This is a genomic window from Aureimonas sp. AU40, assembly GCF_001463785.1.
In the GTDB taxonomy this organism is placed as follows: domain Bacteria; phylum Pseudomonadota; class Alphaproteobacteria; order Rhizobiales; family Rhizobiaceae; genus Aureimonas.
This window is the reverse complement of record NZ_BBWL01000030.1, coordinates 56,990-107,919: the sequence shown is the minus strand read 5'-3', so window position 1 is coordinate 107,919 and position 50,930 is coordinate 56,990. Positions and strand designations below refer to the sequence as shown.

Here is a 50,930-nt window from a genome sequence, read left to right as displayed (position 1 = left end):
ATGCAGGGGTCGGTCGGGACGCTGCGGTCCCAGACCTTGGTCGGATATTCCGCCAGCACCACCGCCGCTTCCTGCGGCAGGCCGAGATGGCGGGTCAGGAGATCGGCCTTGTCGCGCGGCAGGGCGTTCATCCCGAGGCAGGCCGAGGTGACGAAGACCTCGCTCATGCCGATGCCCTCGGCGATCTCGGCCCAACTGAGACCCGCGCCGCGCTTCTTTTCGTAGATCATCTCCGTCACGTCGCTTTTCGAGAGCATGGCCCGCCTCCTATTCCGCCGCCTGCGCGAAGATTGCCGTCTCGATCAGGAGCTCCAGCGCGCCCGTCGCGCCGACCACCCGAACCGGAAAGGTCCGCACTTGCCCCTCGTCCGGCCCCTGGACGAGGCCGGTGTCGAGCGCGATCACCTGGTTGTGCAGCGGGCAGGTCACGGCGCCGCCATGCACGATGCCCTGGCTGAGCGGCCCGCCCTTGTGCGGGCAGCGGTCCTCAGTGGCGAAGACGCGGTCGTCCATCGTGCGGAACACGGCGATGCGCCCCAGCGGAGAGGTGACGCAGCGCGCGCCGCGCCGGGGAATGTCGTCCAGGCGGCCGATCGCCACCCATTGTGAAACAGGGCTCATTCTGCGGCCTCGCGGAAGGGAGCGATGTCGGCCATGGGCTTGAACTCGTGGGCGGCGACGCCCTTGCTCGCGCGGTCGGCCCAGGGGTCGACCTGCGAAAACTGCTGCGAGAAGACGAAGCGCTCGAAATAGGCCTGGCGCTTGTCGAGATCGTCGACGATCGCGGCCTTGATCGACTCCATGCCGACGCGCTTCAGCCACTTGTAGATGCGCTCGAGATAGTGGCCCTGCTCGCGATAGAGCTGGGTGAGGGCGGCGATCACCACCACCGCCTCGTCCTCCGTATCGACATGGCAGAGAACCTGCGTGCCGTGGATGTCGAGCCCGGCGGCGCCGGCGAAATGGATGTCGAACCCCGAATCCACGCAGATGACGCCGATGTCCTTGCAGGTCGCCTCCGCGCAGTTGCGCGGGCAGCCGGAGACGGCGAGCTTCAGCTTGGCCGGGGTCCAGGAGCCCCACATGAACTTCTCCAACCGGATGCCGAGCCCGGTGGAATCCTGCGTGCCGAAGCGGCACCAGTCGGAGCCGACGCAGGTCTTCACAGTGCGCAGGCCCTTGGCATAGGCCGCGCCGGAGACCATGCCGGCGGCGTTGAGATCGGCCCAGACGGCGGGCAGGTCCTCCTTCTTGACGCCCAGCATGTCGATGCGCTGCCCGCCGGTGCATTTCACGGCCGGAATGGCGAACTTGTCCACGACATCCGCGATGGCGCGCAGCTCGGCTGCCGAGGTCATGCCGCCCCACATGCGCGGCACGACGGAATAGGTGCCGTCCTTCTGGATGTTGGCGTGGACGCGCTCGTTGATGAAGCGGCTTTGCTTGTCGTCCTGATACTCGCCCGGCCAGTCGGCCAGGAGATAGTAGTTCAGCGCCGGGCGGCACTTGGCGCAGCCGCAGGAGGTCTTCCACTCCAGCTCTTGCATCACGGCCGGGATGCTCTTCAGCTCCTTGGCTTTGATAAGCCGGCGAACCTCGCCATGGCCGAGATCGGTGCAGCCGCACATGGGCTTGACCGCCTTGGCGTTGAACGCGCTCCCGAGCGTCAGGCTCATCAGCTGCTCGACGAGGCCGGTGCAGCTGCCGCAGGAGGCCGAAGCCTTGGTGTGGGCGCGCACGTCGTCGAGGCTGGTCAGGCCCTTGGTGGTGATGGCCGAGGTGATCTTGCCCTTGCAGACGCCGTTGCAGCCGCAGATCTCTGCGTCATCGCCCAAGGCTGCAACGGCCGCCATAGGGTCCAGCGGGGACCCTCCGCCATAGCTCTGGCCGAAGATGAGCGTGTCGCGCATCTCCGTGATGTCGGAGCCCTTCTTCATGAGGTCCGCGAACCAGCCGCCGTCCGCCGTCTCGCCATAGAGCACGGCGCCGAGGATCTTGTTGTCCTGCAGGACGAGGCGCTTGTAGACACCGGCCGAGGCGTCGCGCAGCACGATCTCCTCCCGGTCCGGCGCGTCCGCGAAGTCGCCGACGGAATAGAGATTGATGCCGGTGACCTTCAGCTTGGTCGGCGTGTCGGAATGTCGGAAGCCTGGGGCGGGCTGGCCGGCGAGCCGGCGCGCGGCGATCTCGGCCATCTGGTAGAGCGGGGCAACGAGCCCGTATACGCGCCCGTCCAGCTCGACGCATTCCCCGAGCGCCGAGATGCTTTCGTCGGAGGTGAGCAGTTGATCGTCCACATGGATGCCGCGCCCGACCGCGAGGCCCGCGTCCTTGGCCAGCTGCGCGGAGGGGCGGATGCCGACCGCCATGACCACCAGCGTCGCGGGAATGACGCGGCCGTCCTTGAGCTTCACACCCTCGACCTTGCCGTCACCCAGAATGGAATCGGTGTTGGCCGAGGTGATGACCTCGATGCCGCGCTTTTCCAGCGCGCGCTGGAGGAGGAAGCCCGCGGCTGGGTCGAGCTGTCGCTCCATCAGCGTCGGCATGAGATGGAGAACCGTGACCTCCAGCCCCTGCGCCCGCAGGCCCGCCGCAGCTTCCAGGCCGAGCAGGCCGCCGCCGATCACCACGGCCTTGGCGCGCGATTGCGCCGCGAGGATCATCGCTTCCACATCGTCGAGATCGCGATAGGCGAGAACGCCGGGCAGATCGTGGCCCGGCACCGGCGGGATGAAGGGCGTCGACCCGGTGGCGATGACGAGATGGTCGTAAGTCTCGGTCACGCCGTGGTCGGAGGTGACGGTCTTCGCCGCGCGGTCGATGGCGACGATGCGGTGGCCCTTGTAGAGCGTGACGCCGTGCTGGATGTACCAGCCGTCGCCATGGATCACGATGTCCTCGAACTGCTTCTCGCCCGAAAGAACCGGCGAGAGCATGATGCGGTCGTAGTTGACGCGCGGCTCGGCGTTGAAGATCGTCACCTCGTAGGCGCCGGGCGCGGCCTCGAACAGGTGTTCCAGCATCCGGCCGGGCGCCATGCCATTGCCGACGACGACGAGTTTCTGGGGCATCGGGTGGGTCCTTGGAAGAGAACGGCGGGCGCGTCAGGCGGCGTCGAGAAGCGTCAGGCGGCTTCGACGAAGCGGTTGCGCTCGTAGAGGAATTTCAGAACCGCCTGGCGGCACTTGAGATAGACCGGGTCGGTGGCGAGCTTGATGCGGTCGCGCGGCCGGGCAAGCGGCACGTCGAGAATCTCGCCGATCCGCGCCGAAGGGCCGTTGGTCAGCATCACGATCCGGTCCGACAGGAGCACGGCCTCGTCCACGTCATGGGTGATCATCATCACCGTGGTGGCGAGATCGGTCTGGATCTGCATGACCTGGTCCTGCAGATGGGCGCGGGTGAGGGCGTCCAGCGCGCCGAAGGGCTCGTCGAGGAGCAGGATCTTGGGCTCCATGGCGAGCGCGCGGGCAATGCCGACGCGCTGCTTCATGCCACCCGAAATCTCGGACGGGCGCTTGTCCTTGGCGTGGCCCATATGGACCAGCTCCAGATTGCGCATGACCCATTCGCGGCGCTCGGCCGCCGACTTCGTGCGCGAGAAGACCTTGTCCACGGCGAGCGCCACGTTCTCGTAGACGGTGAGCCAGGGCAGGAGCGAGTGGTTTTGGAACACGACGCCCCGATCCGGCCCCGGCTGATCCACCACCTTGTCCTCCAGAAGGACGACGCCGGTGGTCGCCTGGGTGAGGCCCGCCACGATGTTCAGAAGTGTGGACTTGCCGCAGCCGGAATGGCCGATGATCGAGATGTACTCGCCCTTGGAAACGCTGAGGTCGATGCCCTTGAGGACTTGGGTCGTCGCATGGCCCCGCTTGAAGGTCATGTCGACGCCTTCGATGGACAGGAACGGTTTTGTGGTCATGGCAGGTTCGCTCCGAATCTGGGGTAAGGGCGTCAGGCGGCCGACGTGCCGCGGGTGACGAGGCGGCCGACCAGGGCCACGATCCGGTCGAGCACGAAGCCGACCACGCCGACATAGGCGAGCGCGACGATGATGTCGGAGATCAGCGAGGAGTTCCAAGCGTCCCAGATGAAAAAGCCGATGCCGACGCCGCCGATCAGCATCTCGGCCGCCACGATGGCGAGCCAGGACAGGCCGACGCCGATGCGAAGCCCGGTGAAGATGTAGGGGGCGGCGGCCGGCAGCATGATCTTGGCGAAGAACTCGAAGCCGTTCAGCCGAAGCACGGCGGCGACGTTGCGATAGTCGGCCGGAATGTTGCGGATGCCGACGGCGGTATTGATGATGATCGGCCAGACGGCAGTGATGAAGATCACGAAGATCGCGGCGGGCTGGCCGTTCTGGAAGGCGGCGAGCGAGAGCGGCAGCCACGCGAGCGGCGGCACGGTGCGCAGCACCTGGAAGATCGGGTCGAGGCCGCGCATGGCAAGCGTCGACTGGCCGACCAGCACGCCGAGCGAAATGCCGACCACGACCGCGATGGCATAGCCCATGGCGACGCGCTGCAGGCTCGCCCAGATCTGCCAGCCGAGGCCGACATCGGTTCCGCCATTGACGTAGAACGGATGGACGATCAGCTCCCAGCTGGTGGAGAGCACTTGGCTCGGCGGCGGCAGCGCCGCGCCGGGGCCGGAGCAGGCCAGTTCCCAGAGCCCGAGCAGCACGGCCAGCGTCACCAGAAAGGGCAGCGTCGCGGCGGCGAAGTCCCGCAGGCGCTCGCCGATCGCGGCGGTGAAGGGCGCGCGCCGGCGCGGAAGGGCCACGATTTGTGCCGGGGCGGCAACTGGCGCGACAGCGGCGGAGGGCGCGACCTTCGCGGCCGGGAGCTTGGAAACGGTCTGGAACATGGAAGCCTCACGCCGGAGAGAAGAGAAGACGGGATCGCTCAGGCGACGCGCTTGATCGAAAGGCTGTCGAGATAGGCAGACGGGTTGGCCGGATCGAAGCTCTTGCCGTCGAAGAAGGTCTCGACGCCGCGCGAGGTGCCTTCCGGCATGTCGGAGGCGGCGACGCCAAGCTCCTTGGCGGCGGCGCGCCAGATGTCCTCGCGATTTACCGCCTCGACCATGGCCTTGGTGTCGGCGCCCATGGGGAGATAGCCCCAGCGCTGGTCCTCGGTCAGGAACCAGAGGTCGTGGCTCTTGAACGGGTAGGAGGCGTGGTCGCGCCAGAACTTCATGATATGGGGCGAGTTCTCGACCACCGGCCGGCCGTTGCCATAGTCGTATTCGCCCGACAGGCGCTTCACGATGTCCTTGGCCGGCACGTTGAACCAGGCACGCTTGGCGACGATCTCGGCCAGTTCCTTCTTGTTCTCCATCTTGTCGCACCATTGCTGGGCTTCCAGTACGGCCATGGTCAACGCCTTGGCGCTGTTGGGGTTGGCGGCGACCCAGTCGGCGCGCATGGCCAGCGACTTCTCGGGATGGTTGGCCCAGAGCTCGCCCGTGTTGAGCGCGGTGTAGCCGATCTTCTGGCCGACCATCTGCTCGTGCCAGGGCTCGCCGACGCAGAAGGCGTCCATCGTGTTGACCTTGAGGTTCGCCACCATCTGCGGCGGCGGCACGACGATGGTCTCGACGTCACTGTTCGGGTCGATGCCGGCGCTCGCCAGCCAGTAGCGCATCCAGAGGTCGTGCGTGCCGCCGGGAAAGGTGACGGCGACCTTGGAGGGGGTGCCGGCGGCCTTCTTCTTGGCGAAGGTCTCGCGCAGCACGCCGGCGTCGAGCCCGACCTTCAGGTCGGCGAAGGCGTTGGCGACGGAAATGCCCTGCGCGTCGAGATTGAGCCGCGCCAGGATCTGCATCGGCAGCGGCGCGCCTTGCGTGATCTTTCCCGCGCTCATGAGATAGGGCATGGGCGTCAGGATATGGGCGCCGTCGATGCCCGAGCCCGCCGAGCCGAGCACGAGATTGTCGCGCGTCGTGCCCCAGGAGGATTGTTTCACCACCTCGACGCCGGTCATGCCGTGCTTGTCGAACAGGCCCTTTTCCTTGGCGACGATCAGCGGCGCGGCGTCGGTCAGCGCGATGAAGCCGAGGATCGCCTTGGAGGTCTCGGGCCCGGCACTCTGCGCGAAGGCGCCCGCCGGAAAGCTCGCACCGATGGCCGAGAAGAGCGCCGCCGTGCCCGCGCTGGCCATCGTGCCTTGCAGGAAGCGACGCCGGCTGAGACCAATCTTCGAAATATCGGACATGCGGTTCCTCTTGTCGTCGGGCGGGCGTCGGGAAGCGGGGAGGGAAAAACGAAAAAACGCCGCCGTCCTGAAAGCTCTTCCGAGGTCGGTCGGAAGGAGGCTTTAGAACGCGCGACGTCGATGTCTTCGCGGATACTTCGCTGGGGAAGTGTCAGGCGGCCCGTCGTCCTTGGCGGGCACGGTTTGTATTGAAGCGAAAAATCAGCGCTTTGGAAAGGCCAAATGTGCGGCAATGCAGCATGTGCAAATAATGGGCAAACGCTGAGGAAAGCCCGATTTTACAAGCGTTTTAAACTGCTCTTCCCCTTGCGTGCGGTTTGGGCAAGATGCGTCAATTGCAGGCAGGAGCATGAGCGCGGCGTGCCGAGGCGTGGGCCATGGTCTCGACCGCGCGAGCCACGGCGGCAAGGTGCGTTGGCAGCGAATGTCTAGCAGACTGGGAGGATCGTTGGCGAAACCCGGCTTGCTTGCCCGCGCCTCGACACGGCGGACACCGACTACTCGCTGCTCGGTGCGCCGTCGGTTGTGACGCCCGGCCGGCGCACGGCAAAGCTCTCGACATAGGGGCCGATCGCATCGGGCGTCAGGGCGGGCTCAGTGCCGGGCGCTTGCGGGTCGGCTGCGGGGCCGAACACGGCGTCGAACAGGTCGGGCCGGAAGGCGCCGGCGGCGCGGCGGGCAAGAGGCTCGCCCAGCGGCACCTGCGCCCAGCGCACCATCTGGCTGTAGACCCAGAGCGCTTGCGCCTGACGCGGCCGGTTGGCGGCCGGGCCGTGGAAGGTGAGATAGTTGGGAATGGCGCGGCGCGTGCCGTCCGGGCTGACCGCGAGGTCGCCGGACAGGATCGCTTCCAGCGAGCCGGCCTCGGCGCCCAAATGCTCCGGCCGCGCCAGGATCGCGGCCAGCTCCGCCCGGTTCTCCGGCGCGTCGCACCAGAGCGCGGCGCGCACCAGCGCGCGCAGGAGGGCGGCGCCCGTCTCGAAATTTTCCGCCCACCAGTCGGGCCGCACGCCCAGCACCTTTTCGGGCGAGGAGGGGGAGATGTCGGCCTTCACGGCGACGATGCGCCCGACGCCCGCTTCCACCGCCGCGACGTTCCACGGCGCGTTGACGCAGAACCCGTCGATCGCGCCCGAGCGCAGCGCGTCCACCGTCAGCGGCGGTGGCACGACGGTCATCGTCACGTCGCGGTCGGGGTCGATGCCGGCCTCGGCCATCCAGAAGCGGAACTCGTAATTGTGCGAGGAGAAGGGATAGGTCATCGCGAAGACGAGCGGCGAAAGGCCTGCCTTCGCGCGCTGTCGCACCAGCCGGGCCAGCGCCTGCCCGTGGGCGGCCGGCTCGTCGCGATAGGTCTCGCCCGCCGCCTCCCGCATCGCCTCGAACAGGGGCAGCGACAGGGTCACCGCATTGCCGCCGAGCCCGAGAGAGAAGGGGGCAATCACGGGATAGGGGTTGGACCCAAGGCCCAGCTGCGAGGCCACCGCCATCGGCCCCAGCATATGGGCCGCGTCGAACTGGCGAAAGGCGAGCCGGTCCCGGATGTTGGACCAGGAGACCTCGCGCACCAGCACCAGTTCCACGCCTTCCGCCCGGTCGAGCCCAAGGGCGGCGGCGGCGATCGGCACGGCGGCGTCCACCAGCGGAATGAAGCCGAGGCGCACTTTCGTATGGGAGGACAGCAAGGCGGGGGATGGCAGGGCCGAACTCATCGCTTCACCTCGCCGCCCAGAAGATCGGCCGCCGTCACGATGCTGCGGGCGATCTCCACCAGCTTCTTCTTCTCGTTCATCGCCGTCTGGCGCAGCAGCCTGTAGCTCTCGTCCTCGCTTAATGCCCGCCGTTGCATGAGAATGCCCTTGGCCTTTTCCACCACCTTGCGGTCGGCGAGCTCCGAGCGCGCGTCGTGCAACTCGCGCTCCAGCCGGGAATAGGCGTGGAAGCGCAGGACGGCCATGTCGAGAATGGCCTTCACACGCTCCTTCTTCAGCCCGTCCACGACATAGGCCGAAACGCCGGCCGAGATCGCCGCCTCCATGGACTCCGCGTCGGAGCGGTCCACGAACATGGCGATTGGCCGCTGCACCGTGCGGGAGACCTGGAAGAACTGCTCCAGCCGGTCGCGATTGGGGTTTTCGAGATCCACCACGATCACGTCGGGCCGGAACTGCTCGATTTCGCGCACCAGACCGTTCATGGCGGTGACCACATGCACGCGAGCATGTCCAGCCTCGCGCAGCCCATCCTCGATGATGGCAGCCCGCGCCCGGTTTTCGTCGACGATCAGAACGGCAAGGGCGCTGGGCTCCATATGCCCATCTTCACAGCAAGCCGAGGAATGAGGCAAGGGCCGAAATGCTGCGGCGCGGCGAAATCGCCGCGCCCGTTGAGAGTCGAGTAGGGCAGGGAACTCTGCCCGTTCACAAGGCGCGAAGCATGAAGGGTGCGAGGGCGCATGGCTCCAGCGTTCGCGGCGACGGGACGGACGAAAGCATCGGCGAGCCGACCCCGGCCGGCTCGCCCAGATTCCCAATTGTAGAAACGTCAGCCCTTGTCGGCGGTGAGGCCGGCGGCCTCGATGCCGGCGACGGCGGCCGTCTCGTCATTGTCGGACGTGTCGCCGGTGATGCCGACCGCGCCGATCACCGCGCCATCGCGGCGGATCAGAACGCCGCCCGGCACCGGCACGAGCGAGCCGCCGGCGAGCGCGTTCATCGACTGGATGAAATAGGGCTGCTCCTCGGCGCGCTTCCACAGGGCGCGCGAGCCCATGCCCATCTGCACCGCGCCATTGGCCTTGCCGATGGCGATCTCGGGGCGCATGCGCGCGGCGCCGTCCTGCCGCTCCAGCGCGACCAGCGCGCCGCCGGCGTCGAGCACCGCGACGGTCAGCGGCTTCAGCTTCAGCTCGGCGCCCTTGGCAAGCGCGGCGGCGATGATGGTGCGGGCGGTGTCGAGGGTCAGCGTCGTCATGGAACAGGCGTCTCCTTGCGATGGGGAGCCCCGTCCTACCGCGCGGGCTCTTCGACCGCAAACCGCGCGCTTGCCCGTGGGCGAATGGGAGCGCGCGGGGCGCTCCCGTTCGTGTCAGCCGCGCGGCGCCGGCATCTCCACCAGAAGGCCGGCGAGGCGCCGCACCATCGGCATCACGACGAGCAGCGTCGGAAAGGCGACGAACCAGGACAGGCCCCAGCCTTTCGCCCATTGCGCGGGCAATTCGCTGGACAGGCCGAGCGCCCGCGCGGTGGAGATGGCCGACACGACCCCGCACATCATCAGCGAGAGAAGAAAGGGAACCACGAACGCGCCATAGCGCGGCGGAAGCTTGCGAAAAGCAGGCATGACAACACTCCGTCGGGCGACCCCGGCAAGGGGCGGCCCAGATGCGCGTTGACTGACGTTAACGCTTACGGAGCGACAGAGGCACGCCGGCTTTTTCTCATGCGGCTTCGAGCCGCGTCAAGGCTCGAGCACCGCGCCGGGCCTTCGAGCGCCTATCGAAATTTCGCGGGCGGGAGTCGGCCGTTTCGTCTCGCCGTGGACTTTTCGCAAACCTTGGCTCTGCGCCCTCGCATCGCCCCGACCGAAACCTCTCGACCATCCGCTGGCCAAAGGGTTTGTCAGGTCGTCTCAGCCGAAGCGGCGCGCCGCGTCGATGCCGAGCCCGAGGCCGACCGAGCCGAAGGCGTCGGAATGGGCGATGCGCGCGCCGGGAAAGCGCTGCGTGGCCGCCTGCTGCACGGCGGGCACCTGCGCGCCGCCCCCCGTCAGGATCACCGTGTCCACCGCTTCCGGCCCGACGCCGCCGAGCTTGAGCGCCTCCGTAATGGAGCGCTCGATCTTGGCGACGAGCTCGGCGGTCGCCGCCTCGAACTCGCCCCGCGTCGCCTCGGTCTCCAGCGACAGGCCCGGCTCGGTGAAGCTGATGCGGGTCGACTCCGCGTCGCTGAGGGCGATCTTGGCGCGCTCCACAGCGCCTGCGAGGCGATGGCCGGAGCGATGCGTCAGCATGTGCTCCATGCGGGCGAGCTTCTCCGGCTCGCCCGCTTCCTTGCGCAGCGCGCGGATGTCGGACAGGATCTTGGGCGTATAAAGCGTGTTGATCCGGTGCCAGGTCGCCATGTCGTTGAAATACCAGACCGGCATCAGGCGCTTGCCGTCCGCCGTCGAGGAGCCGAGGCCCAGCAGCGGCTGCATCTTGGCGGTGTTCAGGAGCCGGTCGAAATCCGTGCCGCCGACATGGACGCCGGTCGTGCCGAGAATGTCGTCGGCCCGCTCCGTCGAGCGGGCGCGCTCGGGCGACAGGCGCAGAAGCGAGAAGTCCGACGTGCCGCCGCCGATATCCACCACCAGCGCCAGTTGCTCGGCATTGATCGTGCTTTCGAAATAGAGCGCGGCGGCGACCGGCTCGAACTGGAACTCGATGTGGCGAAAGCCTTGCGCGCGCGCCGCCGCCTCGAGCTGGCCCTGCGCGGTCGCGTCGGCCTCGTCGCTCTCGTCCACGAAGCGCACGGGGCGGCCGAGCACGATGCTGTCGGCCTCGCCGCCGGTCTCCTGCTCGAGCTTCTGGCGCAGATGCCGGAGGAACCGCCCGATCAGGTCCTCGAAGGTCATGCGCTCGCGCCCGACCTGCGTCGTCTCCTTCATCAAGGAGGAGCCGAGAATGCTTTTCAGCGCGCGCATGAAGCGCCCCTCGGCCCCGTCGACATATTCGAACACGGCCTGGCGCCCGAAATAGGTGTGCCCGTCCTCCAGGCTGAAGAACAGGGCGGAGGGGATCGTCAGGTTCTCGCCTTCCACCGGCAGAAGCCGCGGCGCCCCGCCCGGCGCGCAGAGCGACAGGGTGGAGTTGGTGGTGCCGAAGTCGAGGCCGGGAAAGAAGCGGGACATGGGCGGCTCGCAAAACAGAAGCCCCGAGTGCCGCGAAACGGCGCGCCGGGGCTCGGGCAGCAGGGCGGCCCGTCTATCCCATTGCGCCGCACAAGGAAAGGGTAGGGGACGTCGTTCAGCGACGCCGATCCGAGCGCGTTGGCTGTCACGGCATCGTGAAACGCACTTCTTCTGATGTGTGGATGATGACTTTTATCTTCTGTGAGTTGTGCCTTATGCGGGTTCGCGAATGGGAACGACAACCAACATGCCGTTCGATGGCGTGAAGAGCGAAGAAATCCGAAAGACGCAGGCGATGAACGACGATATCTTTATATTTGGCACGTCGGGATCGGACACGATCCACGGAGGAGCAGGACACGACCTGTTGGTGGGCTTGACAGGCGCCGACCATCTTTCGGGCGGATTGGGCAACGACACCCTACAAGGTGGCCCCGGCGAAGACACGCTCTTTGGGGGAGCCGGCGAAGATGTCTTGAATGGAAATCAAGACGACGACTTTCTAGACGGTGGAAACGGCGCCGATCTCTTGGCCGGCGACAATGGCAATGACACCCTGGTGGGAGGAGCAGATACGGATACGCTGATCGGCGGATCGGGCGCTGACAGCTTGTCGGGCGGTGCGGCAATCGATCAGTTCGAGATGGACAATATCGCGAACCTGAACGGCGACCGGATCACGGACTACGAGAGCGGCGAGAAAATCTCGTTCTCCTATTACAGCTACGAGAACACGGATCCAACAACTGGACTTGTGCGCCTGCCCGACCTGCGACTGGTGACGTTGGGCTCGGACAGCCGGATCGAGATCGACGCCAACCGCGACGGCGTGTTCGAAAGCGCCGTGACGCTGGAGGGCGTGACGGGCGGCACGTTGGTCGCGACCGACGGTGGACCTAGCCGGCTCGACCTGCGGGTGGTGTTTGCAGCGCCAGCCCAGGCGACGAGCGACAACGACGTTTTGTTCGGGACATCGGGATCGGACACGATCGACGGCAGAGCGGGCAATGACGAGGTTCTGGGTCTGGCGGGAGCCGACAACCTTGCTGGCGGTGCGGGCAGCGACACGCTGCGCGGCGGCGAGGGCAACGACACGCTGGACGGCGGCACGGGCTCTTACGACTACGACTATCTCTACGGCGGGGACGGCAACGACACGTTGCGCCTGAACAACGCCGGCCAGGCTTATGGTGACGCGGGCGACGACGTTCTGGACGCGCGCGGCATCGTGGCGAGCGGCGGCTACGCGGCTTCGGTCATCATGATGGGCGGCACGGGCAACGACAAGCTCTACGGCGGCGCCGGCACGGACACGCTCTATGGCGACGAAGGCAACGACACGCTGAGTGGCGGGGCGGGCGCCGACACGCTCCATGGCGGCGCGGGGGCCGATAGTCTGACAGGCGGGTCGGGGAACGACGTGTTCGAGCTGGGCTACCTGTCGAACGGCAGCGACCTGAACGGCGACCGGATCACGGACTATGAGAGCGGCGAGAAGATCTCGTTCTCCTATTACAGCTACGAGAACACGGATCCAACAACTGGACTTGTGCGCCTGCCCGACCTGCGACTGGTGACGTTGGGCTCGGACAGCCGGATCGAGATCGATGCCAACCGCGACGGCGTGTTCGAAAGCGCCGTGACACTGGAAGGCGTGACGGGCGGCACGTTGGTCGCGACCGACGGTGGACCTAGCCGGCTCGACCTGCGGGTTACGGATGTCGTTCGCGGCGGCGGCAAGATCCTGGTGGGCACGGAGGGTAACGACACTCTCACCGCCACCACGTCCGATGGTTGGGTGCTGAAAGGTCTGGAAGGCAACGACTCGCTGACCGGCGGCGCCGGCAATGATCGGCTGGAGGGTGGCGCCGGCAACGATCGCCTGGAAGGCAAGGGCGGCGCGGACACGATGATCGGTGGCCTCGGCAACGACGACTACATCGTCGATTCCGTGCAGGACGTCGTGATCGAGGCCGCTGGCGAGGGCACGCGCGACCGCATCATGACCTCCGTCGACTACAAGCTGCCCGAGAATGTCGAGCACATCCAGATCGTCAACAAAGGCAATATCGCGATCACCGGCAACAGCCTCAACAACTATATGGGCGGCCATGCCGGAAACAACGTGCTGGACGGCGGCTCAGGCGCCGACACGATGGACGGCGGAGCGGGCAACGACGTTTATTATGTCGACGACCTCCGCGACAAGGTCATCGAGCAGGCCGGAGGCGGAAACGATCTCGTCTTCTCGTCGGTGAGCTACACGCTCGGCGATCATGTCGAGGATCTTCAGCTTAGCGGCTTCAACGATATCGGCGGCTCGGGCAACGCTCTCGGCAACCGAATCATCGGCAATAGCGGAGCCAACGTCCTCGACGGCGGAGCGGGACGCGACGTTCTGATGGGCGGAATGGGGAACGACACGTTCCGTTTCAGCGCCGGCGAGGCGGATGGCGACTGGGTTCTGGATTTCCAGCGCCCCATGCCGGGCTGGTCGAACTTCGGCGACAAGCTCGTCTTCGTCGGTTACGGCCGCGACGCGCGTTTCTCGCAAGTCGGCCAAAGCGATATCTATGTCGTCAGCGATGCGGACGGGATGGTGCGCGATGAAATCCGCATTCTCGGAAATTACGGCCTGACCAGTCAGGACGCGACCTTCGTTGATCTCTGATCGATCGTTTAACGGCGCGGAGCCAGGCTCCGCGCCGTTGAATGGTTCGTGGAGGGCGCTTCGTCTCAGGCCGGCTCGTGGATCGGGCAGCGGTTGAAGCGGGCGCGGAACTCGGAGGAGTGCTGGTAGGCCGAGCGGCGCGCGCGGTTGATGTTGCCGAGCGGCTGGTGGGCGGCAAGGCCGGTCCAGATGCTGAAGCGCATTTCCTCGTCCACGGCCTGAACGCGCGCGGCGTCCCAGCTATCCTGCGGCTCGGCGGTGATGGTCGCGACGGTCTGGAAGGGCGCCTCGTCCTCCTTCCACTCGACGGTCGGGTCCTCCACCGGCTGCTTCTCCAGGTCGCGGCAGAGCTGTACGCGGAACTCCCAGACGCCCATGCGCTCGCTCATCTCGGCCTGCACGGTCTCGCGAATGGCATTGGGCCGGTCGCTGGCGTCGATCTCCTTGCTTTCCAGTTCGGTGAGATCGGGCGAAACAGGCACGACGCTGAACTTGGCGATATAGGGTCCGTAGCGGAACGGCGTGACGCTGAAATACGTCTGGCCGAGCGGATCGACATTGGGCGCGCCGCCCAGCGACTGGATCTTCGAGCTTTCGATGCCGACGCTCTCCAGCGCCTTGTTGACGCCGCGCAGCACCGAGGACATGACCGTCTTGGTGCCTTCCAGCCGGTCGGTCGTCTTGGCCAGCATCTTGAGATTGCCGAGGAACTGGTCGGCCGTCTTGGTCTGGAACACCGGCCCGTTGACCATGACGAAGTCCTGCGTCGAGCCTTCGGCGCCGGGCAGGCGCTCTCCCTCGACATTCAGCACCTTCAGCGCCAGGCCGCGCGGCAGCGAGATGGCGTCGGGCAGGATGTCGCCGGCATTGGTGGACAGACGCAGGTAGACCTTGTGCTGCCCCGGCTTGGAGAAAAGCCCCTGCGCCAGTTCCGGCGGCAGGTCGTCGTGCACGCGCAGCGTGCCTTCCAGAATGCCATGCGCCTTGGCATGGACCGAGCGCACGGCATGGCCGTAATCCTCGGCCGTGGTCTCCAAGATCGTGTCGAACGTTTCGTTCAGGCTGGCCTCTGTTTCCTTCTCGTCCGGGCGAATGTCCTCGACCGAGGGGGAATAGCGAACGGGAGCGGATGTCATGTTGTCAGAGCCTTTCCAAACTCCATCGGGTTTGGCTTTCAACCCCACACGCGGCGAGGCGGTTCCATCGCGCGCCATCGAATGGCGGCCGATGGCCACGCTCGCGATCGGGGACAGAGGTCAGGGATGCCGATCAGGTGGGGTCAGCCCTTGGCATGGTTGGCCTCGCCGGAGTGCCCGGCCAGCACCGCCTGGAGCGTGGAGATCATGAGTTCGACGTTCTCGCGGCTGGCGCTGATTTCGAACACTTCGCTGCTATCGTCCACGATATGGATGGTGAAGGTGCCGTCCGCCCCTTCGCTGGCAAATCCGGTAAGTGTGCGGCGCTCGGTCATGCTCGTCTCCATGGCTTGCGTCTTGGTTAGGAAAGGGCGGGTGTGTGGCTCGCGCATTGTGAGAAGAAAGCGCCGATGAGCTCTTTGGTTCAGCCTCGCCTCGTCAACGGGCCGACCGGCGACTCCACGTTGTTTCTCGACTTCGCTTTCGGGCGGCGCGCCTTCTTGTTCGATTGCGGCGACCTCTCGCCACTGTCGGCGCGCGAGATCGGGCGGGTCAGCCATGTCTTCGTCTCGCATCTTCATATGGATCACTTTGCCGGCTTCGACCGGCTGCTGCGCCTGCGCTTGAACCAGCCCGGCATGTTGCGCCTGTTCGGCCCGCCGGGCCTCGCCGACGGCGTCGCTGCCAAACTTGCCGCCTATCGCTGGAACCTCCTGGACGAAAACTCGGCGGATTTCGTCATCGAGGCGCAGGACTGGACGGAGCAGGGATTTGCCGGCGCCTGGCGGTTTCGGGCGCGCGGGGCCTTCGCCCGCCGGCCGATAGATCTGCCCGACTGTCCGCCCGGCCTCGTTCTCAGCGAGCCGGAACTGATGGTGGAAGCCGTCCAACTCGACCACGGCATTCCCTCGCTCGCCTTCGCGCTGCAGGAGCGGCTGCGGGTGAACGTGCACAAGGCGAAGCTGGACGCGATGGAACTTCCCGTCGGCCCCTGGCTCTCGGCAGCCAAGGCGCAGTTGCGCGCCGGGGCCGGGGAGGGCGCGGTGGTCGAGGGGCCGAACGGCGAGGCGCTTTCGCTGGGCACCCTGCTTCGAGCCGGCGCCTTCCACCGCGCGCCGGGCCAGCGCGTCGCTTACATCACCGATGCCGGCTGGAGCGAAGGCAACCGGGAGCGCATCCTTCGTATCGCGGCCGGCGCCAACACACTCTTCATCGAAGCCGGCTTTCTCCATGCCGACCATGCCATCGCCAACGGCCGGCATCACTTGACCGCCGCGCAGGCCGGCGCCTTGGCGCGGGAAGCCGGGGCAAGGCGGGCCGTGCCGCATCATTTCTCGCCGCGCTACGAGGGAGGCGAGGACGCGCTCACCGCCGAGTTCGGGGCCGCCTACAGGCGCAGCGGCGAAGCATAGCCGGTGAGTTCGAGATAGCCGCGCGCGCCGGGCGCCGAAACCGCGCCTTCCCAATAGACCGGCAAGCCACCGCCGCGCCCGTCGAGTTCCTGGTCGGGAAACAGCGGCGCGAGATGGAAGCTGCGCTCGCCCTCCGGCAGGCGCAGGGTCAGGCGCTGCTCGACGGGATAGACGGCATTGGTGCGCGGCGAACGCCAGGTCTGAAGCGGCTCCAGGCTGACGTCCTCCGGCCGGAACCGCGTGACCGAGCCATCGGCCCGGCGATAGGAGCCGCCGGCATAGACCGTGCCGCCGTCCCGGCCCCGAATGCGGAAGGCGACCAGAGCGCCGCCATCGTCGAGATTGAGGCCCGTCCAGTCCCAGCCCGCCGCGTCGGCGGCCAGCAGCGTCGAGGACCATTCGCGGTCGAGCCAGGCCTCGCCCGTCACCGCCTCGCTCTTGCCCTCGCGCGTCACGCTGCCGGAAACCTGAAGATGCGGCATGGAATAATAGTAGCTGGCTTCCGCCGGATTCGGCCCCTTCTGGCTGTAGCCTTCATCGCCCTGAAGAAGCACCGGCTGGGTCGGCTGGAAGGAGAGGTCGAGCGCGAACTCGCCCGTCGCGACCTGCGTGGTGAACCGCCCGTCCGCCTCGCGCCGGAAGCGCCAGTCCTGCAGCGTCACGTCGGCATCCGCCTCCGAGGCCTCGGCGAGGCCGAAGCCGGCGCGGGCCGCGCGCTCGCCATGCAGCAGGCGGCCGAGCGCGGGGTCGGACAGGCCGGCATGGGCGAAAAGGACCTGCGCCGGCGCGAAGCGGCTGGGATTGGCGGGGTCGATCGCCGGCCGGGTGCGGAAGAAGGTGACCTGAAAGCCGAGATCGCGCCCGTCCGCCGTCTTCAGCCAGCCGGTGACATACCACCATTCGGTGCGAAACTCGGGATGGGCGCCATGGTCGCGCGGGAAGGCGAGCGCGGCACCGGGCGCGACGGTGGGATATTGGATCTCGGCGGCGCGCAGCGGCGCGACGAACGCCGCGAAGGCGAGAAGAAGGGCGAGGAAACCGCGCATCACCAATCCTCCCGCACGGCCAGAACCGCGCTTTGATGCGTCGCGCGCCGGCCGGCGAGGATCGCGGTTCCCGCCGCCGCCAGAACCAGCGCCGCGACCACGGCCGGGATCGTGCCGAACGGCACCAGGGTCGCCATGGTCCAGTTGAAGGATTGCGGGTTGATGACGTGGATCAAGACCTGCGCCAGCGCGAGGCCGAGAAGCACCCCGGCCACGCCGCCGACAAGGCCGAGCAGCGCGCCTTCGCGCGCCAGCATGGCGAGGATCTGCCCCTTGGTGAGGCCGAGATGGCGCAGCATGCCGAACTCGCGCGAGCGCGCCAGCGTTTGCGCCGAGACGGTGGCGGCGACGCCGGCCAAGCCGACGAGGATCGCAACGCCTTCCAGAATGTAGGTGACGGCGAAGGACCGGTCGAACAGGTCGAGAGCAAAGCGGCGAAGCTCGGCCGGGCGCGACAGCGCGACCGTGGCGCGCGTCGCCTCCGGCAGGCTCGCCCGAAGGTCCGCCTGCACCTTGGCCTCGTCCGCGCCGGGGGCGAGCATGACCATGGCCTCGTCGCGCGTCCGGTCGCCGGTCAGGCTCGTGTAGTCCGCCTCGGCCAAGATCACCGCGCCGGCCTGTCTTGCATAGTCGCGCCAGATGCCGGCGACCGAGAAGCGCTCGGCCCCGGTGCCGATCGGCAGGGCGATCGTATCGCCGAGGCGCCAGCCGTACAGGCGCGAGGCGGGCTCGGAGACATAGACGGGCAGCGTGCCGGCGGCGGGGGCCTGGGTTCCGCCGATCAGCGCCAGCAGCCCTTCCGGGTGCGCCGGGTCGACCGGCCGGGCGATCAGCACCACGGGCGGCTGGTCGGGCTCGATCGTGAGCGGAAACTGCCGGCTGAAGGTCAGCGTGCCGACGCCGGGAACGGCGGAGAGGCGGCTCTGCGTTTCCGGGTCGAAGCCGGCGCCCTCGGTTCTGAGATAGAGATCGGCCGACAGGACCTGCCCCAGCCATTCGTCCACTGCGCCGCGAAAGCTCGTCACCATGGTCGCCATGGCGATCATCAGGGCGGTGGAGGCGACGATGCCGCAAAGCGCGGTCGCGGCCTGACCCGGCGCGCCGTGGAGATGGCGCGTCGCGAGCTGGCCCGGCACCGAGCGGCTCTGGCGGCGCGCGAGCGGGCCGAGCAGGAGGCGCGACAGGAAGGGCACCGAGCGGCTCTGGCGGCGCGCGAGCGGGCCGAGCAGGAGGCGCGACAGGAAGGGCACGCCGGCCACGCCCCCCGCCAGCATCAGCGCCATGCCGAGAAAGCCGAAGACGGGCAGCCGCGCGACGGCGGGCAGGAGCGCCGCCCCGACACCGAGCGCCAGCAGGATGGCCGCCGGCTTCCAGGGCACGGGCGCGCGCGGGTCGAGAAGATCGCCGCTGTTCTTGAGGGCGGCGGCGGGCGCTGCGCGCGAGGCGGCGCGCGCCGGCAGGATGCTGCCGGCCAAAGCCGCCGCGAGGCCGAGCGCGAAGAAGAGAAGTGCGGCGAGCGGCTGGAAGACGATCTGCGAGGCGCCGCTGAAATATCCGGCGCCGAGATCTCCGCCGAAGACGCGCAGCGCCAGCACCGCAAGGCCGTAGCCGGCGGCAAGCCCGGCGACGGCGCCGAGAACGCCGATCAGCAGCCCTTCCAGCGCCACCGCCGCGACCACGCCGCGCCGGGGCAGGCCGAGCGTGCGCACCAGGGCGAAGGCGCGCAGACGCCGCGCGACGGAAAGCGACTGCGCGGAGAACACGAGAAAGCCCCCCGTCAGCAGCGCCACCAGCGCCAGCATGTCGAGATTGACGCGGTAGGCGCGCGACAGGGCGCTGCCCTGCGCCTCCTCGGTCTGCGTGCTGGCGAGCGTCGCCCCCGTGGGAAGCACCGCGCGCAGCGCGGGCTCGGCGGCGTTGCGATCGCTCAAATTCAGGTCGATCCGGTCGATCCGCCCCAGCCGGTCGAAGCGCCATTGCGCGCTGGCGATGTCGATCACCCCGACCGCCTGCCCCTCCGGCACGCCGGGCAGGGCGCCGGCGACGCGAAAGCGCGCGGTTCGGCCGTTGGCGGAGAGATCGAGCGACTGGCCGATGCCGGTGCCGAGCGCGGCTTGCGCGGCGCGGGAGAGATAGAGCGCGTCCGCGTCGAACACGTCGTTGTTGCTCGTGTCCGGCCCGCGCGGAGACAGCCCGACCAAGCTTGGCGTCACGCGGATGGCGCGGATCACGTCGAGCCCGAGCAGCGTCAGCGCGCCGCGCTCGCCCCGCGCCTCCAAACTCACCACCGGGCTGGCGTCGCGCACGCCTGCGGCCCGCGCCACCTCGCCATAAAGCGCCTCGTCCAGCCCGAGCGGCGTCGTGGCGCGCACGGAAAGGTCGGCCGCGCCGTTCACCGCTCGCACCGCGCCGCCGAAGGCGCTGAGCGCCGAGCCGTTGACGAGATGCACGGCGAAGCCGAGCGCGACGCCGACCGCGATGGCAAGGGCCGTGGCGAGGAAGCGGGAAGGGTGGGCGCGCCATTCGCCCCCGATCAGCCAGCCGAGCGCCAGCCGGGCGCCGGCGAGATCGGAGCGCGCGCCGCTCACGCGGCCGGCCCTTCGCCGGCTTCGAGCCCTTGGCGGGTGAGAACCAGGACCCGGTCGGCGATCGCAGCCGTTGCGCGCGAATGGGTGACGATCACGGCGGCCGAGCCGCCCTCGCGCGCCCGCTCGGCAAACAGCGCCAAGATGCGGCCGGCGGTTTCCGGGTCGAGATTGCCGGTCGGCTCGTCGGCGAGGATTAGCGCCGGGCGATGGACGAGGGCGCGGGCGATAGCGACGCGCTGCATCTCGCCGCCCGACAGATCGCGGGCATAGTCGCCGCCGCGCGTGCCGAGGCCGACCGCCTCCAGCATCGCGTCCGCGCGTCCCTCGATCGTCGCGCGGTCGGCCGAGACGAGCGCCAGCGGCAGGGCGACGTTCTGCCGGAGCGTGAGATAGGGAAGGATGTGGAAGGCCTGGAAGACGAAGCCGATCCGCTCGCGCCGCAGCTTCGTGCGCGCCGCCTCGCCCAAGGCGCCGAGTTCCGTCGTTTCGATGCGGACCTCGCCCCGGTCCGCATCGTCCAGCCCCGCCAGGATGTTGAGGAGGGTCGACTTGCCGACGCCCGATTCCCCGACGATCGCCACCACTTCGCCCGGCCGCACCGCAAGGTCGAGCCCCGAGAAGAGCTGCCGGTCGGCGCCGACGGATTTGGCGAGGCCCCGCACGTCGAGGCTCAGCGCCCCAGCCGCGCCGGTCTTGGCCTTAAGATCGTCTCTGATCGGCGTCGTGTCCAAAATCGATCCTGCTCTCGTCCCGCGGCCGTCGCCTTCAGAGGGATCGTAGGCCTCATGCTTCGTATAAACAGGGTCCTGCGACAGGGGGACTCGGGCAAATCCCTTAAGCGTTTCCGGATCAGCGCTGGCAGACCGGGCAGAAGAAGGTCGAACGGCCGGACTGGACGATGCGCTGGACGATGCCGCGACAGGTCTCGTGCCGGCAGGGCTCGCCCTCGCGGTCGTAGACGTTGAAGCGATGCTGGAAATACCCGAGGCTCCCGTCGGCTTGCCGATAGTCCCGCAAGGTGGAGCCGCCGGCCTCGATCGCGTCGGCGATGGTCTCACGAATGTGAAGGGCGAGCGTGTCGAGCCGCTGCGTCGCCGTGCCGTCCTTCTTCACGATCGAGCCCGCCTCGCGCCGGGGCGACAAGCGGGCGCGCCACAACGCCTCGCAGACATAGATATTGCCGAGGCCCGCGATGATCGTCTGGTCGAGCAGCGCCGCCTTCAGCGGCGCGGCCTTGCCCCGAAAGCGCGGCGCGAGATCGGCGCCCGACAGGGCGTTGCCGGTGGGTTCGAGGCCGAGGGCGCGAAAATGCGGGTGGTCCGCCATCTCGGCCTTGGGCACCAGCGTCATGTAGCCGAAGCGGCGGGGGTCGTTGAAGACGATGCGTGCCGGGCCGCCTTCGGGCCGCGCGAGATGGAAGATCACATGGTCGTGCAGCCGGTCCTCGCTGCGGGCGAGATGGAAGGCCGCGCCCGCCACCGGCGCGGCGGCTCCGTCGCCCTCCGCCGTCTCGATGCGAAACGAGCCGGACATGCCGAGATGCATGGCGAGCACGAGACCGCCTTCGAGATCGGCCAGGAGATATTTCGCCCGGCGCGACAGGCTTTCGATGCGGCGGCCCTCGATCCGCTCGGCGAGGCGCTCGGGCAGGGGAAAGCGCAGGTCCGGCCGGCGCGCCTCGACTCGCTCGATCCGCGCGCCTTCCATCACCGGCTGCAAGCCGCGACGCACCGTCTCCACCTCTGGCAATTCGGGCATGTCACCTACCTGTCGTACTGGCTTGTCGTCATAGCGCGGTTCCCGGCCGCCGACGCGATGGCGCTCGCCGGTCGCTTGCGTTAAGACCGGCGCAAAATCGAAAGGGCGCTCCCGCCGGCCGCCTCTCCTATAGGCCGGCTTGCGCCCAGGTCCAACGCACGAGGTGAACCCATGTCCGAGTCCCGAGTCGGCTCCGCGGAAGGAATGGAAACGTCCTACGGCTTCGAGACCGTCTCGGGCCGCGACGAGAAGCAGGCGCGCGTCAACGAGGTGTTCCACCGCGTCGCCGAGCGCTACGACATCATGAACGACCTCATGTCGGGCGGCATGCACCGGCTCTGGAAGGACGCGCTGGTCAATTGGCTGGCCCCGTCCAAGCGGCCCGGCTGGCGCTTTCTGGATGTCGCCGGCGGCACGGGCGACGTCGCCATGCGCATCGTGGAAGCCTCGAACCGGCAGGCCGAGGGCACGGTGCTCGACATCAACGGCTCCATGCTGGCGGTCGGCGCCGAGCGCGCCAAGAAGCGCGGGCTGGACGAGAACCTTCTCTTCGTGGAAGGCAATGCCGAGGACCTGAAGCTGCCGGCGGAAAGCTTCGACGCCTATACGATCGCCTTCGGCATTCGCAACGTGCCGCGCATCGACCTCGCCCTGTCGGAGGCCTACCGCGTCCTGAAGCCGGGCGGGCGCTTCCTGTGTCTCGAATTCTCCGAGGTCGAGCTGCCGGTTCTCGACAAGCTCTACGATCTCTGGAGCTTCAAGGCCATTCCCGCCATCGGCCAGGCCGTGGCGAAGGACCGCGATTCCTACGAATATCTCGTGGAATCCATCCGCCGCTTTCCCAATCAGGTGAATTTCGCGAGCGCCATCCGCAAGGCCGGCTTCGAGCGCGTGTCCTATCGCAATCTGACGGGCGGCATCTCGGCCATCCATTCCGGCTGGAAGCTGTAATCGGCGTGAGCAATCCCGTCACCGGCACGATCGCCCTCGTCCGGGCGGTCTGGATCATGGCCCGCGAGGGCGTCTTTTCCGCGCTTCCCGCAGAAGGCCTGCCGCCCATGGCCGCGCTCGCCCACAAGGCGGCGGGGCTTCTGGCGCGCCGCTCGGCCGTGCGCCGGGCGCGCAAGGACCGGCTCGCCGCCGCGCTGAACCGGCTCGGGCCGTCCTACGTCAAGCTCGGCCAGTTCCTCGCCACGCGGCCCGACATCGTCGGCACCGAAATCGCGCTGGAGCTCAGCGACCTGCAGGACAAGGTGCCGCCCTATCCCCGGCAGGTCGCGATCGAGACGATCGAGGTGACGCTCGGCCGGCGCATCGACGATCTGTTCATCGAGTTCGGCGAGGTCGTGGGCGCCGCCTCGATCGCCCAGGTCCATAAGGCCCGCGTCCTGACGCGCGAGGGCGAGGAGCGTTTCGTCGCGGTCAAGGTCATCCGGCCGGGCGTGCGCGTGCGCTTCCTGCGCGAGATGCAGGCCTTCGCCTTCATCGCCCGGGTGCTGGAGATCGTCGTTCCCTCGTCGCGGCGCCTGCGGCCCGTCGCCGTGGTGGAAACGCTGGCCCAGTCCACCCGCATTGAGATGGACCTGCGCCTCGAGGCTGCGGCTTCTTCCGAGATGGCCGACAACACCCGGGACGATCCCGGGTTTCGCGTGCCCGGCATCGACTGGGAGCGCACGGGGCGCGACGTCCTCACCATGGAATGGGTGGACGGCATCAAGATGAACGACGTGGCCGCCGTGCGCGCGGCGGGCCACGACCTGCCGCGCCTCGGCGTCAACCTGATCCAGGCCTTCCTGCGCCATTCCATGCGCGACGGCTTCTTCCATGCCGACATGCATCCGGGAAACCTCTTCGTCGCCCCGGACGGCACGATCGTCGCGGTCGATCTCGGCATCGTCGGCCGCCTGTCGGCGGACTCGCGCCGCTTCCTCGCCGAGATTCTTTACGGCTTCATCCAGCGCGACTATCGCCGCGTCGCCGAGGTGCATTTCGAGGCCGGCTACGTGCCGCGCAATCAGGACGTCCTGTCCTTCGCGCAGGCCCTTCGCGCCATCGGCGAGCCGATCCACGGCCAGCCGGCCGAGACCATCTCCATGGGCCATCTCCTGACGCTTCTCTTCGAGGTGACGGAGCTCTTCGACATGCATGCCCGGCCCGAGCTGGTTCTGCTGCAGAAGACCATGGTCGTGGTGGAAGGCGTCGCGCGCTCCTACGACCCGCGCTTTAACATGTGGCAGGCGGCCGAGCCGGTCGTGTCGGACTATATCCTGTCGGAGATCGGCCCGGCGGCGAAGCTGCGCGACGCGCGAGAGGGGCTGGAGGCGCTGGGGCGCATCGCCAAGCGCCTGCCCGACTTCGCGACGGGTCTGGAGGTCTTCGCCAAGAACATGCCGGATCTCATCGAGAACGGCATCCACATCAACGACGACGATCTTCTGGAACTCGCCAAGGAATCGCGCACCGGCCTCGTCATCAGCCACATCGCCCAGATCGCCTCGGCGATCGCTCTAGTGGTGATCGCTTGGCAGCTGACCTTCGGGTAGGGTGATTGCATTGCAATCATGACTCTGGAGGCGTATCCTTCAGACAGGAGGATCGCGCTATGGCCAGCTTGACCATTCGCAACATCGACGAGGATCTCAAGCGCAAGCTCCAGATTCGCGCAGCCCACAACGGCCGCTCGATGGAGCAGGATCTGCGCTTGGCCTTGCAAGCGCTCGTCGAGGAGGTGCCGCAGTCTCCCTACAGAAGCGAGGCGGACGCGCGCGAGCGGTTCGAGCGGATCATGGCGCTCGCCCACCCGCCGCTGGAGCCTTTTGACCAGAAGGCTGTGTCGGACGAAATCAACGACTTCCTTCCGTGATCGTCATTGACACATCCGCGTTGGTGGCGATCATCGCGAGAGAGTCTGATGCGGCACAGTTTGGCGCTATCTTGGGTTCCAGAACGGACCTCGTTCTTTCTGCTGCCACGGCGGTCGAAGCGTATATCGTCGTTCGCTCTCGTTGGGGGCAGGAGGGAGTCTCCCGCCTCGATGCGCTTCTAAAACTAGGCGGCGTGGAACTGCGTGCCTTCGACGCCCCGCAGATGGAATTGGCGATCGATGCCCATCGGCGTTTCGGGCGCGGCTCCGGGCATCCCGCCAAACTGAACTATGGCGATTGCTTCGCCTATGCGTTGGCGCGTCGACACAACGCTCCGCTTCTCTTCAAGGGCGACGACTTCGTCCACACCGACATTCGCCCCGCCTTGTGACGCGAGCGCTCATGACCGCAGCTTCGACCCTTGTCGACAAGCGCATCCTCCTCATCGTCGGCGGCGGCATCGCGGCGTACAAATGCCTGGATCTCGTGCGCCGCCTGCGCGAGCGCGGCGCCAGGGTGACGCCGGTCATGACGGCGGCGGCGGCCGAGTTCGTCACCCCCCTGTCGCTGGGGGCGCTGGCCGGCACCAAGGTCTATGGGGAGCTCTTCAGCCGGGACGACGAGCACGATGTCGGCCATATCCGCCTCGCGCGCTCGGCCGATCTGGTGATCCTCGCGCCGGCCAGCGCCACGCGCATGGGCAAGATGGCGGCCGGGATTGGGGACGATCTCGCCGGTGCCATTCTTCTGGCCACCAACGCGCCGGTGCTGCTGGCCCCTGCCATGAACCCCGCCATGTGGGCGCATCCCGCCACGCGCCGCAGCCTCACCATTCTTAAGTCCGACGGGCTCCATTTCGTCGGCCCCAACCGGGGCGAGATGGCCGAGAGCGGAGAAGCGGGCGAGGGGCGCATGGCCGAGCCGCTGGAGATCGTGGCCGCCGCCGAGTCGCTTCTCGTGCCGGGGGAGCGCCCGCTCGCCGGCCGGCGCGTGCTCGTCACCTCCGGCCCGACGCATGAGCCGATCGACCCCGTGCGCTACATCGCCAACCGCTCCTCCGGCCGGCAAGGGCATGCGATCGCCGAGAGTCTCGCCCGACTGGGGGCGGAGGTGGTTCTCGTCTCCGGCCCGGTGGCGCTGCCCGATCCCGCCGGCCTTCGCACCCGGCATGTGGAGACGGCGCGCGAGATGCTGGCAGCGGTGGAAGCGGAACTGCCCGTCGATGCCGCCGTCTTCGTCGCTGCCGTGGCGGACTGGCGGACGCAATCCGAGGCCGGCGCCAAGATCAAGAAACGCCCCGGCGAGGGCCCGCCCGCCCTGCCGTTGGTGGAGAACCCCGACATTCTGCGTCACGTCGGCACCGGCCCGCGCCGCCCCCGCATCGTTGTGGGTTTCGCCGCCGAGACCGACGATCTCCTCGCCAATGCCGCGCGCAAGCTGGAGGCCAAAGGCGCCGATCTCATCGTCGCCAACGATGTGTCGGGGGGCGTCATGGGCGGCGCGCGCAACGCGGTGAAGCTCGTCTCGCGCGGGGGAATCGAGGAATGGCCCGAACTGGCCAAGGAGGAGGTTGCCGAACGGCTCGCCGCCGAGATAAGCCGGATGCTTCTCGAGACGGAGCGCGCCCCATGAGCGAACTTCCCGGCACCGGCCCCCATATCGGCGTTCACCGCCTGCCCCATGCCGAGGGGCTGGACCTGCCGGCCTATGCCAGTGCCGGGGCCGCCGGGGCGGACCTGCGCGCCGCGGTGGAGGTGGATGTGACGATCCCGCCGCTCGGCCGGGCGCTCGTGCCGAGCGGTCTCGTGTTCGACATTCCCGAGGGCTTCGAGATCCAGGTGCGGCCGCGCTCGGGGCTGGCGGCGCGCCACGGCGTCACGGTGCTCAACACGCCGGGCACGATCGACAGCGACTATCGCGGCGAGGTCATGGCGATCCTCGTCAATCTCGGCTCCGAGCCCTTCGTGGTGACGCGGGGCGAGCGCATCGCGCAGCTCGTCGTCGCGACCGCGCCGCAGGCGCGCTTCGCCGAGGTGGACGGGGTCGGCGAGACCGCTCGCGGGGCGGGGGGCTTCGGCTCCACGGGCCGCGCATGAGCGCCGCCGGCTTTCTCGCCTATGCGCTGGCGCTGGCGCTGGCCGCCGCCATTCCCGGCCCCGGCGTGGTGGCGCTCGTCGCCCGCGCGCTCGGCGCCGGCTTCAGGCAGGCCATGGGCTTCACGCTCGGGCTGATCCTGGGGGATCTCACCTTCCTCACGGCCGCCGTGTTCGGCCTCGCGCTTGTGGCGCAGGCGATGGGCGAGCTGTTCACGATCGTTCGCTTCTTGGCCGCCGCTTATCTCGGCTATTTGGCGTGGAAGCTCTGGCGCGCCGCCGGCAACGCCGCCGAGGTCGAGGCCATGGCGTCGGAGACTGTGCTCGGCAGCTTCCTGGCCGGGCTGACGGTGACACTCGCCAACCCCAAGACCATCGTCTTCTATCTCGCGCTCTTGCCGACTTTGGTGGATCTCCAGCATGTCGGCCTTGCCGACTATGCGGTGCTGGTCGTCCTGACGACGCTCGTGCTCTTCCTCGTCATGACGCCCTATGCCGCCTTGGCGGCGCGGGCGCGCCATGTCTTGCGCCGCCCCTCCGTTCTCGCCCGGCTCAACCGGAGCGCGGCCCTGATCCTCGGCGGCGCCGCCATCTGGAGTCTCGTCCGCCGCGCCTGAACCCCAGCTGGGTTGTCGAGCAATCTCTAGCCCATGTCCGGCTTGGCGAGCCGGACGAGCCAGTCCTGGACGATCCACCGATCTTCGGCGGAAAGGCCGGCCACCATGCCGGCCTCCAGCCCGTAGACGCGCTCCTTGGCCTTCGCCAGGATCGCCTCTCCCGCCGGCGTCAGTTCGATCGTCTGAATGCGCCCGTGAACCGCGTGCGCGCGGCGCTCGACCAAGCCTGCCTTCAGAAGATTGGCGACGATGACGCTCATGGTCTGGGGCGTCAGGAGCGCCAGACGCGCCAGATCCGCATTGCTGGTGCCGGGATAAGCGGCCAGCATCGTCAGCACCGAGAACTGGGGATGCGTCAGGTCGAGATCGCTCAGCGCCCCGTCCACGCGGAGGCGATGCGCGTTCGACGCCTGCCGCAGCAGATAGCCGAGATGCCCCTGTTCCCCGCGCTTGCCTTCACCTGCCTCCGGCAATCCCATCGGTTCCCCTCCGCCTTGCCTAATGTCAGAGCTCTGATATTATGTTCGTGTTCTGACATTAAAGGAGTTGCCGAACCATGGCGAGTGCTGCCGTCGAGGCCGAGGCCTCGGGTTTCTCGATCGAGTCTTTTCGCACCACGGCTCCCGCGGCCTATGCCGCGCTGTTCGCGCTCGGAAAGGCGGTGGACGAAGCCGGCTTCGACAAGCGGCTGAGCGAGCTCGTCAAGCTCAGGGTGTCGCAGATCAATGGCTGCGCCTTCTGCGTGGCGTTTCACCTGAACATTGCCAGACGCATCGGCGTCGAGGCCGCCAAGCTCGATCTTCTCGCCGTGTGGCGGGAAAGCCCGGCCTTCTCTCCGCGCGAAAAGGCGGCTCTGGGTTTTGCGGAACATCTCACGCTGCCTGGCGGGCGGGCGTCAGCCGAGGCCGCTCCGCCCGCGGGTTTCACGCCGGAGGACACGCTTCTCCTGACGCTCGTCGTCGCGCAGATCAACGCCTGGAACCGCATCGCGGGTGGGCTGCATTTCCCCCATCCCGCCTTGGAAGCGGCCTGACGCCGGCCCGCCGCCCCCTGCATGGAGAGAGCGGCGGGATGATGGGGTCTCAGGCCCAGCGCCGCGCCGCGCCCTCGATCTGGCGTCCCGGCTCGCCGACGCTGCGCAGCGCGCCGAGCTGGGACAGGGTGACGCGGTTTCGGCCTGCCGACTTGGCCTTGTAGAGATTGGTGTCGGCGATCTTGTAGAGCGCGTCGAAGGGAATGGCGGTGCGAAAGGCGATGCCGCCGAGCGACACCGACAGGCGCGTGCGCTGGCTGCGCGGGCCGACCTCCAGCATGTTGATGCGCGCGCGCAGGCGCTCGGCCACGATCTGCGCCTCCTCGAAGCCGGCATTGCGCAGGAGGACGGCGAATTCCTCGCCGCCCAGTCGCCCGACGAGATCGTCCTTGCGCACGCTCTGGCGCAGCGTGGCGGCGATCAGCGACAGGGCCTGATCGCCCGTGCCGTGGCCCAGCCGGTCGTTGATGCGCTTGAAGTGGTCGGCGTCGAGAATCAGGAGCGTGTGGGGCACGTCGTCCTCGGCCCGGCGCCGCCCCTCCTGCCCGATGCGCAGTTCCACCGATTTCTGGAAGGCGGCGCGGTTCAGAACCTTGGTCAGCCCGTCGCGCGTGGCGATGTGGAAGAGCTGGTGGTTGGCGCGGCGCAGCGCGACGATGCGCGTCGCGGCATAAAGCTGCAGCGGCAGGACCGACACGAAGAGCATGAGAAGGCAGAACACGAGCGTGCTCTGCGCGGCCGGCAGCGAGAAGCTGCCGAAATACCAATAGGCCGCGATCACCATGACGCCGGCCATGGTCAGCGTCAGGCCGAAGAGTTCGAGGCAGAGCATTCGAAGGGATTGAAGAGCGGATGGGAGCATGGCGATCCAGACCGAGACCGGTTTGACAAAAGGCGTCTAGAAGGCCCGCAGGATGCCCTGCCGGCCCGGCGAACGAGGAAGGGCGAACGCTTGAAGCGTCGGCCCGCAGCGTCGTTGCGGCGGCAGTCCGTGAGGGCTGGCCGCCCGGCCCGATCGAGTTGTCAAACAGGCTCGAAAGGGCCTGGAAGCTGCCATGAACCATGGGCAGTTGCGGATGGGTCGACGGCCCTCGGGCGACCGAAGAGCCGCCCGCCCGCATCGCCTGCCCATGGTTCATGACAGCCTCTAGCTCGCCAGCTTGCCTGACAGCCTCCTGAGATGGGTTGAATCCTGGAGGCGCGATTTGATTCAAAGGCTTGGCGTGCCCTTCGATGCCAGGGCGGTGGAGACGTCAGTGCCGCCTGTCGGGGAAAATCTTTCTCCCATCTCGGCGCGTTGCGCATGGATTTGCTTCCTCGCTTCGGGATCGTGATCGCTTGAGGTTCGCCAATCGGGACGCATCCGCGCTAGATTGCCGCCCATGCGCGCTCGGACAGCGCGGTCGGAGAGGGACAAGGACACGTCGCCATGGATACGCCCGCGAACAACCAGACCGCCCGGACCCACGGACGGGGCCGGATCTACGACTCGATCCTCGACACGATCGGCGACACGCCGCTCGTTCGGCTCGACAAGTTCGCCCACGAACGGGGCGTGAAGGCCAAGCTTCTCGCCAAGCTCGAATTCTTCAACCCGATCTCCTCGGTCAAGGACCGCATCGGCGTCGCCATGCTGGAGGCGCTGGAGGCCAACGGCACGATCCGCCCGGGCCGCAACACGCTGATCGAGCCGACCTCGGGCAACACCGGCATCGCGCTCGCCTTCGCTGCCGCCGCCAAGGGCTACCAGCTCATCCTCACCATGCCCGAGACCATGTCGGTGGAGCGGCGCAAGATGCTGCGGCTGCTGGGCGCCGAGCTGGTGCTGACCGAAGGCGCCAGGGGCATGAAGGGTGCCATCGCCAAGGCCGAGGAACTGCGCAGCGAAATTCCGAACTCGGTGATCCCCCAGCAGTTCGAGAACCCCGCCAATCCGCAGATCCACCGCGTCACCACGGCCGAGGAAATCTGGAACGACACGGCGGGCCATGTCGATCTCTTCGTATCCGGCATCGGCACGGGCGGCACGATCACCGGCGTCGGCCAAGTGCTGAAAAGCCGCAATCCCGGGCTGCGCGTGATCGCCGTCGAGCCGGAGGCCTCGCCCGTCCTTTCCGGCGGCGCGCCGGGGCCGCACAAGATCCAAGGCATCGGCGCGGGCTTTGCGCCGGCCATTCTCGACCGCGACATCTATGACGAGGTCGTCACCGTCTCCAACGACGAAGCCTTCGAGACCGCCCGCCTCGTGGCGCGCCTGGAAGGCGTGCCGGTCGGCATCTCGTCGGGCGCCGCGCTCGCCGCCGCCGCCAAGGTCGGCGCGCGCGACGAGAATGCCGGCAAGAACCTCGTCGTCATCATTCCCTCCTTCGCCGAGCGCTACCTCTCCACCGCCCTGTTCGACGGGCTGGTGGCGGAGGACGAGCCCAAGGAAAAGCCGAAGGGCGCGCCGTCGATCTGAGCGCCTTCTCCCGCTTCGATCATCATCCAAGGGGCCGCCGGTTCGCCGCGCGGCCCCTTTCCTTTTCGGGGCGCTGACCTTTCTTGATAGGCTCGCGCGGCGCCGGGGAGGGGCGTCGCATCGCTTGCGATCCGCAACCTTCAAGGGTCTCGATGCCTATCCAAGACACGATCGAATCCTCGCAGACCTTCCTGCGCACGCTGGCCGCCCAGGCGGCGAGCTTCCTGCCCAATTTCCTTGTCGCCGTCCTGGTCATGGCGCTCGGCTTCTTCATCGCCGGGCGCCTCGCGGCGCTGGTCGGGCGCGCCTTCGGCCTGTCGCGCATCGACGAGACGGTGCGCGGGCCGCTGGTCGCCATGGTGCGCTATGTCGTGATCGTCATGGCGCTCATCATCGCGCTGGGGCAGATCGGCGTGCAGATGACCTCGCTGCTCGCCGTGCTCGGCGCCGCGGGCCTTGCCGTCGGTCTCGCGCTGCAGGGCACGCTCACCAACATCGCCGCCGGCATCATGCTGCTCTGGCTGCGCCCGTTCCGCGTCGGCGACTATATCGAGACGCAGAACTTCGCCGGCCGCGTCCATGAGATCGGCCTCTTCACCTGCCATCTCGAAACCTTCGACGGGCTCTTCGTCTTCGCGCCCAATTCCACGCTCTGGAACGTCTGGATGCGCAACCATTCGCGCGCCGCCTCGCGGCTTCTGGCGTGGCAGATCACCGTGCCGCGCCAGGTGCCCTTCGAGGCTGCGCACGAGGCGCTGATCTCGGCCTGGCCGAAGAGTGCGGGCGAGGAGCAATTGTCCGAGCCCGTCGCGTTTCTGGACCAGCTCACCGCCGACACGCAGGTCATCGTGTTTCGCGGCGTGGTGCGCGAAGGAGCCACCACGGACGCCCAGCGCCGCACCGCGCAGGCGATCCGGCGCATCTTCACCGAGCGCTTCGGGACGGAGGGCGAGCCGCGCGCCATCCAGCGCATCGTGCCGGGCGACGCCGACCCCTCGCGCTATCTCGGCGCCGGCGAGGCGCCCGAGGCCAACCGGACGCTGGTGAACGAGCGCCCGGAAGCGCCCTCGCAGGGCGTCGTCACGGCGCCCTGAGGACGTCACGCTGGTCGCGGGGCCCGGACGGGCCGGCGCCCCGCGAGAGGTCTGTCATGCCTGCTGTCTCCTCGGGTCGAACGAGCTGATCCGGGCGGAGCTGCGGCTTTCGCCCGCCCGCCGATAGGAGAGCGGGATCGGGGCGGCGAAGGGGTGGGAGGATTGTGCGATCCCGATAGGGCGAAAAGCCCGTAAAGCTTGGATTGCGATGCAAAAACTTCTATATGATGGCGGTCGAACAGAGGAGCCGCGCGGCTCCGCCCGCCGCGCCCCGACCCGTTAGGAATGCCATGTCCGAAGCCCCCGAGACCACCGAAACCGCCAGCGCGGAATACGGCGCCGATTCCATCAAGGTGCTGAAGGGTCTCGACGCCGTGCGCAAGCGGCCCGGCATGTATATCGGCGACACGGACGACGGCTCGGGCCTCCATCACATGGTCTACGAGGTGGTGGACAACGCCATCGACGAGGCGCTGGCCGGCCACGCGACGCATGTCACCGTGACGCTCAACCCCGACGGCTCCTGCACCGTGACCGATAACGGGCGCGGCATCCCGACCGACATCCACACGGGCGAGGGCGTCTCGGCGGCCGAGGTCATCATGACCCAGCTCCATGCGGGCGGTAAGTTCGACCAGAATTCCTACAAGGTCTCCGGCGGCCTGCACGGCGTCGGCGTCTCGGTGGTCAACGCCCTGTCGGTGTGGCTGAAGATGAAGATCCGCCGCAAGGGCCGCATCCACGAGATGAGCTTCACGCACGGCGTGCCCGACGCGTCCCTTGTGGAGACGGGCGATGCCGGCGACGAGACGGGCACCGCCATCACCTTCCTGCCCTCCACCGACACGTTCCGGGGCGTCACCAGCTTCGACTACGGCACGCTGGAGCACCGGTTGCGCGAGCTCGCCTTCCTGAACTCGGGCGTTCGCATCATCCTGACCGACAAGCGCCATGCCGACGAGAAGCGCACCGAGCTGTTCTACGAGGGCGGGCTGGAAGCCTTCGTGCGCTATCTCGATCGGGCGCGAAAGCCGCTGATCTCCGAGCCCATCGTTCTGTTCGGAGAGAAGGACGGCATCACCGTCGAAGCCGCGCTCTGGTGGAACGACAGCTACAACGAGACGGTGCTCTGCTTCACCAACAACATTCCGCAGCGCGACGGCGGCACGCATATGGCGGGCTTTCGAGGCGGGCTGACGCGCCAGGTCATCGGCTATGCCGAGAATTCGGGCGTCCTCAAGAAGGAAAAGGTCCAGCCGACCGGCGACGATTGCCGCGAGGGCCTGTCCTGCATCCTGTCGGTGAAGGTGCCGGACCCCAAATTCTCCTCGCAGACCAAGGACAAGCTCGTTTCCTCCGAGGTGCGCCCGGTGGTGGAGGGGCTGGTCAACGAGACGCTCGCCACCTGGTTCGAGGAACATCCGCAGGAAGCGCGCATCGTCACCGCCAAGGTGGTGGAGGCGGCCGCCGCGCGCGAGGCTGCCAAGCGCGCCCGCGAGCTGACGCGCCGCAAGGGCGCGCTCGACATCACCTCGCTGCCGGGCAAGCTGGCCGACTGCCAGGAGAAGGACCCGGCGAAATCCGAGATCTTCCTGGTCGAGGGCGATTCCGCCGGCGGCTCGGCCAAGGGCGCCCGCTCGCGCCAGAACCAGGCGATCCTGCCGCTGCGCGGCAAGATCCTGAATGTCGAGCGTGCCCGCTTCGATCGCATGCTGGGCTCGGACCAGATCGGAACGCTGATCACCGCGCTCGGCACCTCGATCGGCAAGGACGAGTTCAACCCCGACAAGCTGCGCTACCACAAGATCATCATCATGACGGACGCCGACGTCGACGGCGCCCATATCCGCACCCTTCTGCTCACCTTCTTCTTCCGGCAGATGCCGGAGCTGATCGAGCGCGGCCACATCTACATCGCGCAGCCGCCGCTCTATAAGGTGACGCGCGGCAAGCAGGGCCAGTATCTCAAGAACGAGAAGGCGCTGGAGAACTACCTGATCGAGGGCGGGTTGGAGGACGCGATCCTGCAGCTCGACAATGGCGAGGCGCGCTCGGGCCGCGACCTGCGCTCCGTGGTGGAGGACGCGCTCGGCGTTCGCCAGATCCTCGCCGGCCTCCATTCCCGCTACAACCGTCAGGTCGTGGAACAGGCGGCGGTCGCCGGCGCCTTGTCCCCCTCCGTTGCCGAGAACCAAGGCGAGGCGGAAGTGATGGCCGACCGCATCGCCAAGGCGCTGGATCAGGTGGCCGAGGAGACCGAGCGCGGCTGGATCGGCGAAGCCGACGGCATGGGCGGCTATCGCTTCCAGCGCACGGTGCGCGGCGTTCTCGACGTGCAGGCGGTGGACGCGGCGCTGATACAGTCCGCCGACGCGATCGCTCTGCACCGCATTGCGAACCGCCTTTCCGAGGTCTATCCGCACGCCCCGGTTCTGCGCCGCAAGGAAACCGAGCGCACCATCCTGGGGCCGCTCGATCTCGTGGCCGCCGTGTTCGAAGTCGGCCGCAAGGGCCTCTCGCTTCAACGCTACAAGGGCCTTGGCGAGATGGACCCCGAGCAGCTCTGGGAAACCACGCTCGACCCCGAAGTGCGCTCGCTCCTTCAGGTGAAGGTGCCAGACGCGACGGACGCCGACCAGCTCTTCTCCCGCCTGATGGGCGACGAGGTCGAGCCCCGCCGCGAATTTATCCAAGAAAACGCGCTTCAGGTCGCCAATCTCGACATCTGACCCGAAGCTCTGCGATCTGGCTTGGCACGCGTTAATGCGCCAAGCCGGCTGATGCTGGGCTACTGCGCCGGTGTGGCGGCCGGAAGAGTCGCCGGGGCGATCTGGGTCTGCGACGGCGCCAAGGGCTGGGCGGCTTCGCTGGTCGAAGTCAGAGGCGTCGCCGGGTTGTCGCTGAGCGCCACGGTCGAACTACCGTTCGAACCTGTCGCAGCGGCCTTGGCGAGGCGGATCGGGTCGGAGCCTATCGGCTGGGCCACCACGCGCCCATCCGACGAGGCGACGCGCCAGACCGTGTTGCCGGCATCGTCCGCCACCAGAAGCGCGCCCGTGCCGTCGATGCCGACGCCGACCGGGCGCCCATGCGCCTCGTCGCCGTCGATGAAGCCGGTCACGACGTCCACCGCCTTGCCAGCGGGCTTGCCGTCCTGGAACGGCACGTAGACGACCTTGTAGCCATTGAAGGCGTCGCGGTTCCAGCTTCCGTGCTCGCCGACAAAGGCCCCGTCGGCAAATTGCGGCGGCAGGGCGGAGCCTTGCGAGAAGGCGAGGCCCAGCGCCGCCACATGGCTGGATAGCGCATAGTCCGGCGCGATGGCCTTGCCCACCATGTCGGGCCGCTGCGGATGGACGCGCTCGTCCACATGGGCGCCGTAATAACTCCACGGCCACCCGTAGAAGGCGCCGTCCTTCACCGAGGTCATGTAGTCCGGCACGAGATTGGGGCCGAGTTCGTCGCGCTCGTTGACCACGGCCCAGAGCGTGTCCGTGCCCGGCTGGAAGGTGAGGCCGTTGGGATTGCGCAGGCCCGAGGCATAGACGCGTGCCGCCCCGGTCTGCCGGTCGATCTGCCAGATCGCCGCCCGGCCCTTTTCCGCTTCCAGCCCGTTTTCGACGATGTTGGAGTTCGACCCGACCGAGGCGTAGAGGAACCGCCCGTCGGGGCTGAGCGCCAGGTCCTTCGTCCAATGGTGGTCGATCGGCCCGCCGGGCAGCGGCGTCAGCAGGCGGGGCGGCGCCGAGATGCTGGTTTCGCCCAGCTTATAGGGATAGGCGAGCACACCGTCGGTGGCCGCGACATAGAGCGTGTCGTCGGCCCAGGCGAGGCCAAAGGGCGAGGAGAGCTTGGTGAGGATATCGTGCCGCTCGTCCACCACGCCGTCGCGATTGGTGTCGCGTAGGAGCGTGACGAGATTGCTCTCCTTCTGCTCGCCGCCCCCGCCGCCATGGGCGATCGACATGATCCAGCCGCGAATGAGATCCTTCGGCCGCGAGAGAGGCTCGCCGGACGGTCCGCGCGACTGGACCACGAGCACGTCGCCGTTCGGCAGCGTGTAGACCGTGCGGGGATTGGCGAGGTCCTTGGCGAAGGCCGTCACCGTCAAGCCCTGCGGAACGCTCGGGGTCTGGCCTTCCTGCCAGCCAACCACTTTGGCCACCTTGAGATCGGGCAGGAGGGATTGGCTGGGTGCGGGAAGAACGGGGTCGGGGCCGATCTGCTGAGAGACATCGACCGCGCCGCTCTCGCTGCAGGCCCCAAGCGCCAGAAGCGCTGCAAGGGCGCTGGCGGAGGCGGCGCGACGGGCCGTGAAGATTGGATCAGACATCGCGGCGATCTCCGAAATGGGCGGCGGGGCGCAAGTCATGTCGAACGGCCGTCGGGCGTCCGAGCCAGGCCGTCGCCAACATGACGAGAACGGTCGCGGCCGATAGCGCCAGCCCATAGGGCACCACGGCGGTCCAGCCGTCTCCGGCGTGAACGAGACTGTTGAGTAAGGCGAGCGCGAGAACGATCAAGGTGCCGAGGAAATGCGGCCAGCTTGCGCCGCTCGAGGCGCGGGCGCGGCGGAACACGAGGCCGATCAACTCGCCCAAGGCGGCGAGGCCGCCGAACACGAGGCCGGCGAAGAGAAGCCAGGCCGAGAAATTTTGCCACATGAGGTTCGCGGTCTGCCAGAAGGCGACGTCCGTCGCGAGCGTCAGGGTGAAGCAGGCCGTGGGAAAGGCGGCGAGGAAGCTGCGGATCGGGTGCCATTCGGCGGAAACAAGGGTGGGATAGGGCATGGAGCTCATGAACGCTTCTCCATTGGGACCGCGCCCTCCATCCGGCCGCGACAGAACCACTACGATTGCGGACAAGAACAGGTTCCACCGCAAGGCGTTGAAACCTCGTGCGTCTTCGCCGCAGGGTGGCCTCTCCGGCGGGGCAGAATGACGATCGCGGGAAAAGCCGTGACGATCGAACATGCTGGCCTAGTTCAACTGTCACCGACCACCCAAAGGATGCGCCCCATGGCCAGCGACGATCTGTTCTTTCTCCGCACGGGCGACGAGACCTCGACCTATGTTCTCGTTCGCCTGATCGGCGGCGAAGGTGCCCTGCGGGCCGACGCTACGCTGGATGGCGCGGCCGAGGGCGAAGGCGTCGAATTCGAAACGATGCGGGGCGATCTGCCGACCGTGCTGCGCGACGCCAACGAATTCGCCCTTCTCAACGGCTTCGACCTGCGAATCGATCTTAGCGGCAACGAATGGCCCGCCGAACTCGGGATCATCGGCAACAAGTAGAGCGCTTCGCGCCTGGCGGGGCGTCCGAAGAGGCGCGCGCCCGGCGGCGTCGATCCGTCTGGGAAGCGAGGGAGCGATTGGGGCGGTCGCGAGTTGCCCCTGTCTCCTTTCCCAATCGGAAACCATCGATCATGACCGACGATCCCCGCACGAGCCAGCCGACCCGCTTTCCTTCCGAGCCGGAGCAGAAGCGGCCGGGCTTCGAGACCGCAATGCGCACCAAGCCCGACCATGGCGAAGAGAGCTATGTCGGCAAGGGCCTTTTGGAGGGGCGCGTCGCCCTCGTCACCGGCGGCGATTCCGGGATCGGGCGCGCCGTCGCCATCGCCTATGCCCGCGAGGGCGCGGATGTCGCGATCTCCTATCTCGAGGCCGAACAGGCCGACGCCGACGAGACCAAGACCTGGGTGGAGAAGGCCGGGCGCCGCTGCCTTCTGCTGCCGGGCGATATCCGAGACCGCGCGCTCTGCACCGAACTGGTGGAGCGCACGGTCGGTGAACTCGGCCGGCTCGACATTCTCGTCAACAATGCCGCCGCGCAGACCACCAACGAAGATCTAAACGACATCGACGACGACACGATGGAAGAGGCCTTCGCGGTCAATGTCATCGCCATGGTTCGCCTCGCCAAGGCGGCCGTGCCGCACATGCAGCCGGGTTCCACCATCGTCAACACGACCAGCATCCAGGCCAAGGTCGCGACGGAAAATATGATCGTCTACGCCGCGACCAAGGGCGCCATTTCCAGCCTGACCATCGGCCTGTCCAATCTCCTGGCGCCCAAGGGAATCCGCGTCAACGCCGTGGCGCCCGGCCCGGTCTGGACGCCGATCCAGCCGATCGCCAAGCCTTCGGACAAGCTGGAGGTGCTCGGCCAGGATACGCCGCTCGGGCGCGCCGGCCAGCCCAGCGAACTCGCCCCCGCCTTCGTGCTTTTGGCCTCCAAGGAGGGAAGCTACATCTCGGGCGCGGTGATCCCGGTGACGGGTGGCATTCCGATGTATTGAGCGATCGGGGAGGGCGCGCGGTGCAGCCCTCCCGTTTCTTTCATGAACAGTCGTCTCCAACTGAGGCGACTGCGCGCCCCACGCGGGCGTTGCGATCTGACGGCGAGCGGTGGAAGGCCTGCGATGGCGGCCTATTCTTTCCCCCGCAGATTTTCCGATCCAATTTCCCGATTCACGAGGCGGGCATTTCCCATGGACATTACCCGAAACGGCTCGACGCCCTCGGCCAAGGGGCCGGCGGACTGGTTTACCGGCACCGTGCGCGTCGACGCGCTGTTCGCCGCCAACGAGGCGCGGCGCGCGGCGGCGGCGAGCGTGACCTTCGAGCCGGGCGCGCGCACCGCATGGCACACGCATCCGCGCGGCCAGACGCTGATCGTCACTGCAGGGCTCGGGCTGGTGCAGCGCGAGGGCGGACCGGTGGAGGAAATCCGGCCGGGCGACGTGATCTGGTTCGAACCGGGCGAAAAGCACTGGCACGGCGCCTCGCCCACCACGGCCATGACCCACATCGCCATTCAGGAGAACCAGGACGGCAAGGTCGTGGACTGGATGGAGCAGGTCAGCGACGCGGATTACCACGGCGGCTGAGCGTCAGGCCTTGTTGGGCTCGATCAGGTCCCAGCGATTGCCGTAGAGATCGCGGAACACCGCGACGCGGCCATAGGGCTCGTCTCGCGGCGCGTCCTCGAACACGACGCCGCGCGCGAGATAAGCGGCATGGTCGCGCTCGAAATCGTCGGTTTGGAGAAACAGGAAGACCCGCCCGCCCGCCTGATCGCCAATCCCGGCGCGCTGGCGAGCGTCGGCCGCCTTGGCGAGAAGCAGCTCGCCGCCGGCGGCGCCTTTGGGGCGGACGACGACCCAGCGCTTGTCAGGAGAAAGCGCGAGATCCTCCATGCGCTCGAAGCCGAGCACGCCGACATAGAAGTGAAGGGCCTCGTCGTAGTCAGACACCAGAAGCGCGGTGAGGGCGAGCGTCTGCTGCATGGGTCGGGCTCCCTGCGACCGACTTGCGCCCCGAAAGGAGCTCTTGGAACTCGGGACAATAGCTGCTGGCGGACAATCGCCGAGCAAGTTTCTCGGCTCGCGAGGCGCGGAGCGCAGCCGATGCGCGAGCGCATTGGTGGACGGTCGCGACCCAGTGAGCGGGGAGAAAATCCCGCCCGCCGGCCTCCCTCAGGTTCTATCCCTGGTTCTCAGCCGCGCAGCGCCTCGGCGGGGGACTGGCGATAGGCGAGGGCGGCGGGGACGAGCGTGACGAGCGCGACGGTCAGGAGCAGGCCAAGGAGGCTCCAGCCGTCCGACGGATGCAGCTCGATCGGCAGCGCGATGCCCGTAGTGCGGCCGCCGAGCCGGGCGAGCAGCGAGGCCGCCGCGAAGCCGAGGCCGAAGCCGGCGAGCACGCCGGCGCCAACCATGGCGAAGACCTCGGCCCAGACGATGGCGAAGACTGAGAGGCGCGGCGCGCCGAAGGCCCGAAGCGCGCCGATCTGGCGCCGGCGCTGCAGGACATGGACGATCACCACGAAGAGGATCGCCGCGCCGACCAGCGCTTGCGCGCCCAGCGCAATGGCGGAGAGGACGCTGCGCGCGTCGCCCAGCGTGCCGTAGAGCCGGGTCAGGACCTCGGCCGGAAACACGGCGAGACTACCCTCGCGGCGATATTCCTGGCGCAGCTTGTAGGCATCCGCGATGGTGCGCGGCTTCACCACGATGGCGGGAACGCCCGGCGCGTCCGCCCGGCTCAGCGCGGCGGGGTCCACGGGCCGGTCGAGATCGACGACGCGCGGAAGCTCGCGCTCCTCGGGATCGACGAAGGACGCCATGGACGCGAGGCCGGGGCCGACATGCGCGGGGGCAGGGCCAGTGGTTGAAGCGGCGGCGGGAGCCTCGCCGCGATGTGCGGCGTCGCCGGCTTCCGGCGCGGCCTCGTCGTGCGCCTCGTGCGGCTCGTGGCCGTGGGCCAGCCACACCGCCTCGATCGGCACCAGCACCGCCTTGTCCCAGGCCGTGCCCGTCGGCTTCATGCGGCCGACCACCTCGTAGCTGATCTCGCCATGGACATGCCCGCCTTCCGACAGGCGGCCATGCAGCGGCTTGAAGCGCGAGCCGATCGGCCGCGCCACCCCCGCGCCGACCACGGCGTCCTGCAGCTTCTCGAAGCTGCGCCCCTCCGCGAGACCGCCGAGCCCCGTCACGACGTCAAGCGTTGTGCCGACCACCGGATCGTCGCCGACGAAATCCCCGAAGCCTACCGGCGCGGCGTAGCGCACGCGCGGGTCGGCGGCGAGATCGGCCAGCACATGGCCGGGCAGAAGGGGGAGGGGGGCCGGCTGGAGAAAGACCGAGGACAGCACGAGCTGCGTTTCGCTGCCCGGCGCGCCGACCACGAGGTCGAAGGCGGCGGCGGCGCGGGCGCTGCCGAGCCGGATGGCTCGCTCGCCCAGCGTCACGGCGACGCCGAGGGCCGTCGCCAGCGCGATCAGCAGCACAACGGCGACGACGCCTGCGGCATGGCGGCGAAGGTCGGCCCAGATGAAACCGAACATGGCTCAGGCCTCCGGGGCCGAAAGGAGGCGGCCGTTGGCGAGCCTGACGACGCGGTTCATGCGGCCGGTGAGATGCGGATCGTGCGTGGCGACGATCAGCGTGACGCCCGTCTCGGCCCCGAGTTCCAGGAGGAGATCGCCCACCGCCGCGCCGGCCTCTGCGTCGAGGCTGGCGGTCGGCTCGTCGGCGATCAGGATCGCCGGCCGGCCCGCCAGGGCGCGCGCCACGGCGACGCGCTGCATCTGCCCGCGCGACAGGGTCTCCACCCTTTGCGCCGGCCGCTCGATGCCGAAGCGCGAGAGCAGCCTTTGCCCTTCGGCCCGCGCCTCAGCCAGCGGCAGGGCGCGCGACAGGCGATGGGGCAGAAGCACGTTGTCGATCGCCGACAGGCCGGGAAAGAGGTGGAAATCCTGCATCACCAGCCCGACATGGCGGGCCCGCCAGCGGTCGCGCCCCGCTTCGCTCAAGGCACTGAGATCGGTCTCGCCCCAGCGCACCGTGCCCTGGCGCACCCGCTCAAGGCCGCTGACGGCGTTGAGAAAGGTCGTCTTGCCCGAGCCCGAGGCGCCGGTCAGCGCGATGCGCTCGCCGGGCTGGAGATCGAGCGCGGGGATGGCGAGGGCGGGCGCGTCCAGCCCGGGAAAGCGGACTTCGAGATCGCGAAGAACGAGCGCGGACATGGGATCACACGGAGGAGAAACGGGCGTCGACGATCCGCACCAAGCTGACGAAGCCGGTTTCGGGGTCGGTCCAGGAGCCCACCTCCAGCCGGCCCGACACCGCGATGGGCCGGTTGGCCTGCTCGAAGGTCTGCCGCTCGCGGAGATAGACGACGACGATATTGGCCGGCCAGTCCGCGTCCGAGGAGCAGAAGGGGCAGATCGACATGGGAATTTCGGTGAGCACGAAGAACTGCGCCTCGGCCTTGAGCGGCGGCGCCATGAAGCCGCGCATCTCGACGCTCTGACCGGCCAGCGACTTCAGCTTGTCGGAGAAGGCGAGGCCGAGCACGCTGATCTTGCCGTAGAGATCGTCGAAGCCGAGCGCTTCGGCGGCGCGGGCCGAGGGCGCGCGAAACGCTGCGAGCGCTCCGAGCAGCGATGCTGTGAAGCGCCGGCGGGAGAGAGCGAGCCCGGTCATGGCGAAGTCCTCCAATGGCAAAGGCCCCGGCGCGGCGCGCCGGGACCCGTCTGCGTCCGAAGGGACGTGAAGTTTTAGTTCTTGGCGGGCGCCAACGCGAAGGCATCGGCGAGAACGCGGTAGATGTCGCTCTCTTCCATGTAGCCTTTGAACTCCTCGGCGCCGGGGCCGGCGGCCTGCAGCACCACGTCGTCCACCGCATGGACGGCGGTGTCGGCCGAGCGCGGCAGGTTGCCTTCGCGGAACACGGCGCCGGGAACGTTCTTGTAGGCCTCGTTCGCCACGTATTCCTTCTTCTCGTTCTGGACGGCGGGCTCGAACGGGCCGTCCACCTTCGGGCGGAAGGTCTCGTAATAGTCCGGGAAGTCGGCGGCGAAGATGGCGAGGCGGCGCGACACGTCCACGCGGTCGGGATAGCCGTCGCCGTCCTTGTCCTCGTAGTTGGGGAAGCCGGCATCGGCATAGACGCCGACCTTCTCGCGCATTTCCGTGCCCGGCTTGTCGTCGTCGATCGTGCCGATGATCGAGATGCCGTGCGTGTGGTCGGCCGTGGTGACGATCAGCGTGTCGGGATGGGTGCGCTGGAACTCGCGCGCCACGCCCACGGCCTTGTCGAACTCGATCGTGTCGATCATCGAGCGCTCGAAGTCCATCGGGTGCGAGGCCTTGTCGATGCACGAGCCCTCGACCATCAGGAAGAAACCCTCGGGGTTCTTCGACAGGCGGTCCAGCGCGATCTCGGTCATCTCGACCAGACCCGGCTGGTTGGGGAATTTCGACACGGTGCCCTTCTTCAGGAAGCCGCGATCCAGCATGAAGTCCATGTTGCCGGTGTGGAACAGGCCGAGCAGCTTTTCCTGGTTCGAGCCCTTGGCCGTCTCCAGCTCGCCCTTGTCGGTCGCCAGCGCGTAGCCCGCGCCCTGGAACATCTGGATGTAGTTCTTGTCGTCCTTGCGCTTGGAGCCGGGCGTCGACTGCGGCAGGAAGTAGGCCGAGCCGCCGCCGAGCAGCACGTCCGGCTTCACCTTGAACAGCATGTCGACGATCTCGGGCTTGTCGGCGCGCTTGCGGGTGTGGGACACCACTGCGGCGGGCGTCGCGTCCTCGACCTCGGAAGTGACGACGATGCCGACCGACTTCTTGGTGGTGCGGCGCAGCGCCTCGGCGATGGTCTCGACCTTCGGATCGTCGAAGGAGTCCTTCGTGCGGTCGGCATAGACGCCGAGCGCGTTGATCGCCGACTTGTGGCCAGTCATGTAGGCCGACATCGTGTTGGCGCTGTCGGTGGCGATGGAATTGGTCGAGGACGTGCCGACGAAAGCCATGTGGTCGAGATCGTCCATGGCGAGGCGGCCGTTCGCCTTGCCCTCGGTCATGCCCTTGGACATGATGCGCGCGCCGGTGCGGTTGGCCACCGTCATGCCGTCGCCGAGCAGGAAGATGATGTTCTTGGCCTTGGCCGTGGCGGGCGTGCCGTAGACCTCCCAGGTCACCGCCTTGGTCTCGTCGCCGGCCTTGGCCTCGACCTTGTAGCTGCCCGGCGCCAGGATATGGCCGCCATGGATGCGGATGGCGGAGGCCTCGACGCCGTCTTCCTTCTCGATGAACTCGACGGGCTGACCGAGCACTTCGGCGGCGGGCTTGCCGTTGATGGTGACGGCGACGTCGCCTTCCTTCACAACGCCCTTGAACTCGACCTTCATGTCGAAGGGCGAGCCCGCCAGGATGGTCGCACGGTCGAGAGGCATGACCGTCGCCGCATGGGCGGTGGCGGTGAGCGCGCTGGTGACGACGAGCAAGCTGAGAAGGTGGCGCATCGATTGTCTCCACTGGGATCTGTCGGTTGCGGCATAGGTTTTCTTCATAACATCCGCGTGACAGCCCAGTTGAAAAATTCGAAACGGGCTCCAGTGGTGTTATGTTATAACATAAGAGACGAGATGAGGGGGTATCGCGGTTGGGTGAATGCTTCGCGCGTGAAGAACACGTCTGGCCCGGGGCAAGTCGTCGGAGCATCAGCTCCGCCCTCATACTTGCCGACGACTGATCCCTCGTGTCCGCGTTTCCCCATCTGCATGGCTGGCGAGCGGTTGGGCGTCGCGCGGATGGCGCGCCCTCCGCCGGGCGGCTGCTTCCCGGCCGCGCGGCCGCATGATATCGCGCCTGTCGGTTCAACCCATAGGCGAGATCAGACGTGTCCGACGTGCCGAGCTTTTCCGACGCCCTCGCTCATGTGCTGGCCCATCCCCAAGCCGCAGGCTGGGACGCGGCGTTCCGGCGCCGGTTCGACACGTATTTCCCCGCGCTGTTCGCCGAGTTCTCGGCGGTCTATGCCGGGCATCCCGCGTTCCTGCGCGAGCTCGCCGAGGCGGTGAACTGCGCCGCCTCGTCCTATGCCGAGCGCTCGGGTGAGCTGAAGGCGCTGGACGCCGCGCGCGAGGCCGAGCCGAACTGGTTCACGGACGAGCGGATGCTGGGCGGCGTCTGCTATGTCGATCGCTATGCCGGAACGCTGAAGGGCGTCGAGGACCAGCTTTCCTATTTCGAGGAACTGGGTCTCACCACTCTCCATCTCATGCCTCTGTTCCGGGCGCCGGAAGAGAATTCCGACGGCGGCTATGCCGTCTCTTCCTATCGCGAGGTGAACCCGAAGCTCGGCACCATGGCCGATCTCGAGCATCTGGCCGGCACCCTGCGCCGGCGCGGCATTTCGCTCACCGTCGACTTCGTCTTCAACCATACATCGAACGAGCATGAATGGGCGCGCCGGGCGCTGGCCGGCGAAAAGACCTACGAGGACTATTACCTCGTCTTTCCCGACCGGACGCTGCCCGACCAGTACGAGCGCACGACGCGGGAAATCTTTCCCGACGACCATCCCGGCTCCTTCGTGCAGCTGCCGGACGGGCGCTGGATCTGGGCGACCTTCTACCATTTCCAATGGGACCTGAACTACGCCAACCCCGCCGTTTTCCGCGCCATGGCGGGCGAGATGCTGTATCTCGCCAATCGCGGCGTCGAGATCCTGCGCATGGACGCGGTCGCCTTCATCTGGAAGCGGCTCGGCACGCCTTGCGAGAGCCTGCCCGAGGCACACCGTTTGCTGCGCGCCTTCAACGCGCTCTGCCGCATGGGCGCGCCGGCCATGGTGTTCAAGTCCGAGGCGATCGTCCACCCGGACGAGGTCGTCTCCTATATCGACCGCGCCGAATGCCCGATGTCCTACAATCCGCTGGTTATGGCGCTGGGCTGGGAAGCGCTGGCGACGCGGGACGCGCGCCTGCTGCAGCAGGCCTTCGACCGGCGCCAGTCGTTGCCGCCGGGCTGCGCCTTCGTCAACTATGTCCGCAGCCACGACGATATCGGCTGGACCTTCGCTGACGAGGAAGCGGCCGAACTCGGCATCCACGGCGGCGACCACCGGCGCTTCCTGAACGGATTCTTCGTCGGGCGCTTTCCCGGCTCCTTTGCGCAAGGCGAGCCCTTTCAGGAAAATCCGCGCACGGGCGATTGCCGCATCACCGGCACCACGGCCTCGCTCGCGGGCCTGGGGCGCGATCCCGACGCGGGCATCCGCCGCGTCCTGCTGCTTCATTCCGTCGCGCTGGCCGCCGCCGGCATTCCGCTTCTTTATCTCGGCGACGAGGTCGGCCAACTCAACGACCTCACCTATCTCGACCGCCCGGCCGAAGCGGTGGACAGCCGCTGGGTTCACCGGCCCTTCCGCCCGGACGCGCTCTACGAGCAACGGCACGACGAGGGCACCGTGGCCGGCCGGCTCTATGCCGGGCTGCGTCATCTGATCGCCCTGCGCAAGGCGACGCCGGCCTTCGGCGGCACGGCGCTGCGCGGCTTCTGGACCGGCAATCGGCATGTCTTGGGCTTCCACCGGCCCGAGCGGGGCGGGGTTCTCGTCTTCGCCAACCTGTCGGACGAGGCGCAGGTGCTTTCGCCCGAACGCTTCGGCGCGCTGCCGTTCTCCATGCGCGATCTCGTGGGCGGGAAGCAGGTAATTCTTGGCGACGGTCTCACGCTTCCGCCGCTCGGCTTCGTGTGGCTCGCACCGGCTTGAGGGGCGCGAGACGGCCGGCGCGGTCCGTGACCAGTAGATCGTTCTGCAATCTAAGGTTTCGATAAAAGATTTCTAGGTTCTGCTGATGGCCTTCTCATCGCCGCGACTAATTGGGACGCGATTGTCCTAATGCCTTTCACTCGTATTCATTCGCCTACTCTGCGAAGCGTGTGGCAATAATGCGTTGATAGTGAGATGTTCTTCTCTTGGTCGTTTCGATGTTGATTCTCGATGATGATTGCAGAGCCGAAATCGAATCTTGAAAATTGGGTGATGAGCCCAGTCGCCATTGTTGGATTCTCCAAGATTTAACTTCCCGCTGGCATGATCCTCTAATGTTTGGAGGAAACGTTTCATGCGCATGTGGCATTCCATCAAGCTGAGGTTGGCCCTGGCTTTCGTCCTTCTAACTTTATTGGGCGCGGCCGGCAGCGTTCTTGGCTTGAGACAGTCCAGCCATACGTTCGCGGCGCTGGACGAGCTTGCCAAGCGCCCCTTCCTTCAGGTCGAAGCCGTCGGCCAGGTGCGCCTGGCGCTCGCCGACGCGCGGCGCATCCTGTTTCGCGCCATGGTGGTTTCGCCCGAGGAGCGCGCGACGATCCAGACCGAGTATGGCGGCATCTGGTCGGACGCCGATCGTTGGATGAAGAGCTTCGAGGCGACGGTCGGCCCCGAGGGGCAGGCGGCCGCGCGAGCCCGCGCCGCCTCGCTGACGGCGCTGCGCGTCAAGATGGACGATGTCCTGCGTTGGATCGGCGAGGGGCGCGGCGATGCGGAGATCCTCGACGCGATCCGCAAGGACGAGGGGCCCGCTGCCGATCAGGTGAGCGCCGATCTCGCCGCCCTCAGCGATGCCGCCAAGGCCAATGTGCAGGGCTTCGTCGCCAAGGCGGACGCCGACTACGGCTCGGCCTGGACCGTCTCCGTCGCGCTGATCGCCACCTCGCTGCTCATGGGCACCGTGCTCGGCTTCCTGATCCTGCGCAGCTTCTCGACCGGCTTCGCCGAGCTGCGCGCCAACATGCTGCGCGTCGGCACGGGCGATATTTCCCATCGCATCGTCCACAATCGCCGGGACGAGATCGGCGAGCTTCTCACCACGCTTTGCCAGATGCGTTTGAAGCTGAACGAGATCGTCGCGGCCGTCGGCCTGCGCGCCCATGGGCTGACGCACACGGCGGGCTCGACCGCCTCCCTGTCGCAGCAGCTGGCCTCCGGCTCGGCCGAGCAGGCGGCGGCCTCCGAAGAGGCGAGCTCCGCCATGGAGGAAATGGCCGGCAATGTGCGGCACAATTCCGACAACGCAAACCAGACCGAGAAGGTGGCGCGCGAGGCCTTCACTCACGCCAAGTCGAGCGAGCAAGTCGTCCTGTCCTCCGTGGAGGCCATGCGGGCCATCGCGGAGAAGATCGCCCTCGTGCAGGAAATCGCCCGCCAGACCGATCTTCTGGCGCTGAACGCCGCGATCGAAGCAGCCCGCGCCGGTAGCCATGGCAAGGGCTTCGCCGTGGTGGCCTCCGAAGTGCGCAAGCTCGCCGAGCGCTCGCAGACCACCGCCGTGGAGATCGCGAGCCTGTCGCAGGAGACGCTGACCGCGTCCGAGACGGCGGGCCGGATGCTGACCGCGCTCGTGCCCAACATCCAGCGCACTTCGGAACTCGTCAGCGAGATTTCCGCCTCCTGCCGAGAGCAGGCGATCGGCATCGAGCAGATGAACCAGGCCATCGTGCAGCTGAGCCAGGTCACGCAGGAGAACGCCGCGAGCGCCGACCATCTGTCCGCCTCGGCGGGCGAGCTGAACTTCGGCGCCGGCGATCTTCAGGATCGGATCGATTTCTTCAAGCTGGAGGCCGACCTGCCCGGTCCGGGCGCCGCCGCTCCCACCACCCTGGCAGCCACCGCCGACCGGCCCGCGCAGCCCAGCGAGCGCGCCGCGCCCCTCTCGCTCGCAGCCTGATCCGCGCTGCCGCCACGTGTCCCCGCCCATGGCGGGACATGATACCCGAACGCCCTGCACGGCTCGCGCCGGCGGGGCGTTTTGACTTCGAAATCCCGCGTCTTTGGGCCGGGCTGGCTTTTCCGGGCAAAGCCCCTTATATCGGGGGCGCCGACGGGGCGGGTCACGATCCGCCCCTTGACGCCTTTCACGGCCCCTGCTGGACGACATCCCGGCTGAGGGCGACTCGAAACCTCCAACTTAAAAGGGGATCTACGATGTCGATCACGCCCGAGCGCAAGTCCGAGCTTCTCAAGGAATACGCCACCAAGGCCGGCGACACGGGTTCGCCCGAGGTCCAGGTCGCGATCCTGTCGGAGCGCATCGCCAACCTGACCGAACACTTCAAGGGCCACAAGAAGGACAACCACTCCCGTCGTGGCCTTCTGAAGCTCGTGTCGCAGCGTCGCCGTCTCCTCGACTATCTCAAGGAGCGCGAGGAAGAGCGTTACACCACGCTTATCACCCGTCTCGGCCTGCGCCGCTAACGGACCACGCGGCGCCGGAGCCTCGCTGTTCCGTCGCCGCACCTCTTTCCGGTTCGCTTCCACGCGGGCCGAATGCCCCGGCGGCGCCGCGCCGATCGCAGCGTCCGCCACGGAAAGGGTTCATCGCCCTTTCCGGGAGGAGCCCCTTCGCTCCTTCGACGAGTTGAACGCTCATGGGGCAGGATTGCCGGTTGCTTCCCGGCATGGGTTCTCGGCTTTGGCCGGAAACCGCACCGTGCCCGGGGCCGGAGCGCCCCGCCGGAAGCAGCCCGCCGTCTTGCCCGTGCGCGTTTTGAAATTTTGCCCCGGCCGCCCGAGCGCGGCCCGCACGAGAGGCATACCCTCATGTTCAATACCCACAAGGTCGAAATCGAATGGGCCGGCCGCACGCTGGTTCTCGAAACCGGCAAGATCGCGCGTCAGGCTGACGGCGCGGTGCTGGCGACCTATGGCGAGACCACGGTGCTCGCCACCGTCGTGTCCGCCAAGGCGCCCAAGGCCGGCCAGGACTTCTTCCCGCTGACCGTCAACTACCAGGAAAAGGCCTTCGCGGCCGGCCGCATCCCCGGCGGCTACTTCAAGCGCGAGGGCCGTCCGAGCGAGAACGAGACGCTGGTCTCGCGCCTGATCGACCGTCCGATCCGCCCGCTCTTCGCGGAAGGCTACAAGAACGACACGCAGGTCGTCGTCACCGTTCTCCAGCATGACCTCGAGAACAATCCCGACGTCGTCTCCATGGTCGCCGCCTCCGCCGCGCTGACGCTCTCGGGCGTGCCCTTCATGGGCCCGATCGGCGGCGCGCGCGTCGGCTACATCAACGGCGAGTACAAGCTGAACCCGCATGTCGACGAGATGGCGGAGTCGAAGCTCGACCTCGTCGTCGCCGGCACGCAGGACGCCGTCCTGATGGTGGAGTCGGAAGCCCGCGAGCTCGACGAGCAGACCATGCTCGGCGCCGTCATGTTCGGCCATCGCGGCTTCCAGCCGGTGATCGACGCGATCATCCGCCTTGCCGAGCACGCCGCCAAGGAGCCGCGTCAGCACAACGCGCCGGACTTCGCCGAGCTCGAGCGCGAAATGCTCGGGATCGCCGAGGGCGAGCTGCGCGACGCCTACAAGAACACCGACAAGCAGGCCCGCTACGCCGCGGTCGACGTGGTGAAGGGCAAGGTCACGGCGCATTTCTTCCCGGAAGGCGCGAGCGAGCTTCGCTATTCCAAGGAAGACGTCGGCAGCGTCTTCAAGGAACTGCAGGCCAAGATCGTCCGCTGGAACATTCTCGACACCAAGAGCCGCATCGACGGCCGCGATCTCGAGACCGTTCGCCCGATCGTCGCGGAAGCCGGTATCCTGCCGCGCACCCACGGCTCGGCCCTGTTCACGCGCGGCGAGACGCAGGCCCTCGTGGTCGCGACGCTCGGCACCGGCGAAGACGAGCAGTTCGTCGACAGCCTGACCGGCACCTACAAGGAGACCTTCCTCCTTCACTACAACTTCCCTCCCTACTCGGTCGGTGAGACCGGCCGCATGGGCTCGCCCGGCCGCCGCGAGATCGGCCACGGCAAGCTCGCCTGGCGCGCCATCCGCCCGATGCTGCCGGCCAAGGAAGCTTTCCCCTACACGATCCGTGCCGTGTCGGAGGTCACCGAGTCGAACGGCTCGTCCTCCATGGCCACCGTCTGCGGCACCTCGCTGGCGCTGATGGATGCGGGTGTCCCGCTGCAGAACCCGGTCGCCGGCATCGCCATGGGCCTGATCCTGGAAGGCGAGCGCTTCGCCGTCCTGTCCGATATCCTGGGCGACGAGGATCACCTCGGCGACATGGATTTCAAGGTCGCCGGCACCGAGAACGGCATCACCTCGCTGCAGATGGACATCAAGATCCAGGGCATCACCGAGGAGATCATGCGCATCGCCCTCGACCAGGCCAAGGGTGGTCGCATCCACATCCTGGGCGAGATGAACAAGGCGCTGGGTTCGGCCCGGGCCGAGCTCGGCGAGTTCGCCCCGCGCATCGAGGTCATGCAAATTCCGACCGACAAGATCCGCGACGTGATCGGCTCGGGCGGCAAGATCATCCGCGAGATCGTCGAGAAGACCGGCGCCAAGATCAACATCGAGGACGACGGCACGGTGAAGATCGCCTCCTCCTCCGGCAAGGAGATCGAGGCGGCCCGCAAGTGGATTCACTCGATCGTCGCCGAGCCGGAAGTCGGCGAGGTCTACGAGGGCACGGTGGTCAAGTGCGTCGAGTTCGGCGCCTTCGTGAACTTCTTCGGTTCGCGCGACGGCCTCGTCCACATCTCGCAGCTGGCCGAAGAGCGCGTCCAGAAGACCTCCGACGTGGTCAAGGAAGGCCAGAAGGTCTGGGTCAAGCTCATGGGCTTCGACGAGCGCGGCAAGGTCCGTCTCTCGATGAAGGTCGTGGACCAGGCCACGGGCGAAGAGATCAAGAAGACCGGCAAGGAAGACGACGCGGCCTGATCGCGCCTCTCC

At 67.6% G+C, this 50,930-nt stretch carries 45 protein-coding genes and 1 pseudogene; 20 read left to right on the top strand and 26 right to left on the bottom strand.

Annotated features, from left to right (window positions below):
- From AUL32_RS10360 to AUL32_RS10310, 11 genes and pseudogenes are all read right to left on the bottom strand, one after another.
- A pseudogene (locus tag AUL32_RS10360) lies at positions 1–257 on the bottom strand (cyanase); the annotation flags it as partial.
- 10 nt (positions 258–267) lie between these two features.
- Positions 268–621, bottom strand: a complete 354-nt coding sequence (gene nirD, locus AUL32_RS10355; protein ID WP_062114525.1) for a nitrite reductase small subunit NirD — start codon at positions 619–621, stop codon at positions 268–270.
- Positions 618–3,074: a nitrite reductase large subunit NirB gene (nirB, locus tag AUL32_RS10350; RefSeq protein WP_062114523.1), complete on the bottom strand. Its 2,457-nt coding sequence runs from the start codon at positions 3,072–3,074 to the stop codon at positions 618–620. The genes nirD and nirB overlap by 4 nt, the downstream gene beginning before the upstream one ends.
- Positions 3,075–3,127: 53 nt before the next feature.
- Positions 3,128–3,928 carry an ABC transporter ATP-binding protein gene (locus tag AUL32_RS10345; protein WP_062114520.1) on the bottom strand — a complete coding sequence of 267 codons (801 nt, stop codon included), beginning with the start codon at positions 3,926–3,928 and terminating at the stop codon, positions 3,128–3,130.
- 32 nt (positions 3,929–3,960) lie between these two features.
- Positions 3,961–4,875 carry a nitrate ABC transporter permease gene (ntrB, locus tag AUL32_RS10340; protein ID WP_082639094.1) on the bottom strand — a complete coding sequence of 305 codons (915 nt, stop codon included), beginning with the start codon at positions 4,873–4,875 and terminating at the stop codon, positions 3,961–3,963.
- 38 nt (positions 4,876–4,913) lie between these two features.
- Entirely contained in the window at positions 4,914–6,224 is a 1,311-nt protein-coding gene (locus AUL32_RS10335) for a CmpA/NrtA family ABC transporter substrate-binding protein (protein WP_062114517.1), read from the bottom strand.
- Between the two features lie 497 nt (positions 6,225–6,721).
- Positions 6,722–7,936, bottom strand: a complete 1,215-nt coding sequence (locus tag AUL32_RS10330; protein WP_062114512.1) for a CmpA/NrtA family ABC transporter substrate-binding protein — start codon at positions 7,934–7,936, stop codon at positions 6,722–6,724.
- Positions 7,933–8,535, bottom strand: a complete 603-nt coding sequence (locus AUL32_RS10325; RefSeq protein WP_062114509.1) for an ANTAR domain-containing response regulator — start codon at positions 8,533–8,535, stop codon at positions 7,933–7,935. The genes AUL32_RS10330 and AUL32_RS10325 overlap by 4 nt, the downstream gene beginning before the upstream one ends.
- A 233-nt stretch (positions 8,536–8,768) precedes the next feature.
- The gene (locus AUL32_RS10320) at positions 8,769–9,197 is read right to left on the bottom strand and encodes a GlcG/HbpS family heme-binding protein (RefSeq protein ID WP_061972782.1); all 429 of its coding nucleotides are present in this window, start codon (positions 9,195–9,197) and stop codon (positions 8,769–8,771) included.
- 114 nt (positions 9,198–9,311) lie between these two features.
- The gene (locus AUL32_RS10315; protein ID WP_062114507.1) at positions 9,312–9,566 is read right to left on the bottom strand and encodes a DUF2798 domain-containing protein; all 255 of its coding nucleotides are present in this window, start codon (positions 9,564–9,566) and stop codon (positions 9,312–9,314) included.
- A gap of 288 nt (positions 9,567–9,854) precedes the next feature.
- Positions 9,855–11,114 (bottom strand): Hsp70 family protein, encoded by a 1,260-nt coding sequence (locus AUL32_RS10310; protein ID WP_062114504.1) that lies wholly within the window; start codon positions 11,112–11,114, stop codon positions 9,855–9,857.
- A gap of 229 nt (positions 11,115–11,343) precedes the next feature.
- Between AUL32_RS10310 and AUL32_RS26250 the strand changes: the two genes are divergently transcribed.
- Positions 11,344–13,785, top strand: coding sequence for a calcium-binding protein (locus AUL32_RS26250; RefSeq protein ID WP_082659505.1), 2,442 nt, complete (start codon positions 11,344–11,346; stop codon positions 13,783–13,785).
- A 65-nt stretch (positions 13,786–13,850) separates the two neighbouring features.
- Here AUL32_RS26250 and AUL32_RS10300 read toward each other — a convergent pair whose 3' ends face one another.
- Positions 13,851–14,921: a catalase family protein gene (locus AUL32_RS10300; protein ID WP_062114497.1), complete on the bottom strand. Its 1,071-nt coding sequence runs from the start codon at positions 14,919–14,921 to the stop codon at positions 13,851–13,853.
- Between the two features lie 143 nt (positions 14,922–15,064).
- Positions 15,065–15,256: a hypothetical protein gene (locus tag AUL32_RS10295; protein ID WP_156421419.1), complete on the bottom strand. Its 192-nt coding sequence runs from the start codon at positions 15,254–15,256 to the stop codon at positions 15,065–15,067.
- Positions 15,257–15,331: 75 nt separating this feature from the next.
- On the opposite strand from AUL32_RS10295, the gene AUL32_RS10290 reads away from it, so the two are divergent.
- A complete protein-coding gene (locus AUL32_RS10290; protein WP_062114491.1) occupies positions 15,332–16,333 on the top strand; it encodes a ribonuclease Z in 1,002 nt (333 codons plus the stop codon).
- Here the strand turns inward: AUL32_RS10290 and AUL32_RS10285 are convergent.
- The 4 genes from AUL32_RS10285 to mutM all read right to left on the bottom strand — a co-directional run bounded on the left by AUL32_RS10285 (position 16,309) and on the right by mutM (position 21,725).
- A complete protein-coding gene (locus AUL32_RS10285; protein ID WP_062114488.1) occupies positions 16,309–17,379 on the bottom strand; it encodes a lipocalin-like domain-containing protein in 1,071 nt (356 codons plus the stop codon). The two genes, AUL32_RS10290 and AUL32_RS10285, sit on opposite strands and share 25 nt — an antisense overlap.
- Complete coding sequence (locus tag AUL32_RS10280; protein ID WP_062114485.1) at positions 17,379–19,967, bottom strand: FtsX-like permease family protein; 2,589 nt, start codon at positions 19,965–19,967, stop codon at positions 17,379–17,381. The genes AUL32_RS10285 and AUL32_RS10280 overlap by 1 nt, the downstream gene beginning before the upstream one ends.
- Complete coding sequence (locus AUL32_RS10275) at positions 19,964–20,698, bottom strand: ABC transporter ATP-binding protein (RefSeq protein WP_244497782.1); 735 nt, start codon at positions 20,696–20,698, stop codon at positions 19,964–19,966. The genes AUL32_RS10280 and AUL32_RS10275 overlap by 4 nt, the downstream gene beginning before the upstream one ends.
- A gap of 118 nt (positions 20,699–20,816) precedes the next feature.
- Positions 20,817–21,725, bottom strand: a complete 909-nt coding sequence (gene mutM, locus AUL32_RS10270) for a bifunctional DNA-formamidopyrimidine glycosylase/DNA-(apurinic or apyrimidinic site) lyase (RefSeq protein ID WP_062114483.1) — start codon at positions 21,723–21,725, stop codon at positions 20,817–20,819.
- A gap of 171 nt (positions 21,726–21,896) precedes the next feature.
- On the opposite strand from mutM, the gene ubiE reads away from it, so the two are divergent.
- From ubiE to AUL32_RS10235, 7 genes are read left to right on the top strand one after another with little or no spacing between them, the layout of a single operon-like run.
- A complete protein-coding gene (ubiE, locus tag AUL32_RS10265) occupies positions 21,897–22,676 on the top strand; it encodes a bifunctional demethylmenaquinone methyltransferase/2-methoxy-6-polyprenyl-1,4-benzoquinol methylase UbiE (RefSeq protein WP_061972764.1) in 780 nt (259 codons plus the stop codon).
- A 5-nt stretch (positions 22,677–22,681) separates the two neighbouring features.
- A complete protein-coding gene (gene ubiB, locus AUL32_RS10260) occupies positions 22,682–24,268 on the top strand; it encodes a 2-polyprenylphenol 6-hydroxylase (RefSeq protein ID WP_082639092.1) in 1,587 nt (528 codons plus the stop codon).
- Positions 24,269–24,327: 59 nt separating this feature from the next.
- Entirely contained in the window at positions 24,328–24,588 is a 261-nt protein-coding gene (locus AUL32_RS10255) for a FitA-like ribbon-helix-helix domain-containing protein (RefSeq protein ID WP_062114480.1), read from the top strand.
- Positions 24,585–24,980, top strand: coding sequence for a type II toxin-antitoxin system VapC family toxin (locus AUL32_RS10250; RefSeq protein WP_062114477.1), 396 nt, complete (start codon positions 24,585–24,587; stop codon positions 24,978–24,980). Before AUL32_RS10255 ends, AUL32_RS10250 begins: the two co-directional genes overlap by 4 nt.
- A gap of 11 nt (positions 24,981–24,991) precedes the next feature.
- Positions 24,992–26,221 carry a bifunctional phosphopantothenoylcysteine decarboxylase/phosphopantothenate--cysteine ligase CoaBC gene (gene coaBC, locus AUL32_RS10245; protein ID WP_062114474.1) on the top strand — a complete coding sequence of 410 codons (1,230 nt, stop codon included), beginning with the start codon at positions 24,992–24,994 and terminating at the stop codon, positions 26,219–26,221.
- A complete protein-coding gene (gene dut, locus AUL32_RS10240; protein ID WP_062114469.1) occupies positions 26,218–26,685 on the top strand; it encodes a dUTP diphosphatase in 468 nt (155 codons plus the stop codon). The genes coaBC and dut overlap by 4 nt, the downstream gene beginning before the upstream one ends.
- Positions 26,682–27,299, top strand: a complete 618-nt coding sequence (locus AUL32_RS10235; RefSeq protein ID WP_062114467.1) for a LysE family translocator — start codon at positions 26,682–26,684, stop codon at positions 27,297–27,299. The genes dut and AUL32_RS10235 overlap by 4 nt, the downstream gene beginning before the upstream one ends.
- A gap of 26 nt (positions 27,300–27,325) precedes the next feature.
- Here the strand turns inward: AUL32_RS10235 and AUL32_RS10230 are convergent, their stop codons facing one another.
- Complete coding sequence (locus AUL32_RS10230) at positions 27,326–27,778, bottom strand: MarR family winged helix-turn-helix transcriptional regulator (RefSeq protein WP_062114464.1); 453 nt, start codon at positions 27,776–27,778, stop codon at positions 27,326–27,328.
- Between the two features lie 77 nt (positions 27,779–27,855).
- Between AUL32_RS10230 and AUL32_RS10225 the strand changes: the two genes are divergently transcribed.
- Complete coding sequence (locus AUL32_RS10225) at positions 27,856–28,332, top strand: carboxymuconolactone decarboxylase family protein (RefSeq protein WP_082659503.1); 477 nt, start codon at positions 27,856–27,858, stop codon at positions 28,330–28,332.
- A gap of 49 nt (positions 28,333–28,381) precedes the next feature.
- Here AUL32_RS10225 and AUL32_RS10220 read toward each other — a convergent pair whose 3' ends face one another.
- Positions 28,382–29,194: a GGDEF domain-containing protein gene (locus AUL32_RS10220; RefSeq protein ID WP_082659501.1), complete on the bottom strand. Its 813-nt coding sequence runs from the start codon at positions 29,192–29,194 to the stop codon at positions 28,382–28,384.
- 567 nt (positions 29,195–29,761) lie between these two features.
- Between AUL32_RS10220 and cysK the strand changes: the two genes are divergently transcribed.
- The 3 genes from cysK (at position 29,762) to gyrB (ending at position 34,613) form a co-directional block, all read left to right on the top strand.
- Complete coding sequence (gene cysK, locus AUL32_RS10215) at positions 29,762–30,790, top strand: cysteine synthase A (protein WP_061972751.1); 1,029 nt, start codon at positions 29,762–29,764, stop codon at positions 30,788–30,790.
- 152 nt (positions 30,791–30,942) lie between these two features.
- Positions 30,943–31,884, top strand: a complete 942-nt coding sequence (locus tag AUL32_RS10210; protein WP_061972750.1) for a mechanosensitive ion channel family protein — start codon at positions 30,943–30,945, stop codon at positions 31,882–31,884.
- A gap of 290 nt (positions 31,885–32,174) precedes the next feature.
- Positions 32,175–34,613, top strand: a complete 2,439-nt coding sequence (gene gyrB / locus AUL32_RS10205; protein WP_061972748.1) for a DNA topoisomerase (ATP-hydrolyzing) subunit B — start codon at positions 32,175–32,177, stop codon at positions 34,611–34,613.
- A 59-nt stretch (positions 34,614–34,672) separates the two neighbouring features.
- Here the strand turns inward: gyrB and AUL32_RS10200 are convergent, their stop codons facing one another.
- Both AUL32_RS10200 and AUL32_RS10195 read right to left on the bottom strand, forming a co-directional pair.
- On the bottom strand, positions 34,673–36,217 hold the full coding sequence (locus AUL32_RS10200) for a PQQ-dependent sugar dehydrogenase (RefSeq protein ID WP_062114458.1): 1,545 nt from the start codon (positions 36,215–36,217) through the stop codon (positions 34,673–34,675).
- Positions 36,210–36,674, bottom strand: coding sequence for a DUF2231 domain-containing protein (locus AUL32_RS10195; RefSeq protein ID WP_156421420.1), 465 nt, complete (start codon positions 36,672–36,674; stop codon positions 36,210–36,212). The genes AUL32_RS10200 and AUL32_RS10195 overlap by 8 nt, the downstream gene beginning before the upstream one ends.
- A 228-nt stretch (positions 36,675–36,902) precedes the next feature.
- Here AUL32_RS10195 and AUL32_RS10190 point away from each other — a divergent pair, with 228 nt between their 5' ends.
- From AUL32_RS10190 to AUL32_RS10180, 3 genes are all read left to right on the top strand, one after another.
- Positions 36,903–37,178: a hypothetical protein gene (locus tag AUL32_RS10190; protein WP_062114452.1), complete on the top strand. Its 276-nt coding sequence runs from the start codon at positions 36,903–36,905 to the stop codon at positions 37,176–37,178.
- A gap of 131 nt (positions 37,179–37,309) precedes the next feature.
- The gene (locus AUL32_RS10185) at positions 37,310–38,185 is read left to right on the top strand and encodes an SDR family oxidoreductase (RefSeq protein WP_062114449.1); all 876 of its coding nucleotides are present in this window, start codon (positions 37,310–37,312) and stop codon (positions 38,183–38,185) included.
- A 192-nt stretch (positions 38,186–38,377) separates the two neighbouring features.
- Positions 38,378–38,776, top strand: a complete 399-nt coding sequence (locus AUL32_RS10180) for a (R)-mandelonitrile lyase (protein WP_062114444.1) — start codon at positions 38,378–38,380, stop codon at positions 38,774–38,776.
- A 3-nt stretch (positions 38,777–38,779) separates the two neighbouring features.
- Here the strand turns inward: AUL32_RS10180 and AUL32_RS10175 are convergent, their stop codons facing one another.
- The 5 genes from AUL32_RS10175 to AUL32_RS10155 all read right to left on the bottom strand — a co-directional run bounded on the left by AUL32_RS10175 (position 38,780) and on the right by AUL32_RS10155 (position 43,695).
- Positions 38,780–39,175: a VOC family protein gene (locus AUL32_RS10175; RefSeq protein ID WP_062114428.1), complete on the bottom strand. Its 396-nt coding sequence runs from the start codon at positions 39,173–39,175 to the stop codon at positions 38,780–38,782.
- A 209-nt stretch (positions 39,176–39,384) separates the two neighbouring features.
- Entirely contained in the window at positions 39,385–40,737 is a 1,353-nt protein-coding gene (locus tag AUL32_RS10170) for an ABC transporter permease (RefSeq protein WP_062114426.1), read from the bottom strand.
- A 3-nt stretch (positions 40,738–40,740) separates the two neighbouring features.
- Positions 40,741–41,418, bottom strand: a complete 678-nt coding sequence (locus tag AUL32_RS10165) for an ABC transporter ATP-binding protein (RefSeq protein ID WP_062114423.1) — start codon at positions 41,416–41,418, stop codon at positions 40,741–40,743.
- A gap of 4 nt (positions 41,419–41,422) precedes the next feature.
- The gene (locus tag AUL32_RS10160; RefSeq protein ID WP_244497781.1) at positions 41,423–41,878 is read right to left on the bottom strand and encodes a hypothetical protein; all 456 of its coding nucleotides are present in this window, start codon (positions 41,876–41,878) and stop codon (positions 41,423–41,425) included.
- 74 nt (positions 41,879–41,952) lie between these two features.
- The gene (locus AUL32_RS10155; RefSeq protein WP_062114419.1) at positions 41,953–43,695 is read right to left on the bottom strand and encodes an alkaline phosphatase; all 1,743 of its coding nucleotides are present in this window, start codon (positions 43,693–43,695) and stop codon (positions 41,953–41,955) included.
- A gap of 377 nt (positions 43,696–44,072) precedes the next feature.
- On the opposite strand from AUL32_RS10155, the gene AUL32_RS10150 reads away from it, so the two are divergent.
- From AUL32_RS10150 to pnp, 4 genes are all read left to right on the top strand, one after another.
- The gene (locus AUL32_RS10150; protein ID WP_062114416.1) at positions 44,073–45,950 is read left to right on the top strand and encodes an amylosucrase; all 1,878 of its coding nucleotides are present in this window, start codon (positions 44,073–44,075) and stop codon (positions 45,948–45,950) included.
- Positions 45,951–46,305: 355 nt separating this feature from the next.
- Positions 46,306–47,907: a methyl-accepting chemotaxis protein gene (locus tag AUL32_RS10145; RefSeq protein WP_062114413.1), complete on the top strand. Its 1,602-nt coding sequence runs from the start codon at positions 46,306–46,308 to the stop codon at positions 47,905–47,907.
- A gap of 257 nt (positions 47,908–48,164) precedes the next feature.
- Entirely contained in the window at positions 48,165–48,434 is a 270-nt protein-coding gene (gene rpsO / locus AUL32_RS10140) for a 30S ribosomal protein S15 (protein ID WP_061972731.1), read from the top strand.
- 345 nt (positions 48,435–48,779) lie between these two features.
- On the top strand, positions 48,780–50,918 hold the full coding sequence (pnp, locus tag AUL32_RS10135; protein ID WP_062114410.1) for a polyribonucleotide nucleotidyltransferase: 2,139 nt from the start codon (positions 48,780–48,782) through the stop codon (positions 50,916–50,918).
- Positions 50,919–50,930 lie beyond the last annotated feature (12 nt).

Bases quoted from the DNA above. Each gene is read 5' to 3' on its own strand.
- nirD (WP_062114525.1), bottom strand. From the start codon at position 621: ATGAGCCCTGTTTCACAATGGGTGGCGATCGGCCGCCTGGACGACATT.
- nirB (WP_062114523.1), bottom strand. From the start codon at position 3,074: ATGCCCCAGAAACTCGTCGTCGTCGGCAATGGCATGGCGCCCGGCCGG.
- AUL32_RS10345 (WP_062114520.1), bottom strand. From the start codon at position 3,928: ATGACCACAAAACCGTTCCTGTCCATCGAAGGCGTCGACATGACCTTC.
- ntrB (WP_082639094.1), bottom strand. From the start codon at position 4,875: ATGTTCCAGACCGTTTCCAAGCTCCCGGCCGCGAAGGTCGCGCCCTCC.
- AUL32_RS10335 (WP_062114517.1), bottom strand. From the start codon at position 6,224: ATGTCCGATATTTCGAAGATTGGTCTCAGCCGGCGTCGCTTCCTGCAA.
- AUL32_RS10330 (WP_062114512.1), bottom strand. From the start codon at position 7,936: ATGAGTTCGGCCCTGCCATCCCCCGCCTTGCTGTCCTCCCATACGAAA.
- AUL32_RS10325 (WP_062114509.1), bottom strand. From the start codon at position 8,535: ATGGAGCCCAGCGCCCTTGCCGTTCTGATCGTCGACGAAAACCGGGCG.
- AUL32_RS10320 (WP_061972782.1), bottom strand. From the start codon at position 9,197: ATGACGACGCTGACCCTCGACACCGCCCGCACCATCATCGCCGCCGCG.
- AUL32_RS10315 (WP_062114507.1), bottom strand. From the start codon at position 9,566: ATGCCTGCTTTTCGCAAGCTTCCGCCGCGCTATGGCGCGTTCGTGGTT.
- AUL32_RS10310 (WP_062114504.1), bottom strand. From the start codon at position 11,114: ATGTCCCGCTTCTTTCCCGGCCTCGACTTCGGCACCACCAACTCCACC.
- AUL32_RS26250 (WP_082659505.1), top strand. From the start codon at position 11,344: ATGGGAACGACAACCAACATGCCGTTCGATGGCGTGAAGAGCGAAGAA.
- AUL32_RS10300 (WP_062114497.1), bottom strand. From the start codon at position 14,921: ATGACATCCGCTCCCGTTCGCTATTCCCCCTCGGTCGAGGACATTCGC.
- AUL32_RS10295 (WP_156421419.1), bottom strand. From the start codon at position 15,256: ATGACCGAGCGCCGCACACTTACCGGATTTGCCAGCGAAGGGGCGGAC.
- AUL32_RS10290 (WP_062114491.1), top strand. From the start codon at position 15,332: ATGAGCTCTTTGGTTCAGCCTCGCCTCGTCAACGGGCCGACCGGCGAC.
- AUL32_RS10285 (WP_062114488.1), bottom strand. From the start codon at position 17,379: ATGCGCGGTTTCCTCGCCCTTCTTCTCGCCTTCGCGGCGTTCGTCGCG.
- mutM (WP_062114483.1), bottom strand. From the start codon at position 21,725: ATGCCCGAATTGCCAGAGGTGGAGACGGTGCGTCGCGGCTTGCAGCCG.
- ubiE (WP_061972764.1), top strand. From the start codon at position 21,897: ATGTCCGAGTCCCGAGTCGGCTCCGCGGAAGGAATGGAAACGTCCTAC.
- AUL32_RS10255 (WP_062114480.1), top strand. From the start codon at position 24,328: ATGGCCAGCTTGACCATTCGCAACATCGACGAGGATCTCAAGCGCAAG.
- coaBC (WP_062114474.1), top strand. From the start codon at position 24,992: ATGACCGCAGCTTCGACCCTTGTCGACAAGCGCATCCTCCTCATCGTC.
- dut (WP_062114469.1), top strand. From the start codon at position 26,218: ATGAGCGAACTTCCCGGCACCGGCCCCCATATCGGCGTTCACCGCCTG.
- AUL32_RS10235 (WP_062114467.1), top strand. From the start codon at position 26,682: ATGAGCGCCGCCGGCTTTCTCGCCTATGCGCTGGCGCTGGCGCTGGCC.
- AUL32_RS10230 (WP_062114464.1), bottom strand. From the start codon at position 27,778: ATGGGATTGCCGGAGGCAGGTGAAGGCAAGCGCGGGGAACAGGGGCAT.
- AUL32_RS10225 (WP_082659503.1), top strand. From the start codon at position 27,856: ATGGCGAGTGCTGCCGTCGAGGCCGAGGCCTCGGGTTTCTCGATCGAG.
- AUL32_RS10220 (WP_082659501.1), bottom strand. From the start codon at position 29,194: ATGCTCCCATCCGCTCTTCAATCCCTTCGAATGCTCTGCCTCGAACTC.
- cysK (WP_061972751.1), top strand. From the start codon at position 29,762: ATGGATACGCCCGCGAACAACCAGACCGCCCGGACCCACGGACGGGGC.
- AUL32_RS10210 (WP_061972750.1), top strand. From the start codon at position 30,943: ATGCCTATCCAAGACACGATCGAATCCTCGCAGACCTTCCTGCGCACG.
- gyrB (WP_061972748.1), top strand. From the start codon at position 32,175: ATGTCCGAAGCCCCCGAGACCACCGAAACCGCCAGCGCGGAATACGGC.
- AUL32_RS10200 (WP_062114458.1), bottom strand. From the start codon at position 36,217: ATGTCTGATCCAATCTTCACGGCCCGTCGCGCCGCCTCCGCCAGCGCC.
- AUL32_RS10195 (WP_156421420.1), bottom strand. From the start codon at position 36,674: ATGCCCTATCCCACCCTTGTTTCCGCCGAATGGCACCCGATCCGCAGC.
- AUL32_RS10190 (WP_062114452.1), top strand. From the start codon at position 36,903: ATGGCCAGCGACGATCTGTTCTTTCTCCGCACGGGCGACGAGACCTCG.
- AUL32_RS10185 (WP_062114449.1), top strand. From the start codon at position 37,310: ATGACCGACGATCCCCGCACGAGCCAGCCGACCCGCTTTCCTTCCGAG.
- AUL32_RS10180 (WP_062114444.1), top strand. From the start codon at position 38,378: ATGGACATTACCCGAAACGGCTCGACGCCCTCGGCCAAGGGGCCGGCG.
- AUL32_RS10175 (WP_062114428.1), bottom strand. From the start codon at position 39,175: ATGCAGCAGACGCTCGCCCTCACCGCGCTTCTGGTGTCTGACTACGAC.
- AUL32_RS10170 (WP_062114426.1), bottom strand. From the start codon at position 40,737: ATGTTCGGTTTCATCTGGGCCGACCTTCGCCGCCATGCCGCAGGCGTC.
- AUL32_RS10165 (WP_062114423.1), bottom strand. From the start codon at position 41,418: ATGTCCGCGCTCGTTCTTCGCGATCTCGAAGTCCGCTTTCCCGGGCTG.
- AUL32_RS10160 (WP_244497781.1), bottom strand. From the start codon at position 41,878: ATGACCGGGCTCGCTCTCTCCCGCCGGCGCTTCACAGCATCGCTGCTC.
- AUL32_RS10155 (WP_062114419.1), bottom strand. From the start codon at position 43,695: ATGCGCCACCTTCTCAGCTTGCTCGTCGTCACCAGCGCGCTCACCGCC.
- AUL32_RS10145 (WP_062114413.1), top strand. From the start codon at position 46,306: ATGCGCATGTGGCATTCCATCAAGCTGAGGTTGGCCCTGGCTTTCGTC.
- rpsO (WP_061972731.1), top strand. From the start codon at position 48,165: ATGTCGATCACGCCCGAGCGCAAGTCCGAGCTTCTCAAGGAATACGCC.
- pnp (WP_062114410.1), top strand. From the start codon at position 48,780: ATGTTCAATACCCACAAGGTCGAAATCGAATGGGCCGGCCGCACGCTG.